General features: G+C 32.7%; 42 protein-coding genes and 3 pseudogenes (1 of these 45 only partly in view). 8 read left to right on the top strand and 37 right to left on the bottom strand.

Annotated elements, in window-relative coordinates; genetic code table 11:
• Nucleotides 1-13: 13 nt before the first annotated feature.
• The gene (locus SO785_RS00540) at nucleotides 14-1285 is read right to left on the bottom strand and encodes a TcaA 3rd/4th domain-containing protein (RefSeq protein ID WP_003549986.1); all 1272 of its coding nucleotides are present in this window, start codon (nucleotides 1283-1285) and stop codon (nucleotides 14-16) included.
• Between the two features lie 95 nt (nucleotides 1286-1380).
• On the opposite strand from SO785_RS00540, the pseudogene SO785_RS00535 reads away from it, so the two are divergent.
• Nucleotides 1381-2065: pseudogene (locus SO785_RS00535) on the top strand (hypothetical protein).
• Between the two features lie 12 nt (nucleotides 2066-2077).
• Here SO785_RS00535 and SO785_RS00530 read toward each other — a convergent pair.
• From SO785_RS00530 to SO785_RS00505, 6 genes are all read right to left on the bottom strand, one after another.
• On the bottom strand, nucleotides 2078-4717 hold the full coding sequence (locus SO785_RS00530) for a calcium-translocating P-type ATPase, PMCA-type (protein WP_011254541.1): 2640 nt from the start codon (nucleotides 4715-4717) through the stop codon (nucleotides 2078-2080).
• A 173-nt stretch (nucleotides 4718-4890) separates the two neighbouring features.
• Nucleotides 4891-5283, bottom strand: a complete 393-nt coding sequence (locus SO785_RS00525) for a PTS sugar transporter subunit IIA (protein WP_003549981.1) — start codon at nucleotides 5281-5283, stop codon at nucleotides 4891-4893.
• A 148-nt stretch (nucleotides 5284-5431) separates the two neighbouring features.
• Nucleotides 5432-5731: a hypothetical protein gene (locus tag SO785_RS00520; RefSeq protein WP_003549979.1), complete on the bottom strand. Its 300-nt coding sequence runs from the start codon at nucleotides 5729-5731 to the stop codon at nucleotides 5432-5434.
• A 312-nt stretch (nucleotides 5732-6043) separates the two neighbouring features.
• The gene (locus SO785_RS00515) at nucleotides 6044-7036 is read right to left on the bottom strand and encodes an asparaginase (RefSeq protein ID WP_003549977.1); all 993 of its coding nucleotides are present in this window, start codon (nucleotides 7034-7036) and stop codon (nucleotides 6044-6046) included.
• Nucleotides 7037-7045: 9 nt separating this feature from the next.
• Nucleotides 7046-7822: a MurR/RpiR family transcriptional regulator gene (locus SO785_RS00510; RefSeq protein ID WP_015613407.1), complete on the bottom strand. Its 777-nt coding sequence runs from the start codon at nucleotides 7820-7822 to the stop codon at nucleotides 7046-7048.
• 102 nt (nucleotides 7823-7924) lie between these two features.
• Nucleotides 7925-9262: a maltose-6'-phosphate glucosidase gene (locus tag SO785_RS00505; protein ID WP_003549970.1), complete on the bottom strand. Its 1338-nt coding sequence runs from the start codon at nucleotides 9260-9262 to the stop codon at nucleotides 7925-7927.
• 711 nt (nucleotides 9263-9973) lie between these two features.
• Between SO785_RS00505 and SO785_RS00500 the strand changes: the two genes are divergently transcribed.
• On the top strand, nucleotides 9974-10816 hold the full coding sequence (locus SO785_RS00500; RefSeq protein WP_003549962.1) for an SEC10/PgrA surface exclusion domain-containing protein: 843 nt from the start codon (nucleotides 9974-9976) through the stop codon (nucleotides 10814-10816).
• A 478-nt stretch (nucleotides 10817-11294) separates the two neighbouring features.
• On the top strand, nucleotides 11295-11795 hold the full coding sequence (locus tag SO785_RS00495; protein ID WP_003549961.1) for a transcriptional regulator: 501 nt from the start codon (nucleotides 11295-11297) through the stop codon (nucleotides 11793-11795).
• A gap of 27 nt (nucleotides 11796-11822) precedes the next feature.
• On the opposite strand, the gene SO785_RS00490 is transcribed toward SO785_RS00495, so the two are convergent.
• Together SO785_RS00490 and SO785_RS00485 are read right to left on the bottom strand one after the other, a co-directional pair.
• On the bottom strand, nucleotides 11823-12386 hold the full coding sequence (locus tag SO785_RS00490; RefSeq protein WP_011254542.1) for a GNAT family N-acetyltransferase: 564 nt from the start codon (nucleotides 12384-12386) through the stop codon (nucleotides 11823-11825).
• A gap of 631 nt (nucleotides 12387-13017) precedes the next feature.
• Entirely contained in the window at nucleotides 13018-13146 is a 129-nt protein-coding gene (locus tag SO785_RS00485) for a hypothetical protein (RefSeq protein WP_003549955.1), read from the bottom strand.
• Between the two features lie 483 nt (nucleotides 13147-13629).
• Here SO785_RS00485 and SO785_RS00480 point away from each other — a divergent pair, with 483 nt between their 5' ends.
• Together SO785_RS00480 and aspT are read left to right on the top strand one after the other, a co-directional pair.
• Complete coding sequence (locus tag SO785_RS00480) at nucleotides 13630-15228, top strand: bifunctional aspartate transaminase/aspartate 4-decarboxylase (RefSeq protein WP_003549954.1); 1599 nt, start codon at nucleotides 13630-13632, stop codon at nucleotides 15226-15228.
• A gap of 15 nt (nucleotides 15229-15243) precedes the next feature.
• Nucleotides 15244-16902: an aspartate-alanine antiporter gene (gene aspT, locus SO785_RS00475; protein WP_003549953.1), complete on the top strand. Its 1659-nt coding sequence runs from the start codon at nucleotides 15244-15246 to the stop codon at nucleotides 16900-16902.
• 137 nt (nucleotides 16903-17039) lie between these two features.
• On the opposite strand, the gene SO785_RS00470 is transcribed toward aspT, so the two are convergent.
• From SO785_RS00470 to SO785_RS00360, 23 genes and pseudogenes are all read right to left on the bottom strand, one after another.
• Nucleotides 17040-18050, bottom strand: coding sequence for an Lreu_0056 family protein (locus SO785_RS00470; protein WP_011254543.1), 1011 nt, complete (start codon nucleotides 18048-18050; stop codon nucleotides 17040-17042).
• 12 nt (nucleotides 18051-18062) lie between these two features.
• Nucleotides 18063-19127: a hypothetical protein gene (locus tag SO785_RS00465; RefSeq protein ID WP_003549951.1), complete on the bottom strand. Its 1065-nt coding sequence runs from the start codon at nucleotides 19125-19127 to the stop codon at nucleotides 18063-18065.
• Nucleotides 19128-19227: 100 nt separating this feature from the next.
• A complete protein-coding gene (locus tag SO785_RS00460; protein ID WP_003549947.1) occupies nucleotides 19228-19989 on the bottom strand; it encodes an exodeoxyribonuclease III in 762 nt (253 codons plus the stop codon).
• 164 nt (nucleotides 19990-20153) lie between these two features.
• Nucleotides 20154-21164 carry an AraC family transcriptional regulator gene (locus SO785_RS00455; protein ID WP_015613409.1) on the bottom strand — a complete coding sequence of 337 codons (1011 nt, stop codon included), beginning with the start codon at nucleotides 21162-21164 and terminating at the stop codon, nucleotides 20154-20156.
• 578 nt (nucleotides 21165-21742) lie between these two features.
• Nucleotides 21743-22750, bottom strand: a complete 1008-nt coding sequence (locus SO785_RS00450; protein WP_015613410.1) for an AraC family transcriptional regulator — start codon at nucleotides 22748-22750, stop codon at nucleotides 21743-21745.
• A 1980-nt stretch (nucleotides 22751-24730) separates the two neighbouring features.
• A complete protein-coding gene (locus tag SO785_RS00445; RefSeq protein WP_003549941.1) occupies nucleotides 24731-25585 on the bottom strand; it encodes a MurR/RpiR family transcriptional regulator in 855 nt (284 codons plus the stop codon).
• A gap of 9 nt (nucleotides 25586-25594) precedes the next feature.
• Nucleotides 25595-25900 (bottom strand): DUF871 domain-containing protein, encoded by a 306-nt coding sequence (locus tag SO785_RS00440; protein WP_240534506.1) that lies wholly within the window; start codon nucleotides 25898-25900, stop codon nucleotides 25595-25597.
• Between the two features lie 120 nt (nucleotides 25901-26020).
• A pseudogene (locus tag SO785_RS00435) lies at nucleotides 26021-26655 on the bottom strand (MupG family TIM beta-alpha barrel fold protein); the annotation flags it as partial.
• Between the two features lie 58 nt (nucleotides 26656-26713).
• A complete protein-coding gene (murQ, locus tag SO785_RS00430; RefSeq protein ID WP_011254545.1) occupies nucleotides 26714-27610 on the bottom strand; it encodes an N-acetylmuramic acid 6-phosphate etherase in 897 nt (298 codons plus the stop codon).
• Between the two features lie 11 nt (nucleotides 27611-27621).
• Nucleotides 27622-29613 (bottom strand): glucose PTS transporter subunit IIA, encoded by a 1992-nt coding sequence (locus SO785_RS00425; protein ID WP_003549932.1) that lies wholly within the window; start codon nucleotides 29611-29613, stop codon nucleotides 27622-27624.
• Nucleotides 29614-29938: 325 nt separating this feature from the next.
• Entirely contained in the window at nucleotides 29939-31420 is a 1482-nt protein-coding gene (locus SO785_RS00420; RefSeq protein WP_003549927.1) for a glycoside hydrolase family 1 protein, read from the bottom strand.
• Nucleotides 31421-31432: 12 nt separating this feature from the next.
• The gene (locus tag SO785_RS00415) at nucleotides 31433-33310 is read right to left on the bottom strand and encodes a PTS beta-glucoside transporter subunit IIBCA (RefSeq protein WP_003549922.1); all 1878 of its coding nucleotides are present in this window, start codon (nucleotides 33308-33310) and stop codon (nucleotides 31433-31435) included.
• A complete protein-coding gene (locus SO785_RS00410) occupies nucleotides 33307-34161 on the bottom strand; it encodes a PRD domain-containing protein (RefSeq protein WP_011254546.1) in 855 nt (284 codons plus the stop codon). Before SO785_RS00410 ends, SO785_RS00415 begins: the two co-directional genes overlap by 4 nt.
• A 151-nt stretch (nucleotides 34162-34312) precedes the next feature.
• Complete coding sequence (locus SO785_RS00405) at nucleotides 34313-37939, bottom strand: mucin-binding protein (RefSeq protein ID WP_011254547.1); 3627 nt, start codon at nucleotides 37937-37939, stop codon at nucleotides 34313-34315.
• A gap of 282 nt (nucleotides 37940-38221) precedes the next feature.
• Nucleotides 38222-41779 carry a type I pullulanase gene (gene pulA, locus SO785_RS00400; protein WP_003549917.1) on the bottom strand — a complete coding sequence of 1186 codons (3558 nt, stop codon included), beginning with the start codon at nucleotides 41777-41779 and terminating at the stop codon, nucleotides 38222-38224.
• A 240-nt stretch (nucleotides 41780-42019) separates the two neighbouring features.
• The gene (locus SO785_RS00395) at nucleotides 42020-42529 is read right to left on the bottom strand and encodes a hypothetical protein (RefSeq protein WP_011254548.1); all 510 of its coding nucleotides are present in this window, start codon (nucleotides 42527-42529) and stop codon (nucleotides 42020-42022) included.
• 37 nt (nucleotides 42530-42566) lie between these two features.
• Nucleotides 42567-43508, bottom strand: a complete 942-nt coding sequence (locus tag SO785_RS00390) for a hypothetical protein (RefSeq protein WP_021721389.1) — start codon at nucleotides 43506-43508, stop codon at nucleotides 42567-42569.
• Nucleotides 43509-43781: 273 nt separating this feature from the next.
• Entirely contained in the window at nucleotides 43782-44696 is a 915-nt protein-coding gene (locus tag SO785_RS00385) for a DUF2326 domain-containing protein (RefSeq protein ID WP_021873973.1), read from the bottom strand.
• Nucleotides 44693-45499, bottom strand: a complete 807-nt coding sequence (locus SO785_RS00380) for a hypothetical protein (RefSeq protein WP_021873974.1) — start codon at nucleotides 45497-45499, stop codon at nucleotides 44693-44695. The genes SO785_RS00385 and SO785_RS00380 overlap by 4 nt, the downstream gene beginning before the upstream one ends.
• Nucleotides 45465-45725 (bottom strand): ABC-three component system middle component 6, encoded by a 261-nt coding sequence (locus SO785_RS00375; protein ID WP_003549910.1) that lies wholly within the window; start codon nucleotides 45723-45725, stop codon nucleotides 45465-45467. Before SO785_RS00375 ends, SO785_RS00380 begins: the two co-directional genes overlap by 35 nt.
• Entirely contained in the window at nucleotides 45712-46302 is a 591-nt protein-coding gene (locus SO785_RS00370; protein WP_003549909.1) for a hypothetical protein, read from the bottom strand. Before SO785_RS00370 ends, SO785_RS00375 begins: the two co-directional genes overlap by 14 nt.
• A complete protein-coding gene (locus SO785_RS00365) occupies nucleotides 46295-46477 on the bottom strand; it encodes a hypothetical protein (protein WP_003549908.1) in 183 nt (60 codons plus the stop codon). The genes SO785_RS00370 and SO785_RS00365 overlap by 8 nt, the downstream gene beginning before the upstream one ends.
• A gap of 1495 nt (nucleotides 46478-47972) precedes the next feature.
• Nucleotides 47973-49169 carry a HEPN domain-containing protein gene (locus SO785_RS00360; protein WP_003549905.1) on the bottom strand — a complete coding sequence of 399 codons (1197 nt, stop codon included), beginning with the start codon at nucleotides 49167-49169 and terminating at the stop codon, nucleotides 47973-47975.
• Nucleotides 49170-49434: 265 nt separating this feature from the next.
• Between SO785_RS00360 and SO785_RS00355 the strand changes: the two genes are divergently transcribed.
• The gene (locus SO785_RS00355) at nucleotides 49435-49611 is read left to right on the top strand and encodes a hypothetical protein (RefSeq protein ID WP_003549903.1); all 177 of its coding nucleotides are present in this window, start codon (nucleotides 49435-49437) and stop codon (nucleotides 49609-49611) included.
• A 335-nt stretch (nucleotides 49612-49946) separates the two neighbouring features.
• On the opposite strand, the gene SO785_RS00350 is transcribed toward SO785_RS00355, so the two are convergent.
• The 3 genes from SO785_RS00350 to galU form a co-directional block, all read right to left on the bottom strand.
• Nucleotides 49947-51068 (bottom strand): mutant sensor protein, encoded by a 1122-nt coding sequence (locus tag SO785_RS00350; RefSeq protein ID WP_003549899.1) that lies wholly within the window; start codon nucleotides 51066-51068, stop codon nucleotides 49947-49949.
• A 267-nt stretch (nucleotides 51069-51335) separates the two neighbouring features.
• Complete coding sequence (locus SO785_RS00345; RefSeq protein ID WP_011254550.1) at nucleotides 51336-52118, bottom strand: hypothetical protein; 783 nt, start codon at nucleotides 52116-52118, stop codon at nucleotides 51336-51338.
• Between the two features lie 116 nt (nucleotides 52119-52234).
• The gene (galU, locus tag SO785_RS00340; protein ID WP_011254551.1) at nucleotides 52235-53119 is read right to left on the bottom strand and encodes a UTP--glucose-1-phosphate uridylyltransferase GalU; all 885 of its coding nucleotides are present in this window, start codon (nucleotides 53117-53119) and stop codon (nucleotides 52235-52237) included.
• Nucleotides 53120-53273: 154 nt separating this feature from the next.
• Between galU and wecB the strand changes: the two genes are divergently transcribed.
• Nucleotides 53274-54416, top strand: coding sequence for a non-hydrolyzing UDP-N-acetylglucosamine 2-epimerase (gene wecB, locus SO785_RS00335; RefSeq protein ID WP_011254552.1), 1143 nt, complete (start codon nucleotides 53274-53276; stop codon nucleotides 54414-54416).
• Between the two features lie 74 nt (nucleotides 54417-54490).
• Here wecB and SO785_RS00330 read toward each other — a convergent pair.
• Nucleotides 54491-55553: pseudogene (locus tag SO785_RS00330) on the bottom strand (IS3 family transposase).
• A gap of 269 nt (nucleotides 55554-55822) precedes the next feature.
• Between SO785_RS00330 and SO785_RS00325 the strand changes: the two are divergent.
• Nucleotides 55823-57049: an IS110 family RNA-guided transposase gene (locus SO785_RS00325; RefSeq protein WP_003549893.1), complete on the top strand. Its 1227-nt coding sequence runs from the start codon at nucleotides 55823-55825 to the stop codon at nucleotides 57047-57049.
• Between the two features lie 255 nt (nucleotides 57050-57304).
• Here SO785_RS00325 and SO785_RS00320 read toward each other — a convergent pair whose 3' ends face one another.
• Nucleotides 57305-57671, bottom strand: partial view of a flippase gene (locus SO785_RS00320; RefSeq protein ID WP_003549892.1) — the final stretch only. The gene runs 1067 nt beyond the window's last position; 367 of the gene's 1434 nt are visible here — the last part of the coding sequence; the start codon falls outside the window, past its right edge; it ends in the stop codon at nucleotides 57305-57307.

Genomic DNA, 57671 nt, shown 5'->3' with positions numbered 1-57671 from the left:
CTATATATCAGCTTTAATTACTAGTTTTAATTTTTATTAATTTGCACTTTCCTAAAGTTTGAATTTGCTGTTTTTTATTTACGAAGTGTAATACAGCGTCTTGGTACAATAATTTTTCTTTCTTTTTACTTTTATCTTTATATTTTTTGACAAAGGTTACTTCGTAATTAACTTTACTGTAATTATGCTTTCCTGGTAGAACAGAAATTATTTTTACTTCTACACTATATTTCTTTAAATCCTTCTTCTTTTTCCATTTTTTAACCTGTTCAGCAATCTTCTTATAATCCGAATTTTCTTTTCCATTTTCAAATAACGTACTGTCTGGTTCTTTAAAATTATCATAAAGAAGTTTAGCAGCATCTTGAGCCTTTATTAAACCTGGCCAAATTGGATTAACAATATAGTCGCCTTCTACGTCTTGGTAAACATCTTTTTCATCGTTTCCTTGATAATTCGCATTAGCACTATCATAGTCAGCCACATCATCATCACTGCTACTAAATTCTGGACTAATTGATTGTGATAAATCTGTTACTTTTTCAGATTTGACTGTCTGGCCATCAACCTTCGTAGCAATATAAATCTCCATTCGCTTGGCAATTGGGTAGTTTTTAAAAGTATAATTACCATACTTATTAAGCTTACCTACTTTACGATCGTTAACATATATAATTCCGTTAGGTACACTGTGTACCTGGAAAGTAGCAGTCTTGATATTCATATTTACAGTCTTGTTTGACCAAATGTTAACAATTGAGTCAGCGTCGAGATTACGGCCATTTACTTTAGATTTAACTAAAACATGATAACGACCTGGAAAAACTAAGCCTAAATCTTGGTAGTAATTTTGGTTACCGCCTTCCATTTGTCCCAGATTTTTGCCATTAATGGTTAAACTTGAATTGGCATGATTAGTTTGAATTTGTGGGCGATAGCATTGAACCCATAATTTATATCTGGTAAAAAACAAAAAGTGTCTACCATCTTGCACCAACTTAATTTCACCATTATCACGATTATGGCGTAAATTATAATTAAGCTGTTTAGCTGCCTTAGTATGTTCTTTAAAATAACTCTGTAGCGGCTTTAAACTTTGGCTAGTTATATCCATATCTGGTGTCGATGCAACCACATTTTTAGACATATCCACCTTAGGATCTTGCAGATTATTTATAATACGACTAATTTGACGATCTTTCGTATAATAAAAATTACCCCAGCCAATAAATGCGCCTATTAAAACAATGATAATTCCTATAATCCAAATTTTTTTATTTTTCATCTTTATACCCTACTTGCAAATGCTCTTTACTTTAGATTAACAAGTTGAGCCAAAATAGCAAATATCTTTTTCGAATTGATCAGAGGCAATTATACATGGAAATTAATTTTGATTTTGTAAAAAATAGTTCATTTGCGGATTTGTATCCAGCAGCAAATAAAATTTATAAGTTATACACAATTGAAGATTATCGTGATGTCATTAGTAATTCACGACTACTACTTGAAGCAATCACCAAAAAATTTTTCTATTAGAAAATTTAGATCCATATTACCCGATTTCTGCAGGTGAATATCGAAATTTGCGTAATAATACGCATTATTTACGCTCTCATATCAATTATCCATTAAGTATCATGGACTTATTTGACGAGGTACGCCGGATGGGAAATGCAGCAATTCACGATGCACAAATTGAACCAGATAAAAAACAAGCCTGGCGCTGCATTTGCGATTTACATGATATCTTAGTTTTTTAATTAATAGCTATGATAATAAAAATTTATACTATATTAGGCCTGACATATCAATGGAAGCGCAAACCGATGAGCAACATTATTATAACCGCCAAAAAACGCAGTCACATATTAAGCTTCGTGATCATGTTACTTCTAAAAAGAAGACTACAAATATAAAAACCAAGCATAAAAAAACTAAATACTTCTCTTCTAATCAAGTAAATGAAGATACGACAGGAAAAGAAGCTAAAGAAGAAACAATTAACCACACTAACCTCTGGGATAAAATTACGCAATTTTGGCAAAAGAAAAAGCAAGGATAAACCTTACTTTTTCTATTCTTCAATTAAATTACTTGCTGTACGGAATTTTTGGAACCCTTTAACTACTTCAACTTGTCCAATTGAAAGTAACGCTAATGTTATTACAATTAGCCATTGTCCCATTGATAAACTAGTTAAGTAGAATATCTTTTGTAATGCTGGTGTAAAGAGAATTACCCCCATAAACAAAGCAGAAACAGCAAAGGAAACAAATAACCAAATATTCATACCGGTCGCTCTTTTCCAGATCGGATCAGTATTTGAATGCTGATTAAATGCTCTAAGCATTTGCGATAATGCTAAAACACTGAAAGCCATTGTTTGCCCTACTACATTGTTGCCAGTTATCATGCCAATAAAGTAGGCAGATAATGTCAGCATAGCGACAAATATTCCCTGGGTAATAACACGTCCAACAAGGTCTTTTTCAAATAAAGTGCCTGTTTTTACCGGCTTATGTTTCATAATATTTTTACTTGCTGGATCAACGCCCAATGCAAGTGCTGGTAATGTAGCAGTTGCTAAGTTTACCCATAAAATATGAACTGCAAGAAGCGGCGCATCCCAGTTAAATAATGTGGCAATAAACAAACTGGTAATTTCAGCAATATTTCCAACTAGTAAAAATTGAATTACTTTTTGAATATTACGATATACTCTGCGTCCTTCTTTAATCGCGTCTGCAATCGTAGTAAAGCTATCATCAAGTAAGATCATGTCAGCCACATCTTTAGCGACGTCAGTACCAGTCTTACCCATAGCAATACCGATATCCGCTGCCTTTAAAGCTGGCGAGTCATTTACACCATCACCAGTCATTGCAGTTACTTCACCGTTACGCTTCAAGATTTGAACGATACGCAATTTATCAGCAGGAGAAACACGGGCAAAAACCGTTGTATTTTTAATTGCTTTACCCAATTCTTCATCTGACATTTTAGCTAGCTCCGTCCCAGATATCGCTAAATCACCTTTTTGATAAATATTTAACTTTTTAGCAATTGCTAAAGCAGTTATCTTGTGATCACCTGTAATCATAATTGTACGGATACCAGCCTGACGACAAGTTTTAACGGAATCTGCAACTTCTGAACGCGGTGGATCAATCATTCCGCTTATTCCGATAAAGGTTAAATTATTTTCCAAATCGGCACCTTTTTTGGGAATCTCGGCAATAGTTTTTGTCGCGAAACCTAAAACACGTAAGGCATCTTTGGACATTTTATGAATCAAATTGCCAATTTGTTTACGGTCTGTTTCAGTAATTGATCGAATCCCTTGTTTGTCCATAATGTGACTACATAGCGGTAATAACTCATCCGCAGCGCCTTTGGTAAAGGCAATGTAGTTATCCTTTATTTTATGTACAGTCGTCATTCTCTTTCTTTCAGAATCAAACGGCTGCTCGAACAAACGTGGATATTTTTGCTTTAATCTTTCCTGGTCAAATCCCAACTTTCCAGCAAAAGGAATTAATGCTACTTCAGTAGGATCACCAATTTCCTGATCATTTTTAAGACTAGCATCGTTACAAAGTGCTCCAGCATATGCCATTGCTTGATAGCTATCATTTTTTATAATGTTTTTCACTTCAACAGTCTTAGTAAAATCATTTACTGCAACGTGTGTCACCGTCATTTTATTTAAAGTTAACGTTCCAGTTTTATCGGAACAAATCACAGTTGCACTACCTAAAGTTTCTACTGCTGGTAATTTTTTAATTAAGGCGTTGCGTTTAACCATTCGCTTAACACCTAATGCCATCACAATTGTAGCTGTAGCAGGCAACCCTTCCGGAATAATAGAAATCGCTAACGAAATTGCTACCAAGAATTGTGGCAACAATGGGCGCTGATAAATTGCACCTAAGGCAAATACAAGCACACAGATAATTAAACCGATAATCGTTAAAATTTTACCTACACTAGCAAGTTTGCGCTTAAGTGGCGTTTCAACTTCCGTTTGATCTTCTAACATATCAGCAATTGCACCCATTTCAGTATTCATACCTGTTGCAATTACTACACCTTGTCCTCGACCATACGTTACAATCGTAGAACTAAATGCCATGTTTTTCCGGTCACCTAAACTGCAATCCTCTTTCAAAATCACATTTGCATCTTTTTCACTTGGAACTGATTCTCCCGTTAAAGATGCTTCTTGAATTTTTAAATCTACTGATTCAATCAAGCGTAAATCTGCTGGTACCATATCACCATCATGTAAATTAACGATATCACCAATTACTATCTCTTTAGCAGGGATTACTTTTTCGCAACCTTGACGAATGACATGAGCCATTGGCGCACTCATATCACGTAAGGCTTCAAGTGAAGATTGAGCTTTTTTCTCTTGAGCAATACTAATAATTGTATTTAATACTACAATTAACGCAATTATGATCGCTTCTACATATTCACCAAAAATTGTTGAAAACAGGGATGCTCCTAATAAAATCATAATCATTGGATCACTAATTTGCTCTTTGAGCATCCGAAAAATAGTTTTAGTTGGTCTAGCTTGAAGTTCATTTAAGCCATCTTTTTGACGTATTCGAACCTCATCTTCGCTTAAACCAGATTTATTTGTTTCAGTATTTTCAAGCACCTGTTTTTTGTCTATACTCCAGGGGCTTAACCTGTGATTATCCATATCGGATATACCACTCCTTTCATAAAATAAAAAAATAGAGAACAGCCTACTTACATAAGCCATTCCCCATTTGAGAAACTTGTTCAGTTTTCATTTGTGTATTGGCAGCGTCATAGGCGCTTCTCAATATATTGATTATCTAATATAATAGCGCATTAGTGACATAGTGTCAATTATACTAATTGAGGTTTATCAACTTCAATTTCTTCTCTACCAATACTAATGGCCTTCTCAGCGGAAGCGTCCAAAGAAACATTAATCAATTTTCGGCTAAGCTCCAGAACCATTGGTAAGTTAACACCACTAACTACACGAACTCTTTCCGGATTAGCTTTTTCATATTCTTTGGCAACTAAGTGAGGTGTGCCATTCTTTAAGTCGGTCAAAATTAATACACGACCTGGCTCATATCTTTTCATTATTTCAGCAAAACGTTCACGGAAATTTCTGATTCCTCTATCATCAAGCTCAATTGTAGCAATTTGATCATTTTTACCCGCAAGCATATCATGTGCAGAAAGTAAACCTGATGCCAAACCTTCATGAGTTGCAATTAAAAGTTCCATAATGTATTACCTCTCTATATTTAAATGTAAGCGATTTCTATACTGATATTTTAACATATTAGTTGTCCGAAAACTTATTTAGATTATCTTCATTAAGCTAGCTATCATAATTTTTTCAATCAAAAAAAGCACATAAAAGTGCTTTTCTTTAACCTAATTTTTCGATATTTTCTAATAAGCTTTGTTGTTCTGGGGTTAAACGATTCTCTTTTTTACGTAATTCCAAAACTTTACGACAAGTATGCAAAATTTCCTTACCTTTAGTGGCAACGTCGCTACCATTCATATCTGGAGTTACATTGCTTAATAAGTTGTCCATATCTTCAGCAGTTACTGCAAATACGTCATTTTGGCCACCATGTTCAAACGGCATACGATTGAGCATTTCCTCAATCATTTGCAAGGTATTTCTTACTTCTTCAAAATTATCCAATTTATTCACATCCATTCTTAAAAACCTAGTTTAATTATAATTAATTATTTTTATCTGCACAAAAAAACAACCATTTTTATGGTTGCTCCGTTTTATTTTCTAATAATTGCGCTGGAAAACGTATTTGTATTTGACTCAATTAATTGGTGTGAATTATTAATAAAAAGAGAAATACCGACACCGATTGCTGCAATAGTAATCCAGACTTTTTCTAAAATAGCACTTTTCATATATAAAGCACACTCCTTTATCACTTATTATACGCGAAGTGCGCCATTATAGTAATGATCACGCTTTCACTTAATAGAATTGTAAGATTCTTTAAGCTTATTTAAGAGTTACTTCTCCCGCAACATTCGTGTTAAAAAATTCTGTTATTTCATGAACATCCATGCCTTGCCCCAATGCCCACATTAACTTAGTAATCGCACTTTCAGATGTCATATCGCACGCACTGATAGCGCCTTTAAGTAACGCTTCACGACCTACTTCATACTTAGTCAAATCACTACGTTCATATAAACATTGACTGCTGGCAACTACTGGAATGCCTTGTCGAATCAATTTACCGATTGCTGCAACCATGTTACGACGAATAAAGTTCATTCCGCCAAGTCCATAAGCTTCAATAACAATTCCACGACACCCACTATCGACCATCGCAAATAACAAATTTGGATCAAATCCAGGGAACAATTTTACTAGTGAAACATGTGAATCAATATTCGTATTTAGTTCTGGGGCACCATCATGTTTCTTTTGAAAGCTTTCTTTATTAAAGACAAGTCCATCTGAAGAAACAGTCGCAACAGGTGGCACATTAACACTTTCAAATGCATCAAAGTTAGTTGTACGCACCTTAACTGACCGACAACCCAACATTACTTTATTGTGGAAAGCTAAATAAATATCCGGTGGACAAGTTGCAGCTGCTGCAAAAGCAAGACGCAAATTATCGTGTGCGTCACTTAAAACCACATTGATTGGCACCTGACTACCTGTAAGTACAACCGGAATATTAATATTTTTAAGCATAAACGCTAGCATTGAAGCTGTATATGCCATTGTATCTGTACCGTGTGAAACTACTATACCATCATAATCATTACGATAATTATAAATATTCTGTGCGATAAACTTCCACTCTTCTGGTTGAATATTAGACGAATCTAACTGCAAAATATCGCGTACCTGAATATCATATGGTAATTTACCTAGCATTTTAATTAATTCTTCGCCAGTTTCTTTAGGTACTAGCCCCGCATCTGAGGCAACAGATGCAATAGTACCTCCTGTTGACAATAATAATAATTTCTTCATACTATTTCCCTACTTCTTAGAATTACAATGTTTGCCATATTCATTAATTATCAAGTCAATTAACACATATGCAGAACTAAACGTCACTGCATTCTGATTGCTAATTTGAAATGGTGTAGTTTTAAAGAAAAAACTGTAATCACTTAATGAGGCAATTTTACCTGGCTGCCAACTAGTTAATGAAACAAATTTCAATTTATCAGTGACTGTATCAATCTTTTTTAGCTCTTCAATGATTGTCTTATTGAACCCACCAAAAGAAATAACAAATAACATATCATTTTCTTCAATTGATCTACCTAACATTGCTACTTCATCCTTGGCACTTGGAAGTATAATTGCTTTTTTGCCAATTAAGAAAAATGAATGTGCTAAATATTCTGCAATTATCTGTTGTTGCCAACCAGTTGAATAAATATAAATGGTTTCAGCGTTATCCAAATCTATGAATAAATCATGGAAATTAGCATCTTTAAAATACTTAAATGTTTCATCAATTATTTGGTGTAAATTATTGTTGAAATCTAATTCTTGTACATATTTTTTATTTTGTACTTTTTTATTAGTTAACTCAGTTAATTCAAACTTTAACTCACTGAAACCACTTAGCCCTAGTTTTTTACTTAAACGAAAAATAGCGGACTTAGAAACATACAGTTTCTGTGCTAATTCCATCAAGCTTAACTTACTAGCATCTTCAGGATACTTCAGTAAATAGCTGACAATCGCTTTATCAGTTTCATTCAAGCTCTCTTTTTTCTTCATGACTGCTGTTTCTAAATCCATCTGCATCCCCCTTATTTTTTCTAACTACATCAAGAATATCATGGGCAATGAAAAAAGGATAGCTTGTTAATAGCTATCCTTCAGGGGAGTTAATAGTAAGTATTATTTCAATTCTGGCCAATATGGTGCATTAACTGGAATCATATCGTCTAAAATCTTCTTAGCAACTGAAGCATCTGGAATTGTCTTGTTCAAAGCAAAGGCTTGAAGCATCTTGTTATAAGAATGTTCAACGTAGGCATCAACAACTAACTTTTCACAGGTTTGTTGTTCCATCATCAAGCCTCTTTGGAATCTTCCAGCCATACCAGTTGCCATTGGTTGAATACCATCTGCACCAAACAATGCTGGAACTTCAACAATTGAATCTGGATCCATATTGGCAATAGCGCCATCGTTAGCACAGTTTGCCAAGAATTTTTCATGGGTATTAAAAGCAATGGCATGAATAATATCTACAATATATTCTGAGTGCAATCCTGAAATATCCCAAATATTATCCTTAGCAGTACCAGCTTCAACAATACGTTCACATTCACCAAAAACAATCTTTTGACGATGTTCAAGAATTTCATCAGTACGAGTATGGTTTGGATCTGCATTTGCTACTTCATATTGTGGGAAGTAGTAGTATTGCATATAGTTATTCGGTAAAGTTTCAGGTTCAAGCTTATATTCATCTGCTACCTTCTTAAAAGTTGCTTCCCATGATGGTTCAGTGTCTTTATCATAATCGCCACCTACCCAGTAGCCATGTTCTCTGACGTACTCCTTAAGCTTAGGCATCAAATCTTCGCCGGTCTTCTTATTTCTTACTTCTTTCCACCAGCCAAAGTGATTCAAACCATAGTAGTTGAAGTCAATATCATGCCAGCTATTTAATCCACAAATAGCTGCCATTCTGTCCATATCATCAATAGGCATATCACAGATGTTAATAACTTTTGCACCTGGACGAAGACGACGACAAGCTTCAGCAACAATTGCAATTGTATTGGAGTAGTTAATCATCCAAGCATTTGGTGAGTATTCTTGCATCCAATCAATAATTTGAAGAATTGCAGGAATCGAACGAAGACCATATGCCATTCCTCCGGGTCCGGTAGTTTCTTGACCATTTACACCATATTTTAATGGAATCTTTTCATCCAAACTTCTCATGTGATACTTACCAACACGAATTGACCCCATTACGAAATCAACATCTGTAAAGGCTTCTCTTGGATCAGTAGTATATGAGAATTTAATTTGTGGAGCTCTTTCCTTCATAATGATTTTAACAGCTTCACCGATCTTCTTTTGACGTTCTGCATCATTATCATAGAACTTCAATTCTCTCATTGGGAACTTGTCTTGACTCTTGATCAAATCAAGAACGAATCCTGGTGTAAAAGTACTACCACCACCGGCAATAACTACTGAGTATTTCTTATCATTCATCTTCCATATCTCCTTTGATAAGTTTTTATCTCAAAATCTGTTTCATTTACCTTACGGCTATATTTATACCATCATTTTCTGTAAATGTATTCGCTTTCACACGTTTAAAACTTTGTTTCGCAGGTTGGAACGCGTTTCAAGCCATGAAATATATTTTGATTGCTTTAAACAGTAGTTACATTAAGTAGTTTTATTAATTTTTGCATTGATGTTTAACCTGAATTAAACATACCTGTTTCAAAAATTACATAGCTTTTATTAAAATAGTTTTTATATATTTATTCTTCTATTTTAAACACTATACACATATACTTAAAAAATAAAATAATCCACCTTATTTATTGAATTAAAGGCGTTTTCATATTGTATAGATTATCCAATTGAAATATAACATAAGTTATAAATATATATTTTATTATATAATTTCAACTTTTAATCAAAAAAATAAATTATTTATTTATACGTATAGATTATTCCTGTCTATTAGCTAATAGCGCCACATCAACTTTTTGACTTACATTTTTCAAGTACATTATCTAGTCACTATTGTTATTAAATAAATGGATGTCTAGACATAAATTTTATTCCTGTTAATCTATCATTTGAAGAGACTTATAGCGACTCTTAAAGGACTGACTACCCTTTAAGAAATAGAGTTTTATACATTGGGACTTAAATAAAATTTTTTATAATCATAGGGGATTAGGAATAATGAAACGCAATATAAAACTTTTATCGACTATTAGTGTTGCTGCAGCTTTAGCAGGTAGTGCTATTTTTGTTATGAATAATAATCAAGAAGACAATTCAACAGTTCAAGCTGCATCAATTACATTGCCTTCTGGCTATACTAAAAATGCTGTTATTAAATGGAATCAAACTGGTAAAGCAAGTAAAGCCTTAATTAATGCCTCAAAAAAGGGCATGATGGAAAACACTAATAGCGATGCAGGTTCTGACAATACTCTAGTTAATGTTACTAAGTTGACTAATAGTCAAAAAGTTGAGTTGAGCAAATATACTTTAAGTTTAATCAATTCTGCTCGTAGCCAACTTGGCAAAAAACCTTGGACATATAGAAGTGGCGCTTTACGTTTTGCAGATCGTGTTGCCAATCAGTACTATACACATAACAAGTCATGTTGGGATCCTGATCATTATGTAGCTGGTATTTTACGGGCTGCTAAAGCTTCAGGTCTTAATTCAAATGCAGGTCAAGTATATGAAGATGAAGCAGGCTTACCTATTTCATCACAATATGGCTCAAATCTTCGTACTATGTCAGTTTTAAAGAATCAAATTTACTTTAATGTAAAACAAATGCTTTTCGGTGGTTTTGCCGGTAGCGATAGTCAAATGAATGATTCTTCAAGATATACTGAATGGGAACACGCCGGTGATTTACTTGGTTGTCGTACAAAGAATTATGATGCCAAGACTAAATACTTTGGTGTAAGTTTTAGTGGATTAAAAGATGATCAAAGTAAGATTAGTGTTCACATGATTGGTGTTGCAAAACGTTATATTCAAAACTACAAAAAATTTAACCACTAATTTGACTTGTAGTTTATAACTTTTAATACAGTTCCTAATCTCAAAAGTGCAAATAGTTCAGTCATCTGTTTACACTTTTTTAATTTGTCAAATATAAACAAAAAAGCAAAAGTGTCTTTATTTTTCAGACATTTTTGCTTTTTTGTATTCTATATTAGACAAGATTTATAACTAGGCTTTTCATAATAAAAATCAATTTCTACTATTTTTTTGTAATAAATCTAATAATATCAATGATTAGGGAACCTTTTTTAGAAAAATAATGTAATCCTATCATTTAACTTTCTACTTTTAAAAAAATTTTTTTAATCAATTGAATTGCTTGTAAGGGCTTTACTCATGCTTACATTGTGCTATAAACCAATTGTTATCGCTGGTGGCTATTGCTATATTCATTCATAATTGGTATATTTTTATAAAAATTATCGTTTAACATATTTTATAAATAGAAAGCGATAGCGAAAGGGAGGAATTAGAGTTGAAAATTAGACTAGCTCGCACTATTTTAAGAGAGGAACTAGCCCAAAATTCAATCAATAAGTATTCAGTTAAGCAATACTGTCAAGCTAGTGGAGTAGGTCGTGCTAGCTTTTATAGCACTTATAATGGTATGCCGGATTTATTTTGCAATACCTTACAATTTGAGATTCGCAAGCATTTTCAAAATTACAGTGATTGCAATTCAAGGAAATTAGTATATGCATTACTAAAAGAAATCGGTGACCACCGCATTTATTATACAAATATCTATCGTTTGACCAACAAAAACACTAGTAAGATACATATTTGTCATCAGATCAATCATGCATTTTTTACTGAAATGCAAAAGCATCTTCAAAATAGTAACTGTTCTAATAAACAAATCCAAAGCATGACTAATATTATTTTTTCACGTGTAGTTAGTTGGGTTGCCCATAACTGTAAAGAAAAAGTATTGGATGTGTATGTAGACTTAGAATATGTCTTACCATCAAACTAAAAAAAGGCGTAGTTAAACTACGTCTTTTTATAGCTGCTTAACCATATGATCATAGCTTCGATCACCAATAGTCATTGTTTTTTCTACTCGATAACCTTTGTGGAGATATAAAGCCTGAGCACGTGGATTTTCTTTATCTACATTTAAACTAATAATTTTATAGCCTCGGTTTCGGCCAATTTCTTCTGCCTCATCCATTAATTGACTAGCATATCCCTCACCCCAATGATCAGGATGCACAGCTAAAGCATCAATATACCATTCATCTGGCCAAGCTTCTTGATCGTCAAAAATCACAGTAGAAATTGGTAAGCCAGCTTTAGCATAATTATGTCTCAATACTATATCAATAATTTTCTGATCATCATAAGAATACATATCTAAAATACCCGTTACTTGACCATCCACCTCAGATACCCAAATTCGGCGATATGAATAACGGTAATAATCAGAAATGAATCCTAGTTTCATCAAATTATAAAATTGATCTTCCGGTAGTGTTTCAATCGATTTCATCTGCATTTCTTCAAAAATTTGTTTAAGAATAGGATATACAAACGGAAAATCTGTTTTTCTTGCTTTTCTAATCATTTTTATCTGGTTGTACCTCTATATTTTTTATTTTCTTAAATTAATATACCATAATTAAACAGGACCCAATACTCATTGTATTAGGTCCTGTTCTTATGTGAGACAACTGTAAGCTCACTCAAAAATAGATTTAGAAATAAATATTAAAATTAAGCGATTGATACCCAGCCTTGATTTGCCAACATATCAGTCATAGCTTCTGCTGTAAAAGTGTGCTTACCAAATTTAACTTCATTTGCATCATTTAAAATCATTTCAGTGTTGTTCATAATTGTTACCTCACATTCAACTCATAACTCTCTTCACAGACTATAATAACACGTGTTATTTAAACTGCAAGTGTTTTGCTTATAAAAATAAAAATAATTTTCTATTTTCTTCTTCCAAGCTTATTTCACTACATTTATCGTCACTGTAAATCTGATGATAAAATTTTTTATTAAATATATTTGGTGTTATTTTTATTATTATCGCTTTTAATTTTGTGCGGAAAAGCAATAAAGGATTACATAAATTTATATATCGCTCAATATGGGATTAAATAAATAAAAAGACCTAATGTATATTACATCACGTCCTTTTCTCTATTTATTGGAGACTATTCTAGATAATTATTTATCAGCAATATGTATTAATCGTTTGAAACCCAACCTTGATCTGCCAAAATATCAGCCATGGTCTTAGCAGTAAAAGTATGCTTACCAAACTTTACTTCTTGCTTTACTTCAACATCGTTTAAGATCATTTCTGCGTTCATCATAATACATCTACCTCACATTCAACTTGTATCTCTTATTACTCTCTTCATCAACTATAATAACATATGTTATTTAAAATACAAGTGTTATTTTTAAATAATATTTAAAAGCCTTTTTTCTTAAATTAAACGTTATCTATAATTTTCGTAATTCAAAAAATCCTAATATATTTTATAGAATTTCAACAAACTCATAATACTTTATTTTTTTAATTTCGCTCACATATATACTGGACATCAAAAGCAAAAATATTTACTATACAAGACCATATAATAATAAGGGAGAATATAATTTTTTCAATTATATCTTTTATTAAATTTATATAAGATTGTTATTTTATTGAGTATTTTAAGCTAGCAATAAGTTGGTACCTAGCCTAATATTATTGTTTTAAATGTACTTTGGTGCTATGCTCTTCGTGTAAGCGCTTATGTTATTAATTACAATTTTTTTAGAAGATCAAATTCTTCTAAGGAGCACAGAAAATGGATAACTCAGAAGAAAAAAAGCTGGAAGCTTTGGGAGCATTCGAAATTAGTAGAAAAATGCTTGCACTTGCTCAAAAAAATGAGAAAAGTAATATTTTCTTAAATGCTGGACGTGGTAATCCTAACTGGATTCAAACTTTAGCACGTCTTGCTTTTGTAAGATTAGTTCAGTTTGGAGTAACTGAATCCAAACTTACTATTAATAACGGCATTATGGCTGGTTATATCAATACTGATGGCATTCGAGAAAGATTATTTGCATTTTTGGATCCTGATAAAAATGACGAAGATAAATTCTTAATTGATGCCGTAAATTATTGTCATACAGAATTAGGTCTCAATCGCGACAAAGTCGTCGCAGAATGGGTAAATGGTGCTGTCGCAAATAATTATCCTGTTCCTGACAGATGTTTAGTTAACACCGAAAAGATAATAAATTATTTCTTACAAGAATTATCATATAAAGATGCTAATTTAGCTGAGCAAACAGATCTTTTCCCTACTGAAGGTGGTACCGCAGCAATCGTCTATGCCTTCCACTCATTAGCAGAAAATCATTTACTCAAAAAAGGTGACAAAATTGCTATTAATGAGCCTATTTTCACCCCATATTTACGAATTCCTGAATTGAAAGATTATGAACTCGTAGAAGTAGATCTCCATTCCTATGAAAAAAATGATTGGGAAATTGAACCAAATGAAATAGAGAAATTAAAAGATCCTTCAATTAAAGCTTTAATAGTTGTAAATCCTACTAATCCAACTTCTAAAGAATTCGATACTAATGCCTTAAACGCTATTAAGCAAGCAGTAGAAAAGAATCCTAAATTAATGATTATTAGTGACGAAGTATATGGAGCATTTGTGCCAAACTTTAAGAGTATCTATAGCGTAGTTCCATATAACACCATGTTAGTTTACTCATATTCAAAATTATTTGGATGTACCGGATGGCGTTTAGGTGTTATCGCTTTAAACGAGAAAAATGTATTCGATGATAATATTGCTCACCTAGATAAAGTTGAATTACGGCAATTGCATAAACGTTACAGTTCAGTAGTTCTAGATCCCGATAAAATGAAATTTATTGATCGTTTATGTGCTGACAGTAGATCAATCGGTCTTTATCACACAGCCGGTTTATCTACACCACAACAAATCATGGAAGCTTTATTCTCCATGACTCACTTGTTAACTTCTACTAATGGCGGCAGCGATGATCCTTATATTGATATTGCTAGAAAATTAGTTTCAGAAAGATATGATCAATTACACGATGCAATGCAAGCACCTAAAGATGAAACTGATACTAATACTCACTATTATTCATTAATTGATATTTATCGCTTAGCAGAAAAAATTTATGGTAAAGAATTTAGAGATTATTTAACTAATAACTTTGAACAAGTTGACTTCTTACTAAAGCTTGCTGAAAAGAACGGCGTTGTTTTAGTAGATGGCGTCGGTTTCGGTGCTAAACCAGGTGAATTAAGAGTATCACAAGCCAATTTGCCTACAGAAGACTATGCTTTAATCGGAAAACAAGTCTTAGAGTTATTGAAAGAATATTACGAAGAATTCAAACAAAATAACTAAGGAGCTGATTGAATTATGTGGCATTCAGTATGTAATTTCTTTCTAACTAATCCCTCTGTAGCCATCTTCTTAACACTAGGCTTAGGTTATTTAGTTGGTAGATTTCATATCAAAAGCTTCAAACTTGGTGCAACAGTTGGTGTACTACTAGTTGGATTAATTATTGGACAAATGGGAAAATTTCAAATAGCTCCAGTTGTTAAAAATCTTTTCTTTGACTTATTTATTTTTACAATTGGCTATGAAGTTGGTCCTGTGTTTATTGCCAGTTTTAAGAAAAAAGGTATTAAATTCATCATTCAAAGTGTGGTATTTTCAGTAATTGCATTTGTCGTATCTTTTGCATTATTTAAAATATTTCACGTTAACTTTGGTGAAGCCGGTGGTATCATTGCAGGTTCATTAACACAATCAGCATGTATTGGTACCGCTAATTCAGCAATTGAAGCATTACATATTTCGCAAGCTGCTAAAACTGCTGCAATGTCTCAAGTTGCAATTGCTTATGCCCTAACTTATGTCTTTGGTACTATTGGCGTTTTGATTTTCTTAAAGAATATTGCTCCTGCAATTTTCCATGTTAACTTAAGAGAAGCAACGAAGGAATATATTGAAACAAATCATATTAAAACTGATACAAAAAGCGTAAAAATTTCTGCAAACATTCGTGTTAGAGCATTTAGAATTAATGCAGAAAATAAGTATATTGGTAAAACTATTCTAGACTTTAATAATGACAATGCAGGATTGAACATTGAAGAAATAGTTAGAGATGGTAAAACATTGACTAGTCCTTCAACGGTCCTAGCTAACAATGACATTATTTTAGTAATAGGTAGTATTAAAAACTTCGCTGACTTTACAGATAAAAAATATAATTTATCAGAAGTTGATGCCAATAATTATCCATTACATTTGAAAAAGACAACAATTTTATTAACTAAAGTATACAATTACAATACCCTTGAAAATATGCTTGCTAATGGTGTAATTATTGAATCTGCATATCACGATGATAAGAAAATCACTGATTATACTTTATTATCCGTTGGCGATCATATCACTGTAATTGGACCACAAAGCTACTTAACTAATATTATGAAAAATATTGGTTACGAAAAAGCTGCTGGTACCAAAACAGATGTTAGCTTCCTATCAATCGGTATTTTCTTAGGTATCTTGTTAGGTGCAATTGTAATCACAATTCATAAAATTCCACTTACCCTAGGTGGCGGTGGCGGTGCTCTATTTGCCGGATTATACTTCGGCTGGCTCCAAGAAAAGCATCCAAATATTGGTGTAATTCCTCCTTCCACCAGATGGTTACTAAAGAGCTTGGGTTTGAACCTATTTATTGGTGTAGTAGGTCTTCAAGCCGGGAGTGGCTTTGTCACTGCTTTAAAAGAAATGGGCTGGCTAGTATTTGTTATCGGTATTTTAGTTTCAATACTCCCTCATTTATTTACCCTATTATTTAGCAAATTTATATTAAAGATGAACATTGTTGATAATATCGGATCACTTTGTGGATCTGGTACTATCACTGCAGCTTTAAACGCAGTTAATGCTGAAACTGATTCAACTGTATTTGCATTAAGCTACACTCCTACATATGCATTAGGCAACATATTCTTAACTGTTATGGCTCCTCTAATTGTTGCATTACTCGCATAAAATTTATAGTCTCGATCCTCTTAAAATCCCTATCGCATTGATAGGGATTTTTTATGGTTCTCTGGAAAAACAAAAATACTGATAATCATTTATTTAACAATGATTATCAGTATTTTCTGTGTTTTTAACAAAACTATTTAATCGCCTAGATCATCCAAAGACTTTAATTTATTTACATACCCATTGACTTCCGCTTTTTGACCTGAGTTAACATAATAATCTGACTTTAAACGATCTACTGTATATCTCTCAGTCTTATACACACCATCCGAAACAGTATGATCAGGATCACTATATTTTACAATAACCTGATTACCTTCTTGTTTAAACCAGTAATAAGATGCTGGAGAACCACCAGTAGTAATACAATCATAGCCATTTGTTTTACCATGACCAGCAGAATCACTAAAGTACATCGTACCATCCTTCAAATTATCTTTGAACCAGTCTCCGTCTTTTAATAGTCCAATAAATACACCTATTAACTTAGGATCTTCTGAAGATGAATCATCTGCTGAAGAATTGCTATCATCACTATCTTTATCAGGCATTGAAGCAGTTTGACCACCTGCAATTGCATTAAAGCCATTGATCAGATCTTGATTAGCAGTTTCTTTAACCATTACCTTATCACCATTAGTTGTTTCATCAACTAATACGACTGGCTTGCCGTCATGAAAAGAGAAAAAGTATGTAATATGCCCCTCAAGTGGAGCTTTATCACTATCATGATTATAGATAGCTACTACATTGTAATCCGCATTTCCCTTACCATCTGGATTATATGCTATTGATACTTTCTGATTATTTATATAAACTCGATCAAAGTCTTGTGGAAATTTTTCACCGGCTGCAGTAGTTATTTGACCATCTCCATCATATTTATCATATTCTTGATTCATCGAGTCCGCCCAATCATCAAAGAAGTCATCAAGCTTATCCTGTTTACTTGTATCCCACAAAGCTGTGCTTACACTAGCATTGTGCCCAAATTTACCACCATTATCAGTATTGCTATGATTGGTCTTTTTAACTTGTCCCACACCATTTTGTTTAGCAACACTACTATTCTTTTTATTATTTTGACATCCTGTTAGCGCTAGAATAGCCATTCCAGTTAACATAAACCCAATAATTCTCTTTTTCAATTTTTACTCCCACTATTTCAAATCAATCGTTAAATCGAAAGTTTTATCCAACGCATCATCATCACTGTCTTGCGCAGAAGCATCAAACTTCATCCGAATGTTTTTTAATGATGAAGTTGACTTTAAATTTTGAATTGGAACTGTAATTGTACCTGATTTAGTTATCCCATCATTGATATCGCCGTCCCAGTTTTCCATACTGTCGGCATCATGCTGTTCACCATTAGAATAACTATAAGTTCCTTGAGTCGGATATATTGAAATATCATCATCTGCTTTAACCGACATATAAATTCTGGCAAAGCCATGAATCATAAACTTACCATCATTTGATGAGTCATACTTATAAGGTTTAACAGTTTGATATATTACAACTTTTTTAATTGTTACATCCCCACCATCCCAGGAATGATCTGTATAATTTACGCGGTAAGTTTTCATTGCTTTAATTTTGTAACTCTTGTAATCAACTTTCAATATGTGATCATCTTTTGTTGTTTGGTTACTATCAACTGTAGTACTTGTTGAATCTCTAAAACTACCATCTGTCAAAATAAAGAAGCCCATTGAAATTACTAAAATTGATAGAACAATAATTACCCAAGTTGACCAATTTCTATACCATGGTCTATTTTGGGGAGATTGTGCTATTTTTTCAGATTGATTATTTTCAGTAGATACCATTACATCTTGGTAGGGATGCTTGCGATATCCTAATTTCCCCCATGGACAGCCTGCCGCATAAATAATCATTAATATGATTCCATAGATAGTTGCATCACTATAATCCAGCATTGCACCATAAATTGAGTTCAATGCAATAACTATGAAGAAGATAATCTTAACAATTAATTCTGCTTTTTTATTAGCTGGTTTCTTTAGTGTCACAAAGTACCAAATAGCAAGTCCAATTGCCCATGCACCATAAAAGTAAAGAAATTGCTGGAATTGTCTTACTCGCCCAACCCATGCGATTCCTAGTAGAACTTGAGAATAACCTATTATTCCCACAGCAAAAATTGCTAGAAGAATTGCCCCCACTAATCTTCTAACATTCAAAGTATTATTCGGTTTCACCTTATTTTCCCTCCAAAAATATAATAAACAAACATTTTTATTATAAAACAAAAAGCCGTAGTATTAACTACGACTTAATGTATTAACTCTAATGCTCTAACTATTCAGCTTTAATATCCATATTTAATTCGATTGGGCAGTGGTCTGATTCATCAATGTTATTCAAAATATCTGATCCTTCCACCTTGTCTGTCAATGCATGTGATACCAAGAAGTAATCTAAGCGTTCACCAATATTCTTATCTCTAGCATTGTCATGTCTGCTCCAATAAGTATAAGCTTCGTCCTTTGGATGAAGTGTACGGAATGTATCTTCAAAACCTGCATTAAGCAATTCAGTGAATTCTTTACGTTCATCACCAGTAAAGCCAGCGTGGTTCTTATTCTTTTCAGGCTCAGCTAAATCGATTTCATCGTGAGCAACACTCATGTCACCGCCGATAATTACTGGCTTATTGTTTGCAAGCTTGGTGACATAGTTTCTAAATGCTTGTGCCCACATTACTCTAAAATCAAGGCGTTGTAATTGTTCACCTGCATATGGTGCAAAGGTATTTACATAGTAGAACTTAGGAAATTCTAAAGTAATAGTTCTACCTTCACGGTCAAATTCAGGAATCCCAATACCATTATATACAGCTAATGGCTTAATTTTGGTAAAGACAGCAGCACCATCATAACGCTTTTCTTCAGAGAAATTCCAGTATTGGTAATATTCTGTTAAATCAATCTTTACTTCTTTTGGAGATAAACGAGTATCTTGCATCCCAAAAATATCAGGATCTAAATCCAAAAATGTATCTAAAAATCCGTGACGTAAACATCTACGAAAACCATTAACATTCCATGATACAAACTTCATATTCAAGATCTTCTTTCTTATAATCTATACAACATTTTGATCCTACCTCTATTGTAGTCATTTATTGAATGATAGGTATAACAATTACTAAAAAAATATTTATAAAATCCATATTTTTAAAAAATAAGAAACAAAAAAGAGGCATATTATCCTCTTTTCATAAATTAACTTGCTATTTGTTTTTGACGATATTCTTTAGGTGAACATCCCATATATTTTTTAAACATTTTATAAAAATAAGAAGGATTTTCATACCCCACTGCTAATGAAATACCTTCAACTGGAGTATTAGTAAGTGCTAGGTACTCAGCCGCAACGTTGATTCGCTGCAAATGAACTAATTTTATAAACGTATAACCCGTCTTTTCCCTCAAAATCGAAGATAGATAGTTTGGATTAAAGTTAAAATACTTTGCCATACTCTTAAGATTGATAGTTTTATAATTTCTTTCAATATAAAGAAGCAAAGTCAGTAAATCAATTTCATTATTATTTTGAACTTCTTTTTGTGTCTGAAAAACGGCATCTTTAGATGCAATTCTAATTAATCGAATAAATAACTCTAATATCTCTAATTTAATAATCTGATTACTATAGTCATCAGGACAATAATACTCAGAAATAATATTATAAATTTTATTAACTACATGAACATCATGATGAGTACGAAATACATTAAATGCTCCATGAGAATCATCACTAGATAAAAGCGAAAATACAATAGAAGAAACAGATTGAGCATTATGTGAATGGGTTAAAAAGACTAAATCTTCTAAAGAAAAAGCTGCTCTTTTTAAGGCGATTTTTATCATAATTGTCTTATCATCAATAGGTTCAACTTTATGTATTGTTTTACACCCGATAATGATAATTTCATTCTCATTGAGAGTTATAGCTTCGTTAGCTGTTTTTATAACACAACTACCTGACAAAACTACCATCATTTCAACATAATTATGTATATGATACGGAACAAAGCTATTTATAGGCTGAGTTGAAAGGGAAATTAATTGTCCATTTTTTTCAAAAGAATTATCATTTAATGTGTCAAAAAATTGATATACAGGCTCACCCTCAACATGCTTTATAATTATGGGATGTAATCTATTTTTTATTTCTTCCCAATTTTGAAAATCATTATTTTTACGTAGTACTTTTAAGATTTCAGCATTCATCATCAACACCGAGCCTTTATTAAGTACAACTTTAAAAATAGTTTTAAAGTATCTGTTAAATAGACACAATTATTATGCGTTTTACTACGATTTTATTTATATTTAATGGATAAACTATATATTAGCGGCCAAATGTTATTAGATAACAAGGGTAAGAGATGTTAATATATCTATTCAGACACACATTTATTTACTACGTAAAATTAATTTTTATAAGTTTTTATTCAAATTTTAGATAAACATGTTATTTTATTTCTAGATATTAATTTTATCTTGTTTAACTAAATTAGTCACAAAAAATGCTTTAAAAGTATTTGCAAAATTCACAAATAAGCATAGATTTAACCTTTTGTAATTATTCCAACTCAATTTTTCCTTTAACATCCTGTTTAAATATTCTTATCTATCCATATCTTATGATAGATAAAAATAACAACTTACACTATGTTGTAAATAAAGATTGAACATGTTGCTTTCACATATTTTATTAGTTTTTTAAGCATTTCTGTTAATAGAGCACTCAAAAGAATAAAAAAAGACCAAGCAACAATTGCTTGGCCTAATTCTCTACTCACTATTCATGCTGCTTGCCTTTGGCGATATTCTCTTGGCGAGCAGCCCATATGATTTCTAAAAATTTTATAGAAACATGATGGATCTTCATACCCTACCGCTAACGAAATACTTTCAATTGATATATCTGTAAGCGATAAATATTCTGCGGCTACATTTATACGTTGCAAATGAACCAATTTAATGAAAGTATACCCGGTCTTTCTTTTTAAAATAGAAGATAAATAATTAGGATGAAACTTGAAATGCTTAGCCATACTTTTCAAAGTCACAGTTTTATAGTTTTTTTCAATATAAAGGAGCAAAGTTAGCGCATCTACTTCGTTATTTTTATGATCTTCTTTCTGTGTTTGAAGTATGGGACCTTTCGATGCCAACCTAACTAAACGAATAAATAATTCTAATATTTTAAACTTAATAACCTGGTTACTATAGTTATCGGGACGATAATACTCACGAATAATATTATTAACTTTGTTAACAACATTTACATCATGTTGTGTGTGAAACACGTTGAAAGCTCCATACGAATCGTCATTAGATAAAAGGAAAAATACAGTAGAAGATACAGATTGAGCATCACGTGAATGCGTTAGAAATGTTAGATCTCTTAGTGAAAAAGCCGTTCTTTTTAAAGCAATTTCCACTACGATTGTCTCATCATTGATGGGTTTAATTTTATGAATCGTCTTACATCCAATGATCATAATTTCATCTTGGATAAGAGTAATCGATTCGCTCTGGGTTTTTATAACACATCTTCCCGACAAGACCACCATCATTTCAACGTAATTATGTACATGATATGGAACAAAACTATTTACTGGTTGTGTCCTAATCGAAATTAATTGTCCATTTTTTTCAAAAGAATTGTCATTCAGCGTATCAAAAAATTGATACACTGGTTTGCCATCAACATATTTTACAATCTTAGGATGTAATTTTTTATTTATTTTTCCCCAATCTTGAGACTTATTATTTTTACGCAGTATTCTTAGAACTTCAGCATCCATTGGTTGCACCGAACCTTTATAATAAGTACAAATTTACACATCCGTATATGGGATAAAATTCTTATATGTTAGACTATCAGACTCCTATTGCACGTATTGATAGCTTTAACGTAGACTTTGACGATAAACTATTATAATTTATGAGTGTTATTCGGATAAAAATAATTGATAGAATTAAAGAATATATCTATCAAACGTAGATTTTTCACTACGTAAAATTAAGTTTCTTGAAGTATTTAGCCTAGAAATATATAAATATGTTGATTTTTTAGAAGTTCAATTTACGAAGGTTTTGATAGTTCATACAAACTCTTATTCTTTAAAATTTCATCAAATTCAATTACTGACACAAAAGCCTTACTACCAGTCGATAATAACTAACTTAAATTTTGAAAATCAACGATTTCTCATTCAATTATGCTTACTAATTTTCGGATTAGTCAGTCATATTTGTTACTAAAATATTTAAGCTTACAGCATTAGCATTTTGGGATTCGTATGATTAGGTTTATTTGGATTGTTTTATCGGATCAACTTCTTCTGATTCAATCAAAGCTAACTGACTTATTACAGAGAGTGTTAAGGTTATTTTAGCGGCTATTAGTTTATCCAAAGTTAACGATGTATCCGGTTCTGGATTGTTAAGATTTCCAGGACTGACCGGTACAACTTCCTGCATAAGTATGGATTTCAATTTGCACTTTTTTAACTTTAAACAACTACCTATAATTTAAATTTTAAGTTATGCTCACAGAACCAATAGAATTTCTTAGGAATTATTCTGTTTTTATGAATTAGTTTTTGAGATAACCTAACCACAATTACTAAATTTATGCCTATATAACTTAATTTAAAGTAAAAGAATATAACATCATATATCCCCAAAAGACATTAACTTATAGTTTGTCTTCTACAAATTAGTAGCCCACACTAACATAACTACTATAGTCATTACAGCAATTGTCACATTAAGAACATTTGAAATAGTAATAATAAGAAGTCTTGAGATTACTCTCTTTTAATGCAATAACGTACTCACTTTAACTTAAGAAATAACACTACGAGGAATGTGAATACTGGCAATAACAGCGTTATTAACATCTAAACTTCATTACTATACAATTACCAAATCTTTTTGCTTTTTCATTATTTACTAAATGGGAATTATTTTAAGAAATCAGCACATAAAACTTTATTTATTGTTTTGCTTTTAAGGATAAACATGTATAGATCTTTTATTAAATCATGTAAAGTTAATTTTTTCCGATATTAAATCAACTATAAAATTATCTTCTGATAAAAATTGATGATTATTATTTAACATTTTAGGGAGCACAATTATATCAAGCAATAAGATTAACATTTTCATTAATATCAGTTTTAAATTTAATGGTGAAATGCCCTGACACCATTACGCCTTACACGTTTTAACTTTGATCATCTAAACAAAAATTAATACTAAAAGTTGAATCTTTGAACAACGGAACTTTAATTAACGTAACTATGCACATAACTAATTATTTTACTGAATGACAATTAAAGTTGTTTTTCAAATTAATTCAATTAGTTTCACCTATGGTAGCTAGGATAAAAGTTTGCCATCGAGACTGATCATTAGAACTATTAATTTCTAATTTTATACCATCACCTCCTTAATTAAATTAATCATCAAATACAATTTTCCTAGTTTCATAATAGATAAATTATGATATTAAAACTATGTCATAAAAAAAGATCAAGCATGGTGATTTCACACATGTTTGATCTTTTTTTATTTTTATACATTAATGCCAAGCACCTTGCACAAAATCATATAAGTTCTTTAACTCATCTTAAAGTTGATCTAATTGATCAATAAGCTGAACCTTAGAGCGACATTGGCAATGCAATTCTTGAGTTATACTTGGAAGAATTGATACAGGGTGAAAAAGATATTTTGTATAAATTATTTACTCTTCGTAAACATGGATAAATACCTGCCTATTTCCTACTATTTTTATGAATAGCAGTAGCTTCATTAGACCGCTTCAACTTCTTAAGTACCTCATCAGAATGTACTGATACATATGAAAATACGAGCACATCTACCACAAACATCTGACTTATTAATGAAGTTGTAGCTCCAGACCTAATTGAAGGCTCACCAATATCCTGAGTTAATAAAACTAAATCTGCTTTTTTAGCAACAAATGAGCGTGGATTAGCTGTTAAAAGCAGTGTGGGGATACCAAATTTATCAGCCACTTTCTGAATGTCACTGACTTCTGTAGTCTTACCATCATTACTAATCAAAATTAATAGATCATCTGATGTAAAAGAAGCCAACTGAGCCAAAGCTACATGTAAATCGGATATATAATTAATATTTTTACCGACACGCATAAATTTTTGATACATATCACTAGCAACTATTCCAGAAGCACCAGCCCCATAAACTAAAATTGAAGAAGAATTATAAATTTTTCGAACAGCTTTTTCCACACTATTATCATTCAGTCCGCTTTGTGTGGCTTCAATGGCACTTTCAAAGCGAGCGGCCATAGTATTCTTAATTGCAGCAATACCTTCTCCTGCATCAAATTCGTGATAATCATTATTATTTACACTTGACTGTGCAGCAACTAATTGCAGCTTTAAATCACTGAATCCATTAGTACCAATTTCTCGACAAAAACGGACGATAGTTGCAGTACTAATACCTGTATCTTTAGAAAGTTTTTGAATTGAGGAAGAAATAACATTTTCAGGATTTGCAATAATATAATCGCCTAAGAGTTGTTCTTTTTTAGGTAATTGTGATTTTTTACCTTTAATTATTGAAAAAATGTTTTGCATATTTATTTCCTATTCTTTAAATAGATAAAATTTCTGACTTGGTTTAATCAAATCGATTAAAGGAAGAGAGCCATTAGTCACTTTTCCAACTACATTTACCTTCTTATTCATAGTGAGAGCATCTTTAACTAGTTGAATTTCTCCCGCATATCGCTCATAAAGACAATTGTTTAAAGTAATGCTCCCCACTTCTCTTAAAATTGTATTTTCTGGAGTAATCCTTGGTGCAGCATGCATCCGTGAATCTTCACAACGGACAACATGTTCTGCAGGATCAGGACGCTGGTTGTGTTTCCCTAGAATATAATTGTACATTTCTTCAGAAATATTTTCTGCTTGTTTCGTATAAAGAATAATACTGTCCGTTTCTTGATAATTCTTTATCTGATCAAGAGCTTTATCACTTATTCCTGGATCTCCCAAATAAAGTAAATCAGCTCCTAATTCTTTTAATTCTAAAATACTAGCTAAGGGATCATAATTTCTTTGATACTCCAAAGTTGGTAATCCTTCGTGTAATGGTCCTCGTAGATTTTCATCCCCAGCGAAAAATGCTTGTACCTTCAGCCCATATTGTTTAAACATTTGCGTCTGTTTTCTAAAAATTGTCGACTAATACCTGTATCAGGACATGGATAAAAATTAAACCATGCCTGAATATTTTTCATTTCTGCATTGAAAGTACCCAATTGCTTTAACTCTTCTTCTGTAAAAGTACTTCCGTTTATTCCAATTTCAATTTTTTGCGATAATTCAGCAATCTGCTTAGGCGCTAACTTGTCATCAATTCTTAACCCAGTAATACCTCTTCTTTTCAAAGAATCTAAACTACTTAATGAAATATCTAATTTTTTCAAGCTAACTTGATCTATATCAACCATTACTTTTAAATTATTATTTTTGGCTAAATTTCCTAAAGAAAATAATCTTTGTTGATATTTCTTAGGATCTTCTTCAGGAATATGAGCTGAGGTAAAAATCCCATCAAACCCATTTTGCTTTAGTCGATTAATATATTGTTCAGTTGCTGAAGTAATATCGTTATTTAAATAAATCGAAAATCCTAACATAATTTTTTCCTTCTATGAAAAAACAAAGCCAAAAAGCTAATCGCTTTTTGGCTTTTAATTAATTGTTTTTAATAACTTCACTGACATTACCGTTATATTGCTCTAATAATTTTTGAGCTTCATCTTTATTAGACTCGGTCTTGATCATGGTAATGGCAAGCGGAACATTATTTTCCGCTTTCTTTAACGTCTGCAACGCTTCTTCTTGTGTTGCATCTGTTACAGCAGAAATAATTCGACTTGCCCGATCAACTAATTTAGAATTTGTCGGCATTACGTCAATCATTACGTTTTCAAAAACTTTTCCTTGTCTGATCATGACCCCAGTTGAGATCATATTCAAGATCATCTTCTGCGCAGTTCCCGATTTCATCCGTGTAGAACCGGTTACTATTTCAGGACCAACTACAGCCTCAATTGCGACCTCAGCATGTTTACCAATTTCAGAATCTTTAACGCAAGCAATTGAAATGGTGAAGGCACCAATTTGATTGGCATATTCAAGACCACCAATTACATAAGGAGTACGACCACTAGCTGCTAAGCCTAAGACAATATCTTGACTATTTAAGTTCAAATCTTTAAGATCTTCAGCGCCTAAATTAGTATCATCCTCAGCACCTTCAACAGCTTTATACATTGCTCCTGGACCGCCAGCAATTAGACCAATGGCTCTTTCTGGTTTAATCCCATAAGTTGGAACTAATTCAGCTGCATCTAACACGCCTAATCTTCCACTGGTGCCAGCTCCAAGATAAATTAACCGACCACCCTTTTTATAGCGGTTAGCTGCCTCATCAATTGCCCTTGCTATTTGTTCATCTTGATTGCCAACAGCTAAGGCAACTTTTTGATCTTCCTCATTCATAATTTTTACCATTTCTACAGTAGAAACAGTATCAATATGTATAGAAGCAGGATTACGTTGCTCAGTAGTTAAATTTTTTATTTCCATTTTATTTTTCCTCACTTACTGGTAACTTCTAGGACGGACTCTCCCGCCTTAACTTCTCCAAATTGTAATAGCTTCATATCCTGAACAGTATCCTTATTAGTTACAGCCATCATTACAACTGGATCTTTACCTGCTTCTTTAATCTTATTGATATTCATTGTTCCAAGGCTTTGACCAGCTTTAACTTTTTGTCCTTCTCTTACGGTAATATCAAATGGTTCACCTTTTAATTCTACTGTATCGATTCCCATATGAATTAAGATTTCAAGGTTACCTTTTGCGGATGTCATAGTCAAAGCATGTTTAGTAGACATGACACTAACTATAGTTCCATCTACTGAAGCCACAATTGATCCATCAGTTGGAATAATTGCGAACCCATCACCTAACATTTTTTGTGAAAATACTTCGTCATTTACTTCTTCTAAACCTTCAATTTGTCCAGAAACTGGGGCTGCAATATCTTGGGTAATTGGCTTAGCAATTGTTGATGTAGTAGCAGGCTTCATATCCAAGTTAGTTGCTTCTTCTTCAGCTTCTCTTCTTTCAGCAACTTCAGGACCAGCTTGACCATCTGGAAGCATAGCTTCTTTTGGCACGCCCCAGAAGTAAGTAGCAATAAAACCACCGATATATGCAGCTAGAAGTCCAAGTACATAAGCCCACCACATGTTATGAGCAATTAATGGAATTAAAGCAACGCCAGATGGTCCAATAGCAATTGAGCCTACTTGACCAAAGGCTGCAACTACAGCACCACCAATACCACCACCGATACATGCGGTAATAAATGGGCGACCTAATGGCAAGGTAACACCATAAATTAACGGTTCACCAACACCAAGAATACCAACAGGTAAAGCACCCTTAATCATATTAACAAGTTGCTTGTTCTTACGACATCTTACCCATAAAGCGACGGCAGCACCTACTTGGCCACCACCAGCCATGGCTAAAATTGGAAGCAATGGTGTAAATCCTAATTTTTGAATCATTTCCAAGTGAATTGGTGTCAAAATCTGGTGTAGTCCCAGCATTACCATAGGTAGGAAGAATAGCCCGAGGATAAAACCAGAAACAGGTCCACCAACTTTAAGTACCCAATTAATTGCGCCGACTAATGAATTTGAGAACCATCCAGCCAATGGCATAATGAGAAATACTGTAAACAGCCCCATTATTAGAATAGTTAAGAAGGGAGTAAAGATAATATCTACCGAATCGGCTATATGTTTATGGAAGAATTTTTCAACATAAGATAAGAGCCATACTCCAAGTAGAACTCCAATGATACCACCTTGACCAGCAGCCAGTGGCTTACCATCAAAAATATTAGGAATAGTTACCGGAGCAACAATACCTGGCAAGTATACAATACCGCCGATGATACCACCCAAGCCTGGTGTAGCACCAAATTCTTTAGCAGTATTAATACCAACATAAATATTCAAGTAAGCAAAAAGCGCACTTGAAATCATTGCTAAAACAGTAACACCTAAGTTCCAAGAACCTGGCAACATTTTCGCAGTGAGCATGTTTCTTAAAATACCTGCTACACCTGAAATTAAACCGGCACCAACAAAAGCTGGAATTAATGGAACAAAAATTGCTGAAATGTGTTGTAAGGCAGCTCTCCACCAAGTCTGTTTAAGTGAGGCTTTGTGTGCAGCATGAACTTCCGCAGCCTTTCTCTCTACTTCACTTTTATTAGCTTGGTAAGAATTAGCTGGGAAAATTTCGCCTTCTTTAACCCCTGCCTTGTCATTCATGATCTTAGCTACCTTGGTATTAACCCCAGGGCCAAGAACGATTTCTAAAGTATCTGCTTCAACAACACCTAAAACACCGTCAATCTTCTTTAACGCAGTAATATTCACTTTTGACATATCACGTATTTTAATTCTTAGACGAGTCATACAGTGAATAATAGATTCGACGTTGTCTATGCCACCTATTTGTGCATAGATTTCATCACTCAGGCGTTGATATTTATCCTTTTCCATGATGTGTTCCTCTATCTATAAAAAGTAACAATATTTCATTTACCAGCTATTAGAATCTTATAGGAAGATATGTAATCGCTTTCTATAATTAAATGTTAATACCTTAAATGGGTATTTGTAAAGCTAAATACTGTGGTTTTGATCAAAATATTTTAAGTTTTATGATCTTGTATAATGAAATTTTGTTTCGTCTTATATTGGATAATAAGTGTTGATTAACAATATTTGACTTAAATAAGAACGCATCCCCGAAAGGATGCGTTCTTAAGTATGAAATAATAAATTTCTATTTTTAACTACAAACTTCTATGAATATGCCTAGCCACTAATTCAAATAATCCACCGGTATATCAGCTTTAAAAGAAAGCAATTTCTGATACCAATAATAGGAATCCTTTAAATACCGCTTGCAAGTACCCTTACCCTCATCATCCAAATCAACATAGATCAAGCCATAGCGTTTAGACATCTGAGTGGTTGATGCAGAAACCATATCAGTAGTTCCCCAGATCATATATCCCATTAATTCAATGCCATCTTCAGTTAAGGACCTTAACATTTCATTGATATGAGCACGTAAATAATCTATGCGATATTGATCGTGAATTTTAAAGTCGTAAGTTAATCTATCCCTAGCACCCAGCCCATTTTCAACAATAAAAACAGGCTTTTGATAGCGATCATACAAATTAATCATAATAAGACGCAACCCAACTGGATCAATTTGCCAGCCCCATTCACTTGTCGGTAAATATTTATTATAAACACCAATGGTTCTATTAGCCTTGGTAATCTGCAAACCTTCAGTATCATGAGCTGTACAGATTGAAGAATAATATGAAAAGGCAACAAAATCGGCCGTATTTTCCTTAATGAGCTGCAAGTCTTTATCGCTCATTTTCACATGAATCCCCATCTCCATCATTTGCTTCAAAAGCACTTGAGGATATTTCCCTCGTAATTGAACATCGCTAAAATTATAGCTTTCTCGCATAATTTGCGTTGCTTTAAGCATATTACGAGGATCACTATTATATGGATAGACCATAGTGCTTGTTATCATACTGCCAACTTTATGACCCAAATAATTTTCATGAATATATTTAGTGACTTTAGCTGCAGCAACAAATTGATGATGCATTGATTGGTAAATAACTTCTTTAAAATTTTTATTTGGAAAACGGTCTTCAACTAATCCAGCTGAGGAGTAAGGATGTCGAATAATACTATCGATTTCATTAATCGGAAGCCAATATTTCACTTTATCGTGATAACGATCAATTACAGTTTTTGAAAAACGATAAAAATAATCAATTATCTTAGGATCATACCAAGAATCATAATTAAGAACTAAATTTAGCGGCATCTCATAATGAGAAAGTGTAACGACTGGTTGAATTCCTAGCTCATGCATTTTAGTAAAAAGTCGATCATAAAATTCCAGACCTTTTTGATTCGGCCTTGCATCATCGCCATTTGGAAAAATACGACTCCAGGCAATCGACGTTCTCATCGAATTAATTCCCATTTTAGCTAACAGTTCTAAATCTGATTGATAATAATGATAAAAATCTACACCGTGGCGTTTACCCCATGATTTACTGCTTTTATCCTGCATTGCACTTTCTATCTCAGCAGTTGTCATGTCATTTACCTTACGATAATCATCTAAATCTTGATTGGGATTAAATCGTTCGCAATCTGCAATCGATATTCCTTTGCCCTCTTCATTCCATGCTCCTTCTACTTGATTAGCTGAAGTAGCAACTCCCCATAAAAAAACATGTGGAACATGATATGTATTCATATTGAATAACCTCTAAGCTAAAATTATTACATTATCTTGGTTGGTAACTTCTTTAGTTGCATCTTTATCCTTTAATACAGTAAGTACTTCTAAAAAATCTTTAGAATTAGTTACGATCATAACAACAGTCGGATCATAACCATTCTTTTTAATTTCATCAATATTGAAATCAAGTAATTCTTGACCGGCGGTAACTTTGTCTCCCTTTTGGACCAGTTGTTTAAAACCTTTTCCTTTCATTTCAACCGTATCAATACCCACATGAATCAAGACATCGGCATCATTACTTAGATGTAATCCAATAGCATGATGAGTATCAAAGATTGCGGTAACTACACCGTCTTCCGGCGCAAAAATTTTTCCTTCACTAGGAACAATAGCAATCCCTTTACCCATAACCCCACTAGCAAAAGTCGGATCAGCAACTTTTGAAATATCTTCTAATTGACCTTTAACAGGTGCATGCAATTCATGCTTTTTATGATCTTTGTCAAAATTTTTCTTTTCTTCTTTTTTAGCATTCTTAACTTGATCCTCATCTATTGGATCATCAAAACCAATTATCCAAGTGGCAATAAAAGTGGCAACACTTGCAACAATAATAACGATAATAGCTTGAACAACAAAGTTCTCAGTCTTTGAAATCCACATTGGTAAACTTAAAAAGGCAGGTGTTACATAAATGAAGGCTTTTAACTTCATGAAGCTGGCAACAATACCGGCAATCGCTCCACCAATCATTGCACCATACATAGGCTTCTTTAATCTTAAGTTAACACCGAACAGAGCTGGTTCAGTAATACCACCAAGATAGGCGGTTACACTTGATGAAAGAGCTAATGACTTTAACTTCTTATTCTTAGTTTTCAAGCCCACTGCAAGTGAAGCAGCAGCTTGAGACATATTCGAACATAATGCGACAACACGAATAATTGGGTCAAAGCCTTGAGTAGCAACTAATTGAATACTAATTGGAGACAAAGCTTTGTGAATACCAATAGATACAAGCCAAGGATATAATGCAGCCAAAATTGGGATAGCAATGACACCAGCATTGCGGAAAAGCCACATTGCAATAAAGCCAATACCTTCTGAAATCCAATTAGAGATTGGCCCAATGATCAAGAAAACTAATGGACCAGTAATCAACATAGTGAGCATCGGTTCCATGAAGACTTTAACCATGCCCGGCGTAATCTTTCTAACAAATTTATAAATATAAGACATAATCCATACAGAAAGAATCGCAGTAATCAAAGTAGACGAATATTGAACCAATGGAACTGGTAATCCTAAAAAATGGAATGGTTTATTAGTAGTTACGATCTGAACCCAGCTTGGATGAACAGTCATTAACCCGATAAAGGCACCAAGCATTCTGTCAGTATTAAAAATTTTTGCAGCTGAAAAACCAACGTAAGCTGGCATGAAATAATATCCAGTATCAAAAATCAAGTTTAATAGTTGATAAGTTTGACTCTTATCTGATAAAACATGACAAATGGTTAAGATTAAAAGTAAAACCTTACCCATACCGGCACCAGCAAGTAATGGTATCGCAGGTGCAATAGAACCGGTGATAGCACCAATGATAGCATCAAATAAATTCTGTTTTTTCTTAGGCTTATTACTGTCACTAGTCTCTATATGAATCATATTGATTAAATCATCATACACATCTTCAACATTATTGCCGATAACTAATTGATATTGGCCACCTTTTTTAACAACTTGTAAGATCCCATCAATCGCTTCAGCTTTTTTATCATCAGCCTTACTTTCATCCTTTAAGACGAATCTCAATCTAGTTGCGCAGTGGACAACTGATTGGATATTCTCTTCTCCGCCTATTGCTGCCAGAATTTCCTGGTTCATCTTTTCATATCTCATCTTTTCCTCCTTAGATCAGAAGTGATCTTATTAATGTGGATCGCTAAATACATTATTTCTTCATTGGACAAATCATAATTATATTTCTCAGCAATAAATTGCTTTATCTTTAATGAACATTTATATGCATCAATATCACTGGATTTAATGACTTTCAAAATCTCATAGCTTAGATCACCCAATTTACGTTCTCCTTTTCGATACATCATGTATCGCCAAAAGAATTTAAGATGTAAGGCAAAACGATTGTAAGTAACTGATTGATAATCAATATCTACCTTGAAATAGTACCGAACTATTTTGGTGATTTCTTTGATAAAATCTATCGACTTTTTAAAATCATCAATATCATTTTCCAATTCGCCACTAATGATATGAACTGCAATAAAACCAGCTTCATCTTCAGGAAATTGCAGATCAAATTGTTTATTTAATAACTGCAATGCCCAAAGACCATAACGATATTCTTTTGGATAATAATTTTGAATTTCCCAAAGAAAGCTATTACTGAGATACAATCCCTTCTTTCCTCGTTCTACACTTGTTGCCAAGTGATCGGTCAGCGTAATATAAACACTATCTGCTAGATCGATGTTTTCTTCCTGCTTTAACCGATCCACAATTTTTTCTGATATTTGAAAAAATATTGGATCTGTCTCATGGATTGTCTTTAATAACGTGTTACGCTGAGCAGCATCAAAAGGAGTGAATACCTTATAGATCTTTGTTTTATCAACTTCATCACCAACTTTTTTAGCAAAAGCTATTCCTTTTCCAAGAACAACTACTTCTTCACCATCCTTATTGGTAGTGACTATTGCACCGTTATTAAGAATTTGTTTAATACGCATAGTATCCAGTCCCCCCTTTTGCAAAGAAAAAAGGCCCACTCATCCCTTCAAAGGGATAAGTGAGCCTGCACCAATTATTGGCTAACAATTTCACTCATTTTCACTTGTTATAATCATGATAACGCTTTCATTATATAAAAGCAATTGTTTTTTATCTCCGTTTCCTATCAGTAGCAAAGACTACACTTCCAGCAAGAGTGGCAAATGCAAGACCAATCAACGCCATAGCATTATGATCTTCACCAGCTTGTGGTAATTCTTCATTCTTACCTTGAATAGTCATACGGCGATTTTTAGCTTCACTAGCTAATTTAAGTGCATCATCGCTTCGTCCAGCTCGCTTAACAGCATCTCTTCCAGTAGGTGTATTTTCTTTACCCTTAGTCTTGCCATTTCTCTTCTTATCAGTCTTTTCCTTATCAGGTTTATCCTGTCCCCTCTTAATACCAGGATATTCAGGATGAACTGGATCATCTGATGGCTTGGATGGATCGACCGGCTTATCCTTACCATTATCAGGGTTTGGTTCCGGTTGAGGCGTTGGAATGACTGGATTATCTGGATTAGTTGGAGTTACCGGTGTATATGGAACTTGTGTATCCTTGCCAGGGTCAGTTGGAGTAACTGTTGGCACACTTGGCTTGTAGCCTGGAATATTTGGCACCGGTACATTAGGAAGTACCTTAGTCGGATCCGTTGGATCGTTAGGATATTGTGGAGTTGGTGCATCTGGAATTGGCTTACCATTTGGATCAACTGGAACAATCCTACCAATTTGCTTATAAGTTACTGTTTTTTCAATATCATTTTGAGTTACAGTCGTTGCCGGAACATTAGCTTGATCAGCATAGTAGCCATTAACTACTGGCGTATTTACTTGAGCATACTCGGTCTTCTCACCCTTTGGAATTGTCCAATCAGTTGTATATTGACCATTAGGTACAACTTCTTTAGTTACCGCATCAATAGTAATAGTGCGCGTCCACTTCGAAGTTTGCACATGATCAGCAGGAGTCTTATCGCCAGCACCTACATAATGAACTGTTTCTTTAACCTGCTTCTCAATCTGGCTTCGATCTACGCCATGCTTATCAAAATTATCTGGTCCAATTGGGATCAAATTATGATCGTAATAAACATTAACAGTAGCGTCTTTGGTACCACTACCAACAATTACTTCGTCAACTCTAGCAGCTGAAGTACCATTTTCAAAACGTGGAGCTTTATAACCCTTAGCTGATAAATCAGGTGAAGTTACACTTGCCCACTTACCGTCGACTACCCAATCATTGTTAATAGTGTATGATTTACCATCTTTACTGATTGTACCGTAGCCGATCACCTTGCCGTTGTCATCAATAATTTCAGTACGATGCAAATTAACTGTTTGTGCAACTGGGTTAGTTGCAATTAAATCAGTTGGTATCTTTTCGCCAGTCTTACCATCTAAATAATTAATGGTGCGAGTTACACTCTTAGTTTCAGTCTTACCTGCATGGTAGATAGCTTGCTTGGTATAAACAACATTAACAATTAAGTTTTGTGGATCAGTACTATTCACACGATAACTCGATACAGCACCATTGCCAGCATTGTAATCAGCGGGAGTAGTAGAAGTAAAGTTGTAAGTAGAATTATTGTGATCAATAGTTGGTCGAGCAGTTGTTGCGCTAAATGTGTAAGTATCACTTTTTTGTACAACACCGCCATCAACTGAGTAAGTCCAAGTAAGCTTACCGTTTTGGTCTTTAATCGAACCGTCGGGATGTAAGTTCACTAAGTTACCGGTTACGGCATCTACAGTACCAGTCCCTGTGAAAACAACTGTGGAAGTCACAGATTCTGCAATCTTGTTGCCTTGATCATCAACATAATTAATCGTACGAGTAGCTGTTTTTTGTAAATCCTTCTTGGTGTACTTATCAGTTGGGTTATCTGGATCGATTGTCTTAGTGCCATGCTTTACGTGAACTTCGTAATTACCACCATTTTCAGGCATAGTAGTTACATTGAAGTTATCACTTACTAATACATACCCTTTATTCTGGAGTTCTGTAATTGAATCTTTAGTAGTATAGTTAAGTGCTTCACCTGGCTTAGCTGTAATTGACTTGTTGTACGCACTTAAGTCATCGCCAGCAGTATCATCGATATACTTAATAGCTGCTGTCACATGGTTGCGAACATAGACTACCTTAATATTTTTGCCAGGATCATGTGGGGTAATCTCTCTTTGAGTAGGATCCTTAATTGTATAACCAGCAATAACTGGCGAATCGGTTACAGCAGCCTTAGTTGGATCAGTACTATTATTGAATTGGACTAAGTCGCCAATTACGTTACCATCTTCATCGACTGGAACAATGGAACCTAATTTATCGTAAATAAATTGTACTTCATGTGGTGTTTCGGTCACATATGGATTACGAGCAGTATAGTTACGACTGGTAAAACGAATAGATCTACCTGGACCCACCCTTCTTGATTCAATAGGTGTATTATTGTCACCTCTAAAGAGACTAACATCCATTGTGCCGTCAGGTGAAACTTGGTTATATACTACGTAATAATCCACATCATCTGTACCATAATCATAGTAGACTTTCTTATAATATTTCCCCTCACCAAATTGAGAAATCGTTCCCGTGAAATCACCTGTAGGCAAATTATCTGAATTTAAATAACGTCCCTTGATAACCCGCTTATATTGATCCACATTAGGAATTACAAATTCTTGACCAGTAAGACCCGAAACGTTTACGTTAGGATACTGATCAGAACTTTCAGCTTCTTTTAAATTACCATTTTCATCACGATAGTAATACTTGATTACTGAATTTTCAGTGTATACTGGTGGGATTTCACCAATTGCGGAATAATCACCACGAGTAGTATTACCTAATCCATAGATTGGACTAGTAGTACCATTACCCGAAGTAACAGTAGAAGTATTCTGCGTTGGCACTTCTTTGCCATCTACAATGACATTGCTACCGCCGGTATTAGAAATTTGATATCCGCGACCATTCACACTAATAATAGTATGTTGATCTACACCAACTGTAACTGATTGACTTACTCTTCTATTATTTCTATCAACTACGTAAGCATAGATATTCTTGTCATTATGATCATTTCTATTAGTGGTAAGAACCAGCTTCGAATCAGAAGGTCGGCCACTACGATCATTAAGCGACAAAATTTGATAAATATATTTATCTTGATCAATGATTTGACCAACTTCAGTTGGATAATCAGTCGGATCAGTAGCCTTAACTACTTCTTTTCCTTCCGACTTAGCTTTTACAACAACTGGAGCTGTATTTTCATTAAGTTGTGCTGGTGTTGCAGAAGTAGCATTTTGCTTTGTATCTTTATCAGTTGTTTCAGCTGCTTGATTACTCTTATTAACCTCTAACTTTTGTGGAACCTGCTTATCTGCTTCTCCTTGAGGGAGCTCAACTTTCTTATTATCTGAAGTTTCTACTGCATCTTTAGCTTGAGATGTTGTATCAACAGACGGCATTTCTGTCTTAACTTCAGTAGTAGTTTCGGAAGTAGAGCCATTTTCTTCATTAACGGTATTTTCCGAAACAGTATTATCAGCCTGTACTTGAGAGTCAACATTTTGTACAGCCTGTTCACTAGCTGGCTCTACACTATCTGCTTGAACCGTTTGTCCATTTGTCCAAAAGAAAATTGATCCTAAAAATACTGTCGCTAAGCCTGTGGATAACTTCCTAAAACTAAACCTATTTTTCACTTCTTTCTTATCCATAATTCTTCTCCTTATATCACTTTTTTAAGTATTCTATCTATCCTTTTAATGATATATAGAAATAAGCGCTTCCACCATGTCGTAAAAAAAGACAAAAGGAGATAAAATATGGTATTTTCACATATTTTGTATTTTTATAAGCAATATGTTAAGAGAGAACTAGCAGACAAGATGGGTGCAAAAAAAATAGACAGATATAAATATATATCTATAAAAGAAAACAAAATGCATCCCTCAATAGGATGCATTTTTAGCCCGTAATAATTAATTCGGCTTATCTAACTAAGCTTTTACTTCAATAACAACATTCACTGCTTTTACATATTTATTATTTCCAATTCTGTAGAATTGCTTACCATGAATCTTAGTCAAACAAGCATTATCCAAAAGCAAAACTTTGTGACCTTTCTTGAGCAAAATCCGCTTGTGATTTTTCTTTAAGGCTTTACCACTCTTAGAGTATACAAATGAATTATGCTTCAATATATTCCAATTCAAAGTATTGTTTACTTTAACATATTGGTTATCGCCAATTTGATAGAATTCTTTATTATTAAGAATTACTATTTGTGCCTTATTAAGTGCATGAATTGTTTGTCCTACCTTTAATGTCACGTTCTTACCATCATTAGCTTTAACCGTTGTAATACCATCATTTTCATAAATATAAGCATTATGAGTAAGAACAATATCAACAGTAGACAATAAAGTATCTGTATTATTATCTCCAATATTGGTGTTTACTGGCGGATTGATTATGCTTGAACTATCATCTGGCTTCGCTTCTTTAGTTGAAACTTCAGCAACTAATGTACTCAATGGTTTCAAAACACTTTCTTTGCCAATCTGAGTATTACCATCACTATCCAGTAACTTAGTAGCTACCGATAAATCAACGTTTTCCAATTTAGCATCTTTATCATTAACATTAAATGCTACATATAGTTTCTTACCATTAGTATTATATTCAAATGCAAATACACCATTTTGCCCGTCATTAAGAACTTTTACATTCTTATTGATTTGACTGTAATCATTTTGTCTAAATACTGATTGACTCTTACGAAGGTTTACTAACTTCTTAAAGTAGTCAACCATATCTTTGTTTTCTTTTACCCGGCCCCAGTTAATCTCATTTACTTCTACGGAAGCATTGTAACTATTTTCATTACCATCTTTAGTACCAAGACTTTCTTGTCCCGCATGGATAAACGGAATACCTTGAGATAGCATCATCATTGATGTAGCTAATTTATCACGCTTGATAATATTAGCTTCAGATTCATCAGGCATTAAAGTCTTCAACATATCGTACAATGTACGGTTATCATGGCAAGCTACATAATTAATTGTTTGTTCTGGTGCTTGATATGGGTGCTTAGCATCCTTGCCATAATTCTGACCGCCTAAGAAACCATCTATAAACTTCTTAGCATCTTCCTTATAGTTCTCTTCTTTACCGTTTCCTTCAACCAAACCTGGAGTTACTCCACCAAATTCGGCACCTTTGATTGCGTTACGAATATCATCTGAGAAGAAGCCAATTGATTTATCAACCTTGTCGGCATTATACTGACCTGCACCAATATCATGATCGGTCTTTCTCATATCCCAGCCTTCACCATAAACTAAGATGCTCGGATCAATCTTATTAAGTTCAGATCTAACTTCATTCATCGTATCAACATCTAGAATACCCATTAAATCGAATCTAAAGCCATCGATATTGTAGTTTTTAGCCCAGTATTTAACAGAATCAACAATATACTTACGTGCCATCAAGCGTTCACTAGCCATATCATTACCACAACCAGTACCGTTAGTTGTATGACCTTCAGAATCATATTGGAAATAATATCCTGGAACAGTCTTATTCAATGATTGCTCGTCCGTATTGTAAACGTGGTTATAAACTACGTCCATCACTACTCTAATGCCGGCTTTATGAAGGCCATTGATCATTTCCTTCATTTCCATAATTCTGGTAGTAGGATCAGCTGCATTGCTTGAATAGCTACCCTCAGGAACATTATAATTCTTAGGATCATAACCCCAATTATAGCTATCATCTGCCTTACTTTCATTAATACTTGCAAAGTCAAACATTGGCATAATTTGTACATGGGTTACGCCTAATGACTTCAAGTAATCCAAGCCCGTAATTTGACCATCTGGAGTTACGCCAGATTCAATCATGCCCAAATACTTGCCTTTATCTTTGATTCCAGAATTCTTGTCACTAGTGAAGTCTCTAATGCTGGTTTCATAGATAATTGCATTAGTTGGTGCAGAAAATTGTGGCAATCTTGAGAAATCATTTGGTTTAATTGCATCAACGTCTTCAATAACAGAACGATCACCGTTAATAGTCACGGCTTTAGAATATGGATCGTTGGTTTGGGTAGTTGTGCCGTTACCGAAGGATAAACTATAATCGTATGCCCAGTTCTTGTAATCACCTGGAAGAATAACTGACCACACACCTTTGTCTCCTCTGTTCATTACAAAAGTCTTTGTAGCTGAAGCATCGTTGTTTAGTGAATCATAAAGATTTAAAACAACTTTCTTAGCGGTTGGTGCCCATAACTTAATTTGACTTTGCTTTTCAGTGTAAGTAGCACCTAAATCATCACCATTATAGTAATATTTCGTATCAAAGTCTTTGGATCTTACATAACTACCAATATCAATAGACTTGTAGTTACCATAAATACCAATTTGATTATTATCTAAAATACTCAAATCTTGTGCTGTGGTAATTGTGAATTGCTTACTCTTACCATCTTGATCTGGATTAACTGCAACTACATTCACAATAGAATTATCCTTTATTGAAAGGTTCTTTTTTGCTTCAGCAGCTGTCATTTCCTTACCAGTTTGAATATTAACAGTCTTGCCTGAATCCATTGAGGCTGAAGTTAAGCTTTGAGTAGCTAAAGCAAAACTCTTAGTATAATAAACAGTTGGATCTTTAGTCACTAGGTAAATATCTGTAGCACTTTTACCAGGTAGTGGAGTAAATTCTCTTACTTCTGTATCAGTACCAATAGGTGCTACAAAGATACTATTGAATTTAGTATTTGATAAATCGAACGATCCCTCTTTTTCTTGAACGTCAGATTTCGATAAATCGATAATTTTCTTATTTTGAGGATCTGTATTAGTCCAATAACTAATAGATGTTACGTCATCATTACCCTGATAATGAATATTAACTTTAGCCGAATCATATGTTGGCTTTACATCTTGTGCTTCATCGCTACCTTCTTTATACCAAACTTCAGCTTTACCATTATCACCAACTTTTACGATTCTGTCGTTTCCTTGACCATCTTTATCCCAAGAATCTTTGCCCTTAATTAAAACACCCATTTCTTGTTCATTACCATCAACTGTAATGTTGGAATAGTAGCCATAGTCATCTTTACCATCCCACTTGTATTGATTACCATTGCCATTTGGTTTTTTACCCCAAATATACGGAACCCACTTAGAACCATCACCCTGATAATGGACTACAACTTTAGTCGTATCTTTTAATGCTTGTTGCTTAGCTTCTTCAACTTGAGTAGTTTCTTCCGATGGAGTTGCACTAGCTAATTGAGTATTATCTGTATCCTTCTCATCAGTTTGAGTATCCTTAGCTGGCTGTACAACAGTCTTTTTCTCATTTTCAGTGATAACTCTCTGACTCACTTCAGTAGATGCTTGATTTCCAGCATCTGGTGTTTCTGCTGCTTGCACATTGCCATCAGTCCATGTTGCTCCTAGCCAAACACTTAAAAGTGCTGAAGCACAAATAAAAACACCTTTTGTTCCCCATTTATTATATTTTTTCATATCCTTTTCCTCCGTTATTCAAATCAAATTAAGTTTAATATAAAAGCGCTTACATTACTATAAACAATTAAATTGTTACCGATAACATTCGTATAAGACTATAAAAAGCTATACATACAAAAACACCCCTATAAAAAGGGATACTTCTGTAACGACCTCACATAGAGTGTCTACTGCTACTATTTTTAACATTTATTATAAAAAGCCCTACAGCTACTGTAGGACTTTTTTCATAATTAATTACCATTGCCAAACTAACTTATAAAGCTTGAAAGCTCTACTTCTTTTTTTATCAGCCTTATGGTTTCTTCTGGCTGCGGACTTACTCTTGTAATATGTATCTACCCACATATTAATACCGACATAGAGTTTCTTGCGATTACCAGTAACATATGCAGCTGCTGTTTCACCATTTGGATAGCTCATCAACATTCTGTTGCCTTTACTTTTAATTAATTGGTGTGAATTATAATCTGCATGTGACATATGTGCTGGTTCAGTGTACTTATAAGTTCTAGTCTTCACGCCTGCCTCGGCATAGCCAGCTAGCACAATCTTAGTACTTGTAATCTTGAATCCCTTGAGCTTGTTGTTATAGTCATAGCCATACCAAGTACCACGGAACTTCTTAGGTACCGAAGTCTTTTGAAAAACAGATGCGCTAACTTGCTCAGGTTGATTAGTTATCCAAATTGCTGAAATGGCAAACAATATTACTGCTAAAAAAGCCAAAACTCTTTTGATTTTCATATCTTTCCCATTATATCCCTAATCAACTTACTATGAATTACAACTCGCCATTCCACTTCTTGGCCTTAATGGAATTCTCGGGTGTAACAATATATTGATTCTTCTTAGTGAAGTATGAACCGTAGTTGGCAAAGCCAGTTTGACCATCTGCATAGCCCACTTTGCCGTCCATCTTTAATTTACACCATTGGTGAGTGTAAGCATTCTTATTGACGTGTTCAGCCTTAAATCCCATTAATTGTAAAACCATGCGCAAAGCATCTGTACTGCCCGCACATGAATATTCTTTAGCAACAAAAACACCATATGCTTTATTGAAATATCGGCCTCGCATCGTGTATCGATCACGATTGCTGAAAAGCGATACATAATATGCGGCCATATCTACTCGTTCGAGCTGAGTACGACCGGTACTCCATTTTGCAATTACTTTTGCGACACGTTTAGCATCAGCAACTTGGTTGCCTGTCTTCTTAACTGTAAAATGGTGTCTATTGCCGTTACGGTCAATTAGATAATTACCAACTAATGCAACTCTAACCATCTTTCCTTCAGTATCGTAGTAATGATACTTGCCATTTACTTTCTTCCAACCGGAACGGGCCTTGGCCTCTTTCGCCTTTTGTAATTCATCTTTTACTTCTTGCGGAATATTTGATCCCTTGGGTTTATTAGTATCGTAGGAACACAACCATTCGTTCTTTCCTATTCGGTACCAAATCGCACCAGTATTATCTGCCTTTTCTTCGTACACCTTAATACTTATGCCGCCTACCCATGTGTCAATTGGACCTTCATTAGGCTTTCTATAGACTTGTCCTTCTTTTGGCAGACTGTCGTTAGTTGCAACTGTGAACAAGTACTTTTTGGCAGCTTGTACGTAAGTTTGATTATGTAGCGCAATATTAGTAAAAGTTACTCCAACACTAGCTAAAGCAGCGATAATAGCTACTTTGCATACTCCTCTTGTTAACTTCATCATTTAACCTCCAAAAGTAAAAAATTCCCCTTCAATGAAATAATAATGGATCTATTTTTCTTTGGCTAGGTGAAAAATAGAAATTTAGTTTAATCAGTAATCTGTACTTTATAAAACAACATTTTAATAATACGTCCATTCTCAATCTCGCTAAATATATTAAAAAGCATCCCTTTGGGGATGCTTCTCTATTAATCACTACAAATAAGTATGTTTTAAATTAATATAAAATTATTTATTATCTCTTTCGATTAGTGCTATATTTCGCGAAGTTTATTTTAATGCAGAGTCAAACACTCTATTCCCTTTTGATAGCTTTAAAATAGTAAACTGATCTTGATCTTCTTGACTAATTTTTGAGGAATTAAGTTTTTCCTTTAAAATAGCTACAACCACTTGAATATTTAAAGAATTTATTTTGTCTATCAAATCTGCTAGAACATCACCAGAAACGGATTCAAGAATATCATGAACTATAAAATTAGGTACAGTCTTATGAATCTCTTTAGCAAATTCTTGATATGCTATGTCATAACATAATATCAGTGATTTTAATGTTCCAGAGCTGGTACCTTCATTTAAATCCTCAATAGAAACAGGAAATTCTTTAATATTTTTATGGTAGGCCAAAATTGGTGCTCCCTGATTTATACTTAATACTAATTTAGTAAAATATGCGTTAAATTTATCAAAATTGGTCTGAAAATCCTCACTATTATTTTTAACACTTTCATTCAATTCTGATATTTTTTCATTTAATTCTTTTTCCTTCTTTGAAAAATCTTCAAGAGTTCTTAAGATTTCTTTTTGCTTAGTGATATTTTGACTGATTTCCATAAGTTCTTGTGTTAATTCATCATATTTAGAAATATCATCATTTTTTACTAAACTTATTATGTCTTTATTTTCGTATAAAAAATGTTGAATTTCTTCCTGTTGTTTATTTATGTTTTCTTCTAAATCAGTTCTTAGCTTTTTCAAATACTTTAGTTTGTTGTTCTTTAAAGCAGCATTAAATGAAACTAGATCTTCGTATGTTTTATGAATCTCAGGTAACATACTTTGAACCTCATTAAAAAGTTCCTGCGTCAAATTTTGATTAAAATTTATTTTTTTTGATTCAGTATCTTGAATATCATCCGATATTACCTGCATTCTATAATTTAAATCATCTAACCTTGATTTCATATCAATATATTTTTTCTAGCATCAGTTATTTTTTTACGATTATTTAAGAAATCTGTACCTTTAACTAAATCTGATATCCTATTTTCTAATACTCTTTTACGCGATTTATTTGTATTAATTTTTTGAGTCAGAATATCAACCTGCTGATCATTATTTCCTAAACTTCTGTAATTCTTCTCCGCCTTTTCATACTGATCAAGTTGTGTTTTAGTTTTTTCTAAAGTAAGTAAGCTATCAGTATCTGATATATTAAAAAGATAATTATAAATTGCTCTGTATGTAGTAAATTTAGTAGCCGGATGTAAATTTTTTAAGAAATCATAATTATCCTTTTTAGCAGATACTCTAACAAAATATGGAATCAATTCTCTAAAAGTAGGTTTATTCTCTGAATTATCAAATAGTATTTCATTTAATTTTTTATTATATTCTGTTAAGCTTATTCTTTCACCGTTTATATACCTATATCCCCTTTTATACAGATCTACTCTTAATGTTATATCATTATTGCTATTTTCTTTTTTTAAATCTGGAGTTAAAACTAATTCTACATAAATTTTATTATTATTGATTAAGTTTTCTAACTCTCCATTTTTATTATTAGTCTGAGCATCTATATATAAATACGCCTTATCTTTTGCTCCTAAAGCAATATCGATCAATTTCAAAAAAGTTGTTTTACCAGCACGATTATGCAAATCTGATTTTTCTTCATCAACAACAAAATTAATGCCTAAATGAAAGTTTACTTCTTTAATTATTTCATTCTTATTCTGAACCAAACGTAGAATTTTTAGATACATATATTTTTCCTTCTTTATTAATACTTATTCTACCGAGTAAGAATAAAAAATCTACAGCTAAAGTAAAAGTATCCGTATTAAACTTAGTTTTGTGGATTTTCTTCAATAAAGCCATATACAATTCTGAATAATCTAATTTATTGCATTCATTCAAAATACTATTTAAAACCGCTGCTATAAAATAAACTGTATTTTCTGGAGACGTCATGTTATTAACTAATATCATTACTATCACCACTTACCTTGTTTGGGTTTAATAAAATTTGGCAATTTTCAACCCCGTACCCTAGAAAAGCATACACAAACTTACGTACAATCTCGATAGTTAAATCTTTTGAATCAAATCTTGGATCATTACATATTCTCATACAAATATTTTCGTGTAGTTTTTTAAGAATCTTATAACCATTATCAATACTTACAATTTCACCGGTTTTTGAATTATAGCTCTTTTCCGGTACTATATCGAAAAACTGATCTCGTAAATCCGAAATAATAAGATTACTATTTTCACTAAACTCATTTTCAATCACATTACCTAATGTCATGATATCTAAATAATGATTTTTAAAAATATTTATAAACTTAACAGCATGATTAAAAACTAATTTACAGTCCAATTTAGCTGGTAGTACAGAGGTATCCGTATTATCTTTGGATATATTATCATCTAAAAATAATTTCAAACAATCATATATCTGAGTTTGTTCCAGTAATTGAGTACCCATTTTACCAATATTAATATTCTGCGTTAAATCGCCGCCTACATTAATATGGTTTTGATTTATTTTAATATCATTCATCGTTTGTATGATCTTCTTTTTCAGTAACTCCACCGACATTAATGTTTTGGACTATATTACCTTTTACGTTTACTTTATTTTGATTTATTTTTACTGAATTCCCTTTGACTTTTTTACTTGTAAAACTCTTATTTTCAAAAATTGATTTAATAAAACTCAAAATTTTTTTCATCATATTTTCTCCACCATTAGTACGCAATTAACAATTACAATTCAATCATTCTTACCATATTTATCTATATAAAATTTCAAATTTGGTCATCTCTATGCTTTTATCATAATATCTTCTGTCATAGAGTAATATAGTCTATTAGTGAGCTTTTATTCCCTGTCTTACTTCTTCATATGATACAAAAATTTTTCCTGTTAGTATATAGAAATATGGTTATAAAAAATTGAAGTAAGCCGTAAAAGTTAGACGTTTCTTATTATGTCCACTTTAAATTTACCTTTGATATTGAAAACTTATATAAAATATCAAGAAACTTATAAATCATAATCACAATTAAAAGAGCATCGCTCTAAAACCGAGTACCTTTCAACAGAAAAACTAAATAACGTTAGAATAAACAAAACGCAATCCAACGTTTATAAAATATTAATGTTACTCTCGTCCACCAAAAATAACCTCCCCATAGCCAAAAGGCTACAAGAAGGTTGTCTTCAAGTACATCCCTAGCACATGTAGACACAAGACATATATTCACGCTGCTTCACATTCGCCACACAATCAACACCCACATCAAATCTATTTATCGTGAGTCAAATTACGCTAAATGTGAATAATTAAGTAGGTCATTCTTTATTTGTGATTTTAATATGATGCGTCTTATCCAGATATTCCATTATCTTAATGACGACCTGAGTGGCATTGGGGTAATTAGTAATCACATGATCATATATCGTTTCATTATCTGAAGTAAGCTGCTGACCGCGGAGTATAACATAGGCATTAAGATATAATGACTGATATTTTTATCGAATCCATAAAGGCTTTCAAGACACTTTAGAGTCTTACTTTAATAAAAGATAAACTAAAAAATATATTTACACATAAGATCTGATAGTTTATTTTTCTACACTGTAATAACATCAACCACTCAATATAATGATCTACTTTTTGTAAATCTAAGGCACATTGAATTGCGGAAACAAGAAATAAAAACTGAACATATTACTATTTTCATTAAGTAAAATATCAAAAAGAGTGAGACGTAGAACAATATGAAATTGTTTAATATGGATATCATGACATTTAGCACCATATTTCTTTTTATACTTGAACATAATCGTATTATGAATGGGACTGAAAGTACAGAAATTAAAATAGATAAAAAAACTTACCCCAATTAGCTAATATAACTTTCTGCATTGTCCACTTATATGCTTCTCTATTCTGCATCTTTAGATAATTGCATAATTCTATCAACTTTTTATTGGAAAATACCTGTAGCTGATCTACAAACTGTTCATAGAAGTTAAAGTAATTATTAGCTGAAACTTTTAACGCTGTATTTTCAAGACTCAATGCCTTTATTAAATTGAATAAAATTACCTCACCTTTATATTGATTAAAACAATTATTCTGTATTAAATAATTCAGCTCTATAACTTTTCCATTAATGTCTTGCCTCTCACCCTCAAAGCCCAGCATTCATAAACGTTATGGTTTAATAATTTAAACGATGGTAATTCAATTGAGCGATATACGATTGTATATTAACTTCTGTTGCAATACCAATCTTATCTAAGATGAAGTAATATATTATTCTTTTAAGATTATCATCGTAATATGCTAGTTTGTCATCTTTCAAAAGATATTTACTATTTGACTTATCACCATGAACCAAATAATCACGTGTATCCCGTATACTAGTACAGAAATCATGTTCTTCCGTCTCATCTCGGAAAAACATATTATCTTTATTTACGCTTTTAATAATTCGCAATAATTTTTGATTTAAACTCTTGATCTCTTTTCCATTACCATATTTTTGTCCCTTAAAATAAGTCTCAATTGCGTTGGTATAATTTAGTATTTCAATTTGCGGTTCTAATGTTCCATTGATACTTAAGCAAAAGCTTTCTATCAATTTATGCATGCGTGGTACCGAAACTTTCTTAAATATTCTTCCTAAATCATGAATAAACTTTTCCCAACTTAACTGCAAATGTGATTGTCTTTCAAAACTCTTGGCTAAATTTAAATCCAGATATTTTCTTTGGATATTTCCTTTAGAATCACCATAAACAATATAATCAACTGTTGCAGAATTTCCATAGAATAAGGAAACTAAATTCATAAAATCAATATAAACGCTATTAAATTTTTCTTTATCAAAAAACTTTCTAAATTTAGTTATAAATACTACTCTTTTTTTCTCTACTATTTCTAACTGATTTCTCGTATCAGACAAAGTTTCGGGACTAAGACATGACTGTATATTTTCATCTTCAACTATAGAATCACTTATTACAGGTGAAGCTTCCTTACTTATTATGTCTTCACTCAATCTACTTATTTCAGGACTACTTACCTTTATATAACTTATATCTATTTTTTCATTAAAATCAGAATCAGATGTTGTCATTCTAGTTGAAATTAAAGTATATTTTGATCCCCTTAGGGAATCATCAGAGTATGCCCCTTCAAATTTAGCAAAAATATATTTTTTGTCAGAATCATACAATTTGCCATATATTGGTGCATTTTGCATTTTATTTGGAATATAATCAAAAAGCTTTATATATGATTTACCATGCCGATAAACTAACACTCCTTTTACACTCTTATTCATAGCCGCATCTGCTGAAAAATCACCCAAACAAATTAAATCACTATTAATAGTAATGTCGTCTAACAACATATTATTTCATTTCCTTAAATTGCTTATACTATATGTTTCTTATATGACCTAATTGTCATTTTAGCACTTAGATTACTTAGAAATTTCAATATTCTGTCGTCAATCTTAATCTAAATTTCTATTTCTCTTTGATCCGTAAACAGTATTAAACATCTGATAAATAGCCATAAAACTAGCAAAAGGATTTTTATCGATGATGATACAATTTGAATATGTCGTAAGATTCAAAGTAAAACCCGAAATTATGTAAAAGGACGCATTTACTATGGAATGGCTGAAAAAGATTATCAAGATGCAAACGTTTTGGTTAATAATTTTTGAGATTGCTCTTTTCATTTGGGGAAAGATACTTAACGATTCCGTAGCAATGAAAATATCCATCTTTTGGCTTTGTGTTGCAATATATGCTTTAATAAAAGATTTAAAAAAACATCCTCATTAAAAGTCTCACTATGTAGGTACAACATGCACGAGTCTTAAATGATATCAAAGTAGAAATTTAACTTTTAACTATGAATAAAATTAAAAAATCATATGTCATAGTAGTCGCTATATTAACAATTATTGTTGTATATATAGCTTGTTTTAAAACAAAAACTAATAACTTACATACGTTAACTCAAATACAGACGACTAGTATTGACTCCAAATCAAAAAAACTAACAACTTATGATGTGCTCTCTAATGGGAAAATTAAACGTGCTTCTAAATTTCCAAAGATAAAAAGATCAATTATGAAATTTATTTATCTTGGTGTAACAAATAAAAATACAATATTTAAATTAATCTCTTTATAAGAATAAAGATTAACCAAATTATGCTGCCTAATAGTCCTGTACCTAATATACTATCAAAAGCATTTTTTACTGCTGAAGTTTCATCATTAGACATCGTTTTTAGGTAACCAATATCGGCTACTATCCACTCGCAAATATACAATGCTACAATTACACTGATAAATACATCTAATATCATTACAGCATTCTCATTAGAATATGATGTTATCACCACAAATGATATAAAAGAAATAAAACTATTGTTCAATAAAATCCTATTAAAATCAGATAAAGCAGATATACCAAACGACAGTATAACTAATATAAATCCAACAATATATAAATTTACAGCTGCCGTTCCAATAATTACTACTGATAACAAAAGAACAATAAAATATTCCTTTACTGTTCTTTTGTTCCATAATAATTCATCGCGTTTTGTTATTAACCAAGATATTATTACAGTAATAACTTGAAATATTACAGTTAAAAGTGTCATGCATGCGACTAGTTTCATCTTATCAGTGTTCAGAAATGTCATAAAAAAATATAAAGTTTTAATAATATTAAATTTAATAGTAGAAAATAAAATTAAAGACTTTGGATTATATATCATACTTATCGTAATAAGATATGATCTCAAATCATTTATATCGTATTTAAATGAATGGAATAGACTATTCATAAAATAGGCAATTGAACTTTTTCCATACATAAAAATAAACAAAATAATTATAATAAATGTAACTATAAATTTTACAGCTTCTTTATCTATTTTATTCGTAAATTCGATCCATAAAAAACTTACAGTAATACCAGTTATGATAGAAGTACTAAATACTGATTCTATTAAACTACTATATTTTAACAAAGAAATATTCTTACTACTTTTAAGATAATTTATAGTTTGTCCTTGTATAAGTTGCACAACACTTTTATTATTCATTATTAACCATAACAAAAATAATAAAATTAGTGGATATATCAAAAAATAACTAATAGTAAACCTTTTAAATTTTTGAGCTTCAAATTGAAATTTAAATTCCCCCTTATCACCATGATGATTTTTATATAATGGGGACGAACGAAATATACCTTTTAACTTACTAAAATTATTTTTCATATTAATGAACGGCTCTTTTCTTTCCAATATTATCTAAATCAATAAATTAAAATCACTTTTGTCACTAGAAAAGTACATTTTTGATTTTATACTATATAAAAACGGTAAGTATCTGAACTAAAAAAAGTTTTTCCCAGACACTTACCGCCTATTTTATTTTTAATTTAGATAAATTCAAAAGTAAGCTATAGCTTAGTTTATCACAATTTTACCAAATCTTAAACTTTATCAGCTTAAAAATCAAACAATTTCAAAAATATATAATTTTTACCCTTTATCAAATATACATATTTTATAAGTATATATATTTCCCTCTTCATCTGTAAATACTAGTAATATTTTGCTATTCCTTATATTTTTATAATCCAACCTTAGATTACTTAATTCAGCAAAATTATGAGGTTTTATTAAGACTTCAGTCCCTGACGACTTTACTTTATTAATAGATTTCTGGCAGCCACTATCTTGACTAATTAAACAATCTAAATCAGTCCATTCAGCCCATCCTTGAAACACTAACTTTTTATTTGCAGCAGATTCATTTTTCAATGATAAATTTAAGAAATCATTTCTATAAACATATGGTTTTCCATTATAAGTCTCAGGTAGATGATTTTTTATTGTTAATTTTACATTATCCTTTAATGGTAATTGAATTAATCTTATTCCAATTAATGTCATTAAAATAGAAAGCAAAACATTTATAGTCGAAAAAGATTCTGAAGAAACAATTGATTTAATAAAATTTTGTAAGTGAAAACTTTTATAACAAATTAAAAGAAATAGTTGAACTATAAATATTACTAACATAATTACAAATATAAATCGAGCAGAATTATAACTAATAGACTGATATGTAATTCTATATGAATAAGATACTATTAACTTTATCCCCATTATTAAAATAAAAATAACAATAGGGAAATCACACCATAATATAATAGAAAATCGATTGTTATCTAAGATAATGTCTAATCCTATATTTACTAGTATCCAAAAAGTTACAAAAATCATTATTGACGTTGCTAAAATATATCTATATTTAGTCATTATTTTCATCCAAATCCATTACACAAAAACTCCAGCCCATCAAAGGCTGGAGTCAGTTTTAACAAAAAGGTTATTCAAAAAAATATACACTACTTCAAGTAATGCAACGCAGCTAATTATTCCTTTTCAAGCTTCTTGCCTAAGTCGATAATATATTTCTTCAAAGCATCGCGAGTTTCAGGGTGTCTTAAACCATATTGAATTGAGGTTTCAAGGTAGCCTTCCTTGTTACCTACATCAAAACGTTGACCTCTAAAGACATGTGCAAATACTCGTTGAGTCTGGTTCAAAGTATCGATGGCATCAGTTAATTGAATTTCACCACCGCGACCTGGCTTTTGATTCTCAAGAATTTCAAAAATTTCCGGTGTGAGTAAGTAACGTCCAATAATTGCAAAATCACTTGGTGCCTTGTCAACGGCAGGCTTTTCAACAAATTTCTTTACATTGTAAAGATCTTTATCCACCTTGCCTTCAGGATCAATCACACCGTACTTGGAAACTTCCTTATGCGGAACCTGCATAACAGCAATTGTTGATGCATGAATCTTATCGTAATCATTCATCAATTGCTTAGTTAATGTAATTTTGTCCTTCATTAAGTCATCACCAAGCATAACAACGAATGGTTCTTCTCCCACAAAGCTACGTGCACGATAAATTGCATCACCTAAGCCAGCTGGATGTGGTTGTCGAGTGTAGTATAAATTAATTCCCAAGTTAGTAATATCTTGAGTTAATTTCAATAACTTAACCTTACCAGTGGCTTCCAAGTCTTGTTCAAGTTCTGGGTTAGAATCAAAGTGATTTTCAATTGCTCGCTTATTCTTACCAGTAACAATTAAAATATCTTCAATTCCTGCAGCTTTAGCTTCTTCAACAATAAATTGAATTGTTGGCTTATCGACAATTGGTAACATTTCCTTAGGCATAGCTTTAGTAGCTGGTAGAAAACGGGTCCCCAAACCTGCAGCTGGAATGATGGCTTTTCTTACTTTCATAGTTAGACCTCCATACACATATCTATATTAATTATACCAAAATGTATAAATTCTTAAGAAACAAAACGGTATATATTAACAGCTCGATCCTCTTGTTATTTGATTCATTTACTTTATATAATGTATTAGAGTTAAATTCTACGGAGGAAATTATATGAACAAGATTAAAGTAATGACTGTTTTTGGTACCCGACCAGAAGCAATCAAGATGGCACCACTTGTTTTAAAATTAAAGCAAGATGAACGTTTTGAAGAAGTTACGGTTGTTTCAGCGCAGCACCGTGAGATGCTTGATCAGGTACTCGATATTTTTAAAATTAAGCCAGACTATGACTTTAACATCATGCATAAGAACCAGACTTTGGAAGAAATTACTTCTAAAGTTATGATTGATTTGGCTAAAGTAATTAAAAAAGAAAAGCCTGATATTGTTTTAGTTCATGGCGATACTACAACTAGTTTTGCGGCAGGACTTGCCACCTTTTATGAACAAACAACTCTGGGGCACGTAGAAGCCGGTCTTCGTACTTGGAATAAATATTCACCGTTCCCTGAAGAGATGAATCGTCAAATGACTGATGACTTGGCAGACTTATATTTTGCTCCAACTGAAGTGTCCAAGGCTAACTTATTAAAAGAAAACCATCCAGCAGATAATATTTTTGTTACAGGTAATACAGCTATCGATGCGCTTCATGAAACTGTTCAAAAAGATTATCATCACGATGTTTTAGATGAAATTAAACCAGGCAATAAGGTTATCTTGGTGACAATGCATAGACGAGAAAATCAGGGCGAACCTATGCGTCGCGTATTTAAAGTCATGCGTCAAGTAATCGATAGCCATGATGATGTAGAAATTATTTATCCGGTCCATTTATCACCAAAAGTACAACAAGTAGCAAATGAAGTACTCGGAGGTGATCCGCGAATCCACTTGATTGAACCGCTTGATGTGGTTGATTTTCATAATTTAGCTAAGCGGAGCTACTTCATTATGACTGATTCTGGTGGCGTTCAAGAAGAAGCACCAAGTCTTGGTAAACCAGTACTTGTGCTTAGAGATACTACTGAACGTCCAGAAGGCGTTAAGGCTGGCACCTTGAAATTAGTGGGCACCGAAGTAGATAAGGTAAGAGAAAGTATGCTTGAACTGCTTGAAAATAAAGAAGCATATGACAAGATGGCTAATGCCAAGAATCCATATGGAGATGGTCATGCCAGCGATCGAATCATGAATGCAATTTATTACTACTTCAATAGAGATACCGCAATCAAACCGAATGATTTTAAATAAACATTAGTATAAAAAAACTCGAAATTTAAATACGAATTTGTAGTGGCCCACATTTTTCGGTCACTTCATTGATATTATGCGACTAAGAACTTATTTCGATATTCTATCGGAGTAAGTTCTTTTAGTTTGTCCTTAGTTCTTTCTGTATTGTAATAGTTAATGTATTTTCTAATGGCTTGTTCTAGTTCATCAAGTGAAGCATATTTACTTTCCTGACCGTAGAACATTTCTCGTTTCAAGATGCAAAAGAAGCCTTCCATTAGACCATCGTCTGGAGAGCATCCTTTCCTAGACATACTTTGTTTGATCCCACGAACAGCTAATTCGTGCTGATAAGCTTGATGTTGATATTGCCAACCTCGATCTGTATGAAAAACTAGGCCGTTTAATGCATGACTATTTATGTGAGATTCGACGATAACCTGGGGCAACATAACGATTCTTAATTTCATCATAGATTTCTCTTATGCGTGTCATGATATCTTCGTAGTGTACCCGGTCTTTATCTTCACGAGTATAAACATCATAGTAGTTACTACGAGAGATATGCGGTAAATCTTTGTTGGAATTAATGATTTCGATGATCTTCTTTACTCCGAGCCCCAATTCATGCCTTAATTCAGTTATTGCATACGCTATTTCCGTTTTGGTTGGCTTTTTCTCTTTTGAACCAAGGCATCCAATTTTTTTATATATGCGTTTTCGACAGTAAGCTTTAAATTCTGGCGACGCAGCTCTGTGTTTTCTTTCTTGAGCCGCTCTAGTTCGGTCAACCTTTTCTTGCTCATGGGTTAGTCGTCCTTTCTTCTTGATAACGACATTATACCCATTTTCTTTATAGGAATGACTCCAATTGCTTAATATGCTTCTACTGGTTAAGCCTAAATCAAGAGCTACTGCATTCACTGTTTCATTTTCGAAAAGAACTCTTTTAATTGCACGTTCTTTGTATTCCTTAGAGTAGTTGGTATAAGGTTTATCAAGAATAGAAAAACCATGAATCTTAATCAGTTTTATCAAATAGTTTACATTTTCCCTGCGTATTCCATATTTTTTACCTAAATAAGTTCCGCCTCTATTTTCTAAAGTCCATTCTTCAAAAATATAAATTTTATCTTGTTTGGTTAATTTGGACATAGTAAACATTCTAAGCTAAATAGTGAATTAGTTATTCGACGGGATAATTGATTCACTATTTTTATTCTTTTGTAGAATTGAGATAGTAGTAAAACAATATGCCATGAGGGCTTTAGACACTTGATGTCACATAGTAAACTGGCAGTTTTACTTAGGTTTTCAATAGTCTCTTCGAAGAATGTGGACACAAGAGATGTCGAGTTTAGAAAATTAGATCTGATTTCTTAAGTAAATACGTTTTACTACTTGGCTTTAAGGAGGTTTATCTTATGCAAGTTACTTTTGGAATTGATGTAAGCAAGTCTACTTCTACTGTTTGCGAGCTTATTGGTGAAAGCAAAAATGAACTGACAATTACCAATGATCGTCCTGGTTTTGTTCAGCTGCTCAAAGAACTGTCTGCTTTTTCTAAGCATCCACAAATAATCTTCGAAGCTACAGGAGTCTACTCACGCAGACTGCAGACTTTTCTTGAAGACTATGACTATGATTATATAATTCTTAATCCGCTTAAAGCTAAAAAGAAAATGGATCTTGGGTTAAGATACAACAAGACTGATAAAACTGATGCTTATCATTTAGCATTAATTCAAAAGCTGCATCATCATCCTGTTAATCAAATTCAATCTCAAACCTATAAGCAACTTAATTCACTGAGTCGTTTCTATGATCAGTTAACAAGCGATTTAGTAACGGCTAAAAATAGACTTCATCAAGCCTTACAGTCAACCTTTCCTGAGATTGAAACTTTATTTTGCTCTGCCAAAGGCAAGAATTACTGGCAAATAGTACTCCATTATCCTCACTGTGATTTAGTGAGAAAAAATGATAAAACGCAAATTATTAATTGGTTGATGCAGTTAAAAGGCATTGGCTTTAAGCATGCTCAAAAAACTACAGATAAACTAATCGAGTTAGCCAATAAAGCTTATCCTGTTGTTTCATGTAACAGTGTAGAAGCCGAACAGGTGCAATACTATGCTCAAAGTCTCCTCAATTTGAGTGATCAAAGAGAACAGCTAATTGAGCGAATGGTCAAGTTAGCCAAATCCTTGCCTAATCATGATTTAGAAAACTTGGAAAGCATTCCCGGTTTTGCTCAAACTACCGCAGTTAGAGTCTTGGCAGAATTAGGAGATTTACGCAGATTTAGTAATCCCAATAAAATCAACGCTTTTATTGGGATTGACCCAGGCAGATATCAATCAGGCGAAATGGATTCTAACTTGAGCATTTCTAAGCATGGCAATGCAGTGGCACGTAAGCTGCTTTATCGCGCTATTGGTCAAATTGATAATGCATCAAAGACCAACCCTTGTCATATAGCAGACTATTATGAAAGCAAAAAGCTATCATCTCAAACCAAAGGATTCAAGAAGATAGCTATTGCTTCAATACATAAATTAATCAGAACGATCTATGCTCTGATTATCAAGGATCAACTATATGATTACAACGTAGCCACACATAACCAAAAAGACTTTAGTCGTAATTAATTGATCAAGTACATTATAAAACGAAGCTTGTAAAAATAATATATTTGCAGGTTTATTTGTCATACCATCTTTTAAAAATAATTCGCCCATAATTTCTATATATCAAAAATACAATAAAAAAACAAAGTCAAACACCCTATTGTGCTTGACTTTACGTAGAAAAAACCCCCGAAATTCATATCCGAATTTCTAGGGTCACTACATTTCGAGTTTTTTTATACTTTATTTAGCCAAACAAACTAAAATTAGCAACTATTATTTTACATTTTTCAATTTATCATTAACTATTTTCTTTGCCTGATCAATAATAGGTGCCTTAAAAAATATAATCATTACACCATATATTATTACACCAATAATAATTTCTAATCCCATCATTAGCCAACTATCTTGGAAATGCTGATTCATCCAAAATACAAGAACAAACATAATTATCCCTGACAATAAATATTTCCAAGAATTTAAAAAAAGTTGTCTATAATTTAGTAATCCTTTAACAGCCCATAGTTGATACAAAGTAACTGAAATTTCAGAAATAACAGTAGACCACATTGCACCATCTAAACCCCAATTATGAATTAACGGTATATTTAAAATAACATTAACAACCGCACCTACTGTT

This window comes from Lactobacillus acidophilus, from assembly GCF_034298135.1.
GTDB classification, from domain to species: Bacteria; Bacillota; Bacilli; order Lactobacillales; family Lactobacillaceae; genus Lactobacillus; species Lactobacillus acidophilus.
This window is presented reverse-complemented; position numbering and strand designations above follow the sequence as displayed.

Coding starts and splice junctions, on each gene's coding strand:
- SO785_RS00355 (WP_003549903.1), top strand. CDS start 49,435: ATGGAATGGCTGAAAAAGATTATCAAGATGCAAACGTTTTGGTTAATA.
- SO785_RS00455 (WP_015613409.1), bottom strand. CDS start 21,164: ATGAATGCTGAAATCTTAAAAGTACTACGTAAAAATAATGATTTTCAA.
- SO785_RS00450 (WP_015613410.1), bottom strand. CDS start 22,750: ATGGATGCTGAAGTTCTAAGAATACTGCGTAAAAATAATAAGTCTCAA.
- SO785_RS00445 (WP_003549941.1), bottom strand. CDS start 25,585: ATGCAAAACATTTTTTCAATAATTAAAGGTAAAAAATCACAATTACCT.
- SO785_RS00420 (WP_003549927.1), bottom strand. CDS start 31,420: ATGAATACATATCATGTTCCACATGTTTTTTTATGGGGAGTTGCTACT.
- SO785_RS00405 (WP_011254547.1), bottom strand. CDS start 37,939: ATGGATAAGAAAGAAGTGAAAAATAGGTTTAGTTTTAGGAAGTTATCC.
- SO785_RS00460 (WP_003549947.1), bottom strand. CDS start 19,989: ATGAAGTTTGTATCATGGAATGTTAATGGTTTTCGTAGATGTTTACGT.
- SO785_RS00500 (WP_003549962.1), top strand. CDS start 9,974: ATGAAACGCAATATAAAACTTTTATCGACTATTAGTGTTGCTGCAGCT.
- wecB (WP_011254552.1), top strand. CDS start 53,274: ATGAACAAGATTAAAGTAATGACTGTTTTTGGTACCCGACCAGAAGCA.
- pulA (WP_003549917.1), bottom strand. CDS start 41,779: ATGAAAAAATATAATAAATGGGGAACAAAAGGTGTTTTTATTTGTGCT.
- SO785_RS00480 (WP_003549954.1), top strand. CDS start 13,630: ATGGATAACTCAGAAGAAAAAAAGCTGGAAGCTTTGGGAGCATTCGAA.
- SO785_RS00485 (WP_003549955.1), bottom strand. CDS start 13,146: ATGATGAACGCAGAAATGATCTTAAACGATGTTGAAGTAAAGCAAGAA.
- SO785_RS00390 (WP_021721389.1), bottom strand. CDS start 43,508: ATGAAGTTAACAAGAGGAGTATGCAAAGTAGCTATTATCGCTGCTTTA.
- SO785_RS00395 (WP_011254548.1), bottom strand. CDS start 42,529: ATGAAAATCAAAAGAGTTTTGGCTTTTTTAGCAGTAATATTGTTTGCC.
- aspT (WP_003549953.1), top strand. CDS start 15,244: ATGTGGCATTCAGTATGTAATTTCTTTCTAACTAATCCCTCTGTAGCC.
- SO785_RS00410 (WP_011254546.1), bottom strand. CDS start 34,161: ATGCGTATTAAACAAATTCTTAATAACGGTGCAATAGTCACTACCAAT.
- murQ (WP_011254545.1), bottom strand. CDS start 27,610: ATGGAAATAAAAAATTTAACTACTGAGCAACGTAATCCTGCTTCTATA.
- SO785_RS00415 (WP_003549922.1), bottom strand. CDS start 33,310: ATGAGATATGAAAAGATGAACCAGGAAATTCTGGCAGCAATAGGCGGA.
- SO785_RS00325 (WP_003549893.1), top strand. CDS start 55,823: ATGCAAGTTACTTTTGGAATTGATGTAAGCAAGTCTACTTCTACTGTT.
- SO785_RS00360 (WP_003549905.1), bottom strand. CDS start 49,169: ATGTTGTTAGACGACATTACTATTAATAGTGATTTAATTTGTTTGGGT.
- galU (WP_011254551.1), bottom strand. CDS start 53,119: ATGAAAGTAAGAAAAGCCATCATTCCAGCTGCAGGTTTGGGGACCCGT.
- SO785_RS00425 (WP_003549932.1), bottom strand. CDS start 29,613: ATGGAAAAGGATAAATATCAACGCCTGAGTGATGAAATCTATGCACAA.
- SO785_RS00490 (WP_011254542.1), bottom strand. CDS start 12,386: ATGATTAGAAAAGCAAGAAAAACAGATTTTCCGTTTGTATATCCTATT.
- SO785_RS00510 (WP_015613407.1), bottom strand. CDS start 7,822: ATGGATTTAGAAACAGCAGTCATGAAGAAAAAAGAGAGCTTGAATGAA.
- SO785_RS00540 (WP_003549986.1), bottom strand. CDS start 1,285: ATGAAAAATAAAAAAATTTGGATTATAGGAATTATCATTGTTTTAATA.
- SO785_RS00365 (WP_003549908.1), bottom strand. CDS start 46,477: ATGATGAAAAAAATTTTGAGTTTTATTAAATCAATTTTTGAAAATAAG.
- SO785_RS00380 (WP_021873974.1), bottom strand. CDS start 45,499: ATGTATCTAAAAATTCTACGTTTGGTTCAGAATAAGAATGAAATAATT.
- SO785_RS00515 (WP_003549977.1), bottom strand. CDS start 7,036: ATGAAGAAATTATTATTATTGTCAACAGGAGGTACTATTGCATCTGTT.
- SO785_RS00440 (WP_240534506.1), bottom strand. CDS start 25,900: ATGTACAATTATATTCTAGGGAAACACAACCAGCGTCCTGATCCTGCA.
- SO785_RS00525 (WP_003549981.1), bottom strand. CDS start 5,283: ATGGAACTTTTAATTGCAACTCATGAAGGTTTGGCATCAGGTTTACTT.
- SO785_RS00350 (WP_003549899.1), bottom strand. CDS start 51,068: ATGAAAAATAATTTTAGTAAGTTAAAAGGTATATTTCGTTCGTCCCCA.
- SO785_RS00520 (WP_003549979.1), bottom strand. CDS start 5,731: ATGGATGTGAATAAATTGGATAATTTTGAAGAAGTAAGAAATACCTTG.
- SO785_RS00345 (WP_011254550.1), bottom strand. CDS start 52,118: ATGACTAAATATAGATATATTTTAGCAACGTCAATAATGATTTTTGTA.
- SO785_RS00530 (WP_011254541.1), bottom strand. CDS start 4,717: ATGGATAATCACAGGTTAAGCCCCTGGAGTATAGACAAAAAACAGGTG.
- SO785_RS00370 (WP_003549909.1), bottom strand. CDS start 46,302: ATGAATGATATTAAAATAAATCAAAACCATATTAATGTAGGCGGCGAT.
- SO785_RS00375 (WP_003549910.1), bottom strand. CDS start 45,725: ATGATATTAGTTAATAACATGACGTCTCCAGAAAATACAGTTTATTTT.
- SO785_RS00385 (WP_021873973.1), bottom strand. CDS start 44,696: ATGAAATCAAGGTTAGATGATTTAAATTATAGAATGCAGGTAATATCG.
- SO785_RS00505 (WP_003549970.1), bottom strand. CDS start 9,262: ATGAATGATAAGAAATACTCAGTAGTTATTGCCGGTGGTGGTAGTACT.